Origin of the sequence: Marisediminitalea aggregata (genome assembly GCF_900129565.1) — a bacterium.
Taxonomy (GTDB): Bacteria; Pseudomonadota; Gammaproteobacteria; order Enterobacterales; family Alteromonadaceae; genus Alteromonas; species Alteromonas aggregata.
Genome location: NZ_FQWD01000003.1, coordinates 473015 through 530685, shown reverse-complemented (window position 1 = coordinate 530685; position 57671 = coordinate 473015). Strand labels below are relative to the sequence as shown.

Annotated in this window: 56 protein-coding genes and 1 riboswitch (1 of these 57 cut by a window edge); of the genes, 46 read left to right on the top strand and 10 right to left on the bottom strand. The window is 47.3% G+C overall.

Annotated elements, in window-relative coordinates; all coding sequences use genetic code 11:
- Positions 1–366: the 5' portion of a lipoprotein insertase outer membrane protein LolB gene (gene lolB, locus BUB81_RS10345; RefSeq protein WP_073322822.1), read on the bottom strand. It extends 237 nt beyond the left edge of the window; only the first 366 of its 603 coding nucleotides appear in the window; the start codon lies at positions 364–366; the stop codon falls past the left edge of the window.
- 113 nt (positions 367–479) lie between these two features.
- Between lolB and hemA the strand changes: the two genes are divergently transcribed.
- The 6 genes from hemA to kdsA all read left to right on the top strand — a co-directional run bounded on the left by hemA (position 480) and on the right by kdsA (position 6702).
- A complete protein-coding gene (gene hemA / locus BUB81_RS10340; RefSeq protein ID WP_073322352.1) occupies positions 480–1745 on the top strand; it encodes a glutamyl-tRNA reductase in 1266 nt (421 codons plus the stop codon).
- 25 nt (positions 1746–1770) lie between these two features.
- Positions 1771–2856 carry a peptide chain release factor 1 gene (gene prfA, locus BUB81_RS10335; protein WP_073322350.1) on the top strand — a complete coding sequence of 362 codons (1086 nt, stop codon included), beginning with the start codon at positions 1771–1773 and terminating at the stop codon, positions 2854–2856.
- The gene (prmC, locus tag BUB81_RS10330; protein WP_073322348.1) at positions 2857–3711 is read left to right on the top strand and encodes a peptide chain release factor N(5)-glutamine methyltransferase; all 855 of its coding nucleotides are present in this window, start codon (positions 2857–2859) and stop codon (positions 3709–3711) included.
- A gap of 173 nt (positions 3712–3884) precedes the next feature.
- Positions 3885–5435 carry a response regulator gene (locus tag BUB81_RS10325; protein WP_073322346.1) on the top strand — a complete coding sequence of 517 codons (1551 nt, stop codon included), beginning with the start codon at positions 3885–3887 and terminating at the stop codon, positions 5433–5435.
- A gap of 21 nt (positions 5436–5456) precedes the next feature.
- On the top strand, positions 5457–5822 hold the full coding sequence (locus BUB81_RS10320) for a SirB2 family protein (protein ID WP_245819156.1): 366 nt from the start codon (positions 5457–5459) through the stop codon (positions 5820–5822).
- Positions 5823–5850: 28 nt separating this feature from the next.
- The gene (gene kdsA / locus BUB81_RS10315) at positions 5851–6702 is read left to right on the top strand and encodes a 3-deoxy-8-phosphooctulonate synthase (protein WP_073322342.1); all 852 of its coding nucleotides are present in this window, start codon (positions 5851–5853) and stop codon (positions 6700–6702) included.
- A gap of 75 nt (positions 6703–6777) precedes the next feature.
- Here the strand turns inward: kdsA and BUB81_RS10310 are convergent, their stop codons facing one another.
- Positions 6778–7056 carry a hypothetical protein gene (locus BUB81_RS10310; RefSeq protein ID WP_073322340.1) on the bottom strand — a complete coding sequence of 93 codons (279 nt, stop codon included), beginning with the start codon at positions 7054–7056 and terminating at the stop codon, positions 6778–6780.
- A gap of 217 nt (positions 7057–7273) precedes the next feature.
- Here BUB81_RS10310 and BUB81_RS10305 point away from each other — a divergent pair, with 217 nt between their 5' ends.
- The 7 genes from BUB81_RS10305 (at position 7274) to BUB81_RS10275 (ending at position 14010) form a co-directional block, all read left to right on the top strand.
- Complete coding sequence (locus BUB81_RS10305) at positions 7274–8173, top strand: transcriptional regulator GcvA (protein ID WP_073322338.1); 900 nt, start codon at positions 7274–7276, stop codon at positions 8171–8173.
- Positions 8166–8795 (top strand): alpha/beta family hydrolase, encoded by a 630-nt coding sequence (locus BUB81_RS10300; RefSeq protein WP_073322336.1) that lies wholly within the window; start codon positions 8166–8168, stop codon positions 8793–8795. The genes BUB81_RS10305 and BUB81_RS10300 overlap by 8 nt, the downstream gene beginning before the upstream one ends.
- The gene (locus BUB81_RS10295) at positions 8792–9208 is read left to right on the top strand and encodes a DUF423 domain-containing protein (protein ID WP_073322333.1); all 417 of its coding nucleotides are present in this window, start codon (positions 8792–8794) and stop codon (positions 9206–9208) included. Before BUB81_RS10300 ends, BUB81_RS10295 begins: the two co-directional genes overlap by 4 nt.
- Positions 9201–10277 carry a 23S rRNA (cytidine(2498)-2'-O)-methyltransferase RlmM gene (gene rlmM, locus BUB81_RS10290; RefSeq protein ID WP_073322331.1) on the top strand — a complete coding sequence of 359 codons (1077 nt, stop codon included), beginning with the start codon at positions 9201–9203 and terminating at the stop codon, positions 10275–10277. The genes BUB81_RS10295 and rlmM overlap by 8 nt, the downstream gene beginning before the upstream one ends.
- Positions 10278–10431: 154 nt before the next feature.
- On the top strand, positions 10432–12519 hold the full coding sequence (gene fusA / locus BUB81_RS10285; protein WP_073322821.1) for an elongation factor G: 2088 nt from the start codon (positions 10432–10434) through the stop codon (positions 12517–12519).
- Between the two features lie 296 nt (positions 12520–12815).
- Positions 12816–13643 carry a Kelch repeat-containing protein gene (locus tag BUB81_RS10280; RefSeq protein WP_073322329.1) on the top strand — a complete coding sequence of 276 codons (828 nt, stop codon included), beginning with the start codon at positions 12816–12818 and terminating at the stop codon, positions 13641–13643.
- Positions 13644–13770: 127 nt separating this feature from the next.
- Positions 13771–14010, top strand: a complete 240-nt coding sequence (locus BUB81_RS10275) for a hypothetical protein (RefSeq protein ID WP_073322327.1) — start codon at positions 13771–13773, stop codon at positions 14008–14010.
- Between the two features lie 2 nt (positions 14011–14012).
- On the opposite strand, the gene BUB81_RS10270 is transcribed toward BUB81_RS10275, so the two are convergent.
- The 3 genes from BUB81_RS10270 to BUB81_RS10260 all read right to left on the bottom strand — a co-directional run bounded on the left by BUB81_RS10270 (position 14013) and on the right by BUB81_RS10260 (position 16066).
- Positions 14013–14867, bottom strand: coding sequence for a TraB/GumN family protein (locus BUB81_RS10270; protein ID WP_073322325.1), 855 nt, complete (start codon positions 14865–14867; stop codon positions 14013–14015).
- A gap of 103 nt (positions 14868–14970) precedes the next feature.
- Positions 14971–15465 (bottom strand): DUF2244 domain-containing protein, encoded by a 495-nt coding sequence (locus BUB81_RS10265; protein ID WP_073322323.1) that lies wholly within the window; start codon positions 15463–15465, stop codon positions 14971–14973.
- 160 nt (positions 15466–15625) lie between these two features.
- Positions 15626–16066, bottom strand: a complete 441-nt coding sequence (locus tag BUB81_RS10260) for a GNAT family N-acetyltransferase (protein WP_245819155.1) — start codon at positions 16064–16066, stop codon at positions 15626–15628.
- 398 nt (positions 16067–16464) lie between these two features.
- Between BUB81_RS10260 and BUB81_RS10255 the strand changes: the two genes are divergently transcribed.
- The 13 genes from BUB81_RS10255 to BUB81_RS10195 all read left to right on the top strand — a co-directional run bounded on the left by BUB81_RS10255 (position 16465) and on the right by BUB81_RS10195 (position 29485).
- Entirely contained in the window at positions 16465–17358 is an 894-nt protein-coding gene (locus BUB81_RS10255) for a sulfite exporter TauE/SafE family protein (RefSeq protein ID WP_073322819.1), read from the top strand.
- A gap of 124 nt (positions 17359–17482) precedes the next feature.
- Positions 17483–18844, top strand: a complete 1362-nt coding sequence (locus BUB81_RS10250) for an alpha-amylase family glycosyl hydrolase (RefSeq protein WP_425435072.1) — start codon at positions 17483–17485, stop codon at positions 18842–18844.
- A gap of 106 nt (positions 18845–18950) precedes the next feature.
- Positions 18951–20897 (top strand): DNA repair helicase YoaA, encoded by a 1947-nt coding sequence (gene yoaA, locus BUB81_RS10245; protein ID WP_073322317.1) that lies wholly within the window; start codon positions 18951–18953, stop codon positions 20895–20897.
- The gene (tsaB, locus tag BUB81_RS10240; protein ID WP_073322315.1) at positions 20894–21574 is read left to right on the top strand and encodes a tRNA (adenosine(37)-N6)-threonylcarbamoyltransferase complex dimerization subunit type 1 TsaB; all 681 of its coding nucleotides are present in this window, start codon (positions 20894–20896) and stop codon (positions 21572–21574) included. The genes yoaA and tsaB overlap by 4 nt, the downstream gene beginning before the upstream one ends.
- Before the next feature lie 147 nt (positions 21575–21721).
- On the top strand, positions 21722–22015 hold the full coding sequence (locus tag BUB81_RS10235; RefSeq protein ID WP_073322313.1) for a hypothetical protein: 294 nt from the start codon (positions 21722–21724) through the stop codon (positions 22013–22015).
- A gap of 284 nt (positions 22016–22299) precedes the next feature.
- Positions 22300–23025 (top strand): Slp family lipoprotein, encoded by a 726-nt coding sequence (locus BUB81_RS10230; RefSeq protein ID WP_073322311.1) that lies wholly within the window; start codon positions 22300–22302, stop codon positions 23023–23025.
- A 170-nt stretch (positions 23026–23195) separates the two neighbouring features.
- Positions 23196–24041, top strand: a complete 846-nt coding sequence (locus tag BUB81_RS10225; protein ID WP_073322309.1) for an alpha/beta fold hydrolase — start codon at positions 23196–23198, stop codon at positions 24039–24041.
- Positions 24042–24174: 133 nt separating this feature from the next.
- The gene (gene fadD / locus BUB81_RS10220; RefSeq protein WP_073322307.1) at positions 24175–25827 is read left to right on the top strand and encodes a long-chain-fatty-acid--CoA ligase FadD; all 1653 of its coding nucleotides are present in this window, start codon (positions 24175–24177) and stop codon (positions 25825–25827) included.
- Between the two features lie 50 nt (positions 25828–25877).
- A complete protein-coding gene (gene rnd, locus BUB81_RS10215) occupies positions 25878–27020 on the top strand; it encodes a ribonuclease D (protein WP_073322304.1) in 1143 nt (380 codons plus the stop codon).
- A gap of 16 nt (positions 27021–27036) precedes the next feature.
- Complete coding sequence (locus tag BUB81_RS10210; RefSeq protein ID WP_073322302.1) at positions 27037–27330, top strand: YcgL domain-containing protein; 294 nt, start codon at positions 27037–27039, stop codon at positions 27328–27330.
- A gap of 7 nt (positions 27331–27337) precedes the next feature.
- Positions 27338–28327, top strand: coding sequence for a lytic murein transglycosylase (locus BUB81_RS10205; protein WP_073322300.1), 990 nt, complete (start codon positions 27338–27340; stop codon positions 28325–28327).
- Positions 28327–28992 carry a fumarylacetoacetate hydrolase family protein gene (locus BUB81_RS10200; protein ID WP_073322298.1) on the top strand — a complete coding sequence of 222 codons (666 nt, stop codon included), beginning with the start codon at positions 28327–28329 and terminating at the stop codon, positions 28990–28992. The genes BUB81_RS10205 and BUB81_RS10200 overlap by 1 nt, the downstream gene beginning before the upstream one ends.
- A 1-nt stretch (position 28993) precedes the next feature.
- Positions 28994–29485, top strand: coding sequence for a YcgN family cysteine cluster protein (locus BUB81_RS10195; RefSeq protein ID WP_073322296.1), 492 nt, complete (start codon positions 28994–28996; stop codon positions 29483–29485).
- A gap of 19 nt (positions 29486–29504) precedes the next feature.
- Here BUB81_RS10195 and BUB81_RS10190 read toward each other — a convergent pair whose 3' ends face one another.
- Genes BUB81_RS10190 through nhaB form a run of 3 tightly spaced genes read right to left on the bottom strand, consistent with a single transcriptional unit; the run spans position 29505 to position 32166 of the window.
- Positions 29505–30053, bottom strand: coding sequence for a GNAT family N-acetyltransferase (locus tag BUB81_RS10190; protein ID WP_073322294.1), 549 nt, complete (start codon positions 30051–30053; stop codon positions 29505–29507).
- Positions 30050–30574 carry a disulfide bond formation protein DsbB gene (gene dsbB, locus BUB81_RS10185; RefSeq protein ID WP_073322292.1) on the bottom strand — a complete coding sequence of 175 codons (525 nt, stop codon included), beginning with the start codon at positions 30572–30574 and terminating at the stop codon, positions 30050–30052. The genes BUB81_RS10190 and dsbB overlap by 4 nt, the downstream gene beginning before the upstream one ends.
- A gap of 14 nt (positions 30575–30588) precedes the next feature.
- A complete protein-coding gene (gene nhaB, locus BUB81_RS10180; RefSeq protein WP_073322290.1) occupies positions 30589–32166 on the bottom strand; it encodes a sodium/proton antiporter NhaB in 1578 nt (525 codons plus the stop codon).
- Between the two features lie 289 nt (positions 32167–32455).
- On the opposite strand from nhaB, the gene fadR reads away from it, so the two are divergent.
- The 3 genes from fadR (at position 32456) to BUB81_RS10165 (ending at position 34237) form a co-directional block, all read left to right on the top strand.
- Positions 32456–33166: a fatty acid metabolism transcriptional regulator FadR gene (gene fadR, locus BUB81_RS10175; RefSeq protein WP_073322288.1), complete on the top strand. Its 711-nt coding sequence runs from the start codon at positions 32456–32458 to the stop codon at positions 33164–33166.
- Between the two features lie 137 nt (positions 33167–33303).
- Positions 33304–33663 (top strand): phasin-related domain-containing protein, encoded by a 360-nt coding sequence (locus BUB81_RS10170; protein WP_073322286.1) that lies wholly within the window; start codon positions 33304–33306, stop codon positions 33661–33663.
- A gap of 46 nt (positions 33664–33709) precedes the next feature.
- On the top strand, positions 33710–34237 hold the full coding sequence (locus BUB81_RS10165) for a hypothetical protein (protein WP_073322284.1): 528 nt from the start codon (positions 33710–33712) through the stop codon (positions 34235–34237).
- Positions 34238–34296: 59 nt separating this feature from the next.
- Here BUB81_RS10165 and BUB81_RS10160 read toward each other — a convergent pair whose 3' ends face one another.
- Positions 34297–34650 (bottom strand): hypothetical protein, encoded by a 354-nt coding sequence (locus tag BUB81_RS10160; protein ID WP_073322282.1) that lies wholly within the window; start codon positions 34648–34650, stop codon positions 34297–34299.
- A gap of 73 nt (positions 34651–34723) precedes the next feature.
- Between BUB81_RS10160 and BUB81_RS10155 the strand changes: the two genes are divergently transcribed.
- Positions 34724–36919 (top strand): amidohydrolase family protein, encoded by a 2196-nt coding sequence (locus BUB81_RS10155; protein WP_217653461.1) that lies wholly within the window; start codon positions 34724–34726, stop codon positions 36917–36919.
- A 198-nt stretch (positions 36920–37117) separates the two neighbouring features.
- The gene (locus BUB81_RS10150) at positions 37118–39085 is read left to right on the top strand and encodes a metallophosphoesterase family protein (RefSeq protein WP_217653460.1); all 1968 of its coding nucleotides are present in this window, start codon (positions 37118–37120) and stop codon (positions 39083–39085) included.
- A 44-nt stretch (positions 39086–39129) separates the two neighbouring features.
- On the opposite strand, the gene BUB81_RS10145 is transcribed toward BUB81_RS10150, so the two are convergent.
- Positions 39130–40590, bottom strand: a complete 1461-nt coding sequence (locus tag BUB81_RS10145; RefSeq protein ID WP_073322280.1) for a DUF3336 domain-containing protein — start codon at positions 40588–40590, stop codon at positions 39130–39132.
- Between the two features lie 294 nt (positions 40591–40884).
- On the opposite strand from BUB81_RS10145, the gene BUB81_RS10140 reads away from it, so the two are divergent.
- The 15 genes from BUB81_RS10140 (at position 40885) to cas2e (ending at position 57435) form a co-directional block, all read left to right on the top strand.
- A complete protein-coding gene (locus BUB81_RS10140; RefSeq protein ID WP_073322278.1) occupies positions 40885–42096 on the top strand; it encodes a DUF445 domain-containing protein in 1212 nt (403 codons plus the stop codon).
- A 5-nt stretch (positions 42097–42101) separates the two neighbouring features.
- Positions 42102–42767, top strand: coding sequence for a TetR/AcrR family transcriptional regulator (locus BUB81_RS10135; RefSeq protein ID WP_073322276.1), 666 nt, complete (start codon positions 42102–42104; stop codon positions 42765–42767).
- A gap of 5 nt (positions 42768–42772) precedes the next feature.
- The gene (locus BUB81_RS10130; RefSeq protein WP_073322274.1) at positions 42773–44215 is read left to right on the top strand and encodes a wax ester/triacylglycerol synthase domain-containing protein; all 1443 of its coding nucleotides are present in this window, start codon (positions 42773–42775) and stop codon (positions 44213–44215) included.
- A gap of 44 nt (positions 44216–44259) precedes the next feature.
- Positions 44260–45084, top strand: a complete 825-nt coding sequence (locus tag BUB81_RS10125; protein ID WP_073322272.1) for a putative RNA methyltransferase — start codon at positions 44260–44262, stop codon at positions 45082–45084.
- Positions 45085–45392: 308 nt separating this feature from the next.
- Positions 45393–45479, top strand: a riboswitch (cyclic di-GMP riboswitch).
- A 79-nt stretch (positions 45480–45558) separates the two neighbouring features.
- Complete coding sequence (locus BUB81_RS10120; RefSeq protein WP_073322270.1) at positions 45559–47658, top strand: zinc-dependent metalloprotease family protein; 2100 nt, start codon at positions 45559–45561, stop codon at positions 47656–47658.
- 146 nt (positions 47659–47804) lie between these two features.
- Positions 47805–48638, top strand: coding sequence for a WYL domain-containing protein (locus BUB81_RS10115; RefSeq protein WP_073322813.1), 834 nt, complete (start codon positions 47805–47807; stop codon positions 48636–48638).
- Positions 48639–48761: 123 nt separating this feature from the next.
- Entirely contained in the window at positions 48762–51218 is a 2457-nt protein-coding gene (gene cas3 / locus BUB81_RS10110) for a CRISPR-associated helicase/endonuclease Cas3 (RefSeq protein WP_073322268.1), read from the top strand.
- Positions 51218–51760: a type I-E CRISPR-associated protein Cas6/Cse3/CasE gene (gene cas6e / locus BUB81_RS10105; RefSeq protein WP_073322266.1), complete on the top strand. Its 543-nt coding sequence runs from the start codon at positions 51218–51220 to the stop codon at positions 51758–51760. The genes cas3 and cas6e overlap by 1 nt, the downstream gene beginning before the upstream one ends.
- A 10-nt stretch (positions 51761–51770) precedes the next feature.
- Positions 51771–52208, top strand: coding sequence for a type I-E CRISPR-associated protein Cse2/CasB (locus BUB81_RS10100; protein WP_073322264.1), 438 nt, complete (start codon positions 51771–51773; stop codon positions 52206–52208).
- Positions 52209–52225: 17 nt separating this feature from the next.
- Positions 52226–53251 (top strand): type I-E CRISPR-associated protein Cas7/Cse4/CasC, encoded by a 1026-nt coding sequence (cas7e, locus tag BUB81_RS10095; protein WP_073322262.1) that lies wholly within the window; start codon positions 52226–52228, stop codon positions 53249–53251.
- Positions 53252–53262: 11 nt separating this feature from the next.
- On the top strand, positions 53263–53910 hold the full coding sequence (gene cas5e / locus BUB81_RS10090) for a type I-E CRISPR-associated protein Cas5/CasD (RefSeq protein WP_073322260.1): 648 nt from the start codon (positions 53263–53265) through the stop codon (positions 53908–53910).
- A complete protein-coding gene (locus BUB81_RS10085) occupies positions 53907–55373 on the top strand; it encodes a type I-E CRISPR-associated protein Cse1/CasA (RefSeq protein ID WP_073322258.1) in 1467 nt (488 codons plus the stop codon). Before cas5e ends, BUB81_RS10085 begins: the two co-directional genes overlap by 4 nt.
- Before the next feature lie 20 nt (positions 55374–55393).
- Positions 55394–56215, top strand: coding sequence for a KilA-N domain-containing protein (locus BUB81_RS10080; protein ID WP_073322256.1), 822 nt, complete (start codon positions 55394–55396; stop codon positions 56213–56215).
- A gap of 2 nt (positions 56216–56217) precedes the next feature.
- A complete protein-coding gene (cas1e, locus tag BUB81_RS10075) occupies positions 56218–57138 on the top strand; it encodes a type I-E CRISPR-associated endonuclease Cas1e (protein ID WP_073322254.1) in 921 nt (306 codons plus the stop codon).
- Between the two features lie 3 nt (positions 57139–57141).
- On the top strand, positions 57142–57435 hold the full coding sequence (gene cas2e / locus BUB81_RS10070) for a type I-E CRISPR-associated endoribonuclease Cas2e (protein WP_073322252.1): 294 nt from the start codon (positions 57142–57144) through the stop codon (positions 57433–57435).
- The last annotated feature ends 236 nt before the right edge of the window (positions 57436–57671 follow it).

Here is a 57671-nt window from a genome sequence, read left to right as displayed (position 1 = left end):
ATTAACCGGTATATCCCATCCTGTCATTTGATATAACAACAGACTGGCACTGGGATCAGTGTAGGTTTCACCATCGGCCTCCAGCACGGCACCGTCACGGGTATTTTGCATGTCGACCAGCGTGATACCCAAAAAGTTGCTGAGGCGAAATTCAAAATCAGGTTGTTGGGTCTGCCAGCGTAAATTGGCGCTTAATGACTGGTCGGGGTGTTTAATGGCCAGCTTGCCACTGATTTCCCAGGTTGAAATCTGGCGTAACTTTGCCAGTTGTTCGGGTAAATCAATTTGCCCTTCTGGTTGAGGTAAACGCGCTGCACACCCACTGACTAAGACGATTAAAAAACCTACAAAAAGGTGTCGTAACACGGTCAAACCTAAAAAATCTATTAAAACGATAGTGGAACATAGAACTACCAGCACTTTCAATCATTTTGGCTTTTTCGTACAATGCCGCTCCATTGTAGCTGTTGTCGAACCTCATGACCCTGATTGCCCTCGGAATAAACCACAAAACCGCTCCGGTTGAACTGCGAGAAAAAGTCGCGTTCACCCCGGATTCGCTGGTTGAGGCGTTGTCATCGTTGAAATCCTTCGACGGCGTGGAAGAGTCGGTCATTGTCTCTACCTGTAACCGCACTGAGCTTTACGTCACCGCAGATAACGTTGACACCAGCCAGTTAATCGACTGGTTAGCGTCGTTTCATGGAGTCGACCGCGAACAGCTCAACGCAAATGCCTACATCTACGAGCAAGTCGCTGCTATCGAACACATTATGCGTGTAGCGTGCGGGCTTGATTCGCTGGTATTGGGCGAGCCGCAGATTCTGGGGCAAATAAAGCAAGCCTATAATCATGCCCGTCATTCAGGTTTAGTCAGTACTCAGTTCGACAAGTTGTTTCAGCACACATTTACCGTTGCCAAGCGGGTGCGAAGTGAAACGGAAATAGGCGCCAATGCCGTGTCCGTTGCTTATGCCGCAGTGCAGTTAGCCAAACACATATTCGCGCGCTTGCCCGAACGTTCCGTGTTACTGGTTGGCGCAGGCGAAACCATCGAACTGGTCGCTCAGCATTTAAAAGAACAAGGCGTTAAACGCTTGGCGGTTGCAAACCGGACCTTGGCACGGGCGGAAAACCTGGCAAGTTCACTGGATGCAGAAGTGATGACGCTGAGCCAGCTACCAGAAAAGCTCCACCAGTTTGATATCGTAATCAGTTCGACTGCCAGTCAGTTACCGCTGATTGGTAAAGGCATGGTCGAGGATGCGCTTAAACAGCGACGTAATTTGCCCATGTTTATGGTGGATTTGGCTGTCCCACGCGATATCGAGGCTCAGGTAAATGAGCTGGGCGATGCCTACTTATATACCGTGGATGATTTGCAGCATATCGTGCAGCAAAATATGGCATCACGGGAACAGGCCGCCGCCCAGGCTGCCGGGATTATTGAGCAGCAAGTCGGTAGTTTTTTGCAGTGGCAACAGTCCCGTCAGAGTGTCGATCTGGTGAAACAATACCGCGACAGAGGTAATCAGCAGCGTCAGGAATTACTCGACAAAGCGCGAAAACAAATTCAGGAAGGTCAGTCAGCAGAAGACGTTGTAGAAGAACTGGCCTATAAATTAACTAATGCATTACTTCACGCACCGACTCGCGCGCTGCGTGATGCCTCAACTCAGGCCGATCAACGCACAACCCGATGGCTGGCTAAAGCGTTTGAACTGGACAACCCTGACAACAGGTAACCGTCACACATATATCAGGAAAAGTATGAAAGAGTCCGTAGTCATTAAATTGGAAAACCTCGTAGAACGCTTCGCCGAAGTGCAGGCGCTGCTGGGTGATCCTGACACCATTAGCAACCAGGAGAAGTTCCGCGCGTTGTCTAAAGAGTTCAGCCAGTTAGAAGATGTTGTGGCGGGGTTTAATGCGTATCGTCAGGCCGAAGAGGACTTAGCGTCTGCGCAGGAAATGCTGCAGGAAGAGGACGCTGAGATGCGCGAGATGGCGCAGGAAGAAATCAAGGTCGCCAAAGAAGAGATTGACCGTCTCGAATCTGAACTGCAAATTTTGTTACTGCCGCGCGACCCAAATGATGATCACAACTGCTTCCTTGAAATCCGCGCGGGTGCAGGTGGTGACGAAGCGGCTATTTTTGCCGGTGATTTGTTCCGCATGTACAGCCGTTATGCTGAAACCAAAGGCTGGCGTATCGAGTTGGTAAGTGCCAACGAAGGCGAGCACGGCGGTTTTAAAGAGGTGATTGCCAACGTATCAGGTGACGGTGCCTATGGCGTGATGAAGTTTGAATCTGGTGGCCACCGCGTGCAACGTGTGCCGGAAACGGAATCACAAGGTCGTATTCACACTTCTGCCTGTACAGTCGCTGTGTTGCCAGAAATCCCTGAATCTGAGGCAATTGAAATTAACCCGGCAGATTTGCGTGTCGATACCTTTCGTGCGTCCGGTGCCGGTGGTCAGCACGTTAACAAAACTGACTCCGCCATTCGTATTACGCACATTCCTACAGGCGTAGTGGTTGAGTGTCAGGACGAACGTTCACAGCATAAAAACCGCGCTAAAGCGATGTCGGTGTTACAGGCTCGTTTGAATCAAATCGAACAGGACAAGCGCGACGCAGAAGAAGCCTCCACCCGCCGTAATCTGGTGGGCAGTGGTGATCGTTCAGAGCGTATCCGTACCTATAATTTCCCACAAGGACGGGTAACAGACCATCGCATCAACCTGACATTGTATCGTCTGGACGAAGTCATTGAAGGTAGTCTTGGTCTGCTGCTGGAACCTATCCGTCAGGAACATCAGGCCGACCTGTTGGCTTCACTGGCAGATAACTAAGTGACAGCGGGCTCGGGTAAAACCATAGCCGATGCCGTTCAGTGGGCAACGCAATCACTCGAGGGCGGGGAATCGCCCGCTGTGGATGCCAGGGTTTTGGTTTGCCACGTTATGGATTGCCAGCAAAGCTATTTGTATACCTGGCCCGAGAAACTACTTTCCGACGCGCAATTCAGTGCGTTGGCTGAGTTGGTCGCCAAGCGGCAACAGGGGTATCCGGTTGCCTATCTTGTTGGCAAACGCGGCTTTTGGGAGCTCGAGTTAAACTGCAATCCTTCAACGCTAATACCGCGCCCTGAAACTGAATTATTGGTTGAAACCGCGCTCGCATTGCCCCTGGCTGAAACAGCCAATGTGTGTGATTTAGGTACCGGAACTGGCGCTATAGCACTGGCTTTGGCCTCCGAACAGCCTGGCTGGACGGTAACCGGCGTTGACCGCATTCCACAAGCCATCGAACTGGCAAAAAGCAACGCAGCATTAAATGGACTAGCTGGCCTGAACTGGCTGGAGAGTCACTGGTTTAGTGCTTTACACCCCGATCAGCATTTTGACCTGATCGTCACTAATCCTCCCTACGTAGAAAGCAGCAGCCCGTATTTGCATGAAGGTGATGTGCGGTTTGAACCCCATTCGGCATTAACAGCAGGTGAAGATGGTCTGGATGATATTCGCCTTATCATTGCACAGTCGCCAGCGTATTTATCGAATGGCGGATGGCTGCTGATTGAGCATGGTTACACGCAACATCAAGCCATAAACGCCTTGCTACGTGAGCATGGCTTTACTCAGTGTCGTGGCGTTAAAGACCTCAATGGTCTGGACCGTATAACCATGGGTCAGTGTACTGCCTGAAAGCCTGCCTGTTGATCTGCATCTATGGCAGTGGACACTTTACCCTAATGCACTATACTTCTGAATCGACGGCTTGTATAACTCTATGATATGTGGCTGAAAAAGCAGTAAGTCGGCAACCAGTTATCCCTATGACCCCAGATGGGGAATATGACACAAAAGGAATGCGTTACATGAACGATGATGATGTATTGTTTGTAGATGAAGATGATGAACCGGAACAAGGAGAGATCGGTTACTGGAAAGTACTGATTGTTGATGACGAACCTGAAGTGCATGCCGTTACGCGTTTGGCCCTCAATGATTTTACCTTAAACGGCAGAGCGCTTACGTTTTTAAGCGCATACGATGGCGAAGAAGCTCGTCGTATGTTTCGCGAACACAACGACATCGCCGTCGTATTACTGGATGTAGTAATGGAGTCTGACGACGCCGGTCTACGAGTGGCTGACTACATCAGAAACGATTTGGAAAATCACTTCACACGCATAATCCTGCGCACCGGCCAGCCCGGTCAGGCCCCGGAAAAAGACGTGATCATCAATTACGATATTAATGATTACAAATCCAAAACCGAACTCACCGCGCAGAAGCTGTTTACCGTGATCATTGCTGCGCTTCGTTCTTACCGGGACATTATTGTTATTGAAGAAGCCCGAGCCGGTTTGGAAAAAATTATCGATGCCTCTGCTGATTTGTTTTCCTCGCGTTCACTCGAGCGCTTAATGCAAGGTTTGATTCAACAGCTCGCGTCTATTTTAGGCGGCGCCAAGAACGCGGCCTACATTACCTCAGCGGTTGCAGTATCCAAACCAATAGGCACATTGGGGGATTTGTACATTTTCGCAGGGAACGGCGAATACTCCGGTAAGGAAGGCGGGCGCTTGCGAGAGTCGTTGTCTGAATTTGAATATGACTTGTGCCAGCAAGCACTCCAACGCAAGGAAGTCGTGTTCGCTGACGAGCATTTGGTTGCTTACTGCAAAAGCAATGTGAACCGTGGCTCATTGCTATTTTTAACCGGTCTGCCTCGCCCGGTAAATGAAATGGATATTCAGTTGGTGCAGAAGTTTTCTGAAAACGTCCAGATAGCGTTCGACAACCTGCTCAATTCCCGCGAAGTCAGTGATACCCAGAATGAAATCGTGCAGCGACTGGGGCAGGCACTGGATGGCCGGGAACTCGACAATAATCATGTTAAACGCATAGTGGCGATGACCGAGACACTCGCATTAAAAGCCGGCATGAACGAAAGCGCATTGCAAATGTTGCTGCTTGCTGCGCCCTTACATAACATAGGGAATTCTTATGTACCGCGCTCGATACTCAACAAATCAGAAACACTCTCTGATGAAGAGTTTCATCAAATTCAGATGCATGCCGAGTTTGGCTACCAGGTCTTTAAAGACTCAAAAAGGCCTATCATTAAAATGGCTGCTCAACTGGCCAGGCATCACCATGAACGCTGGGACGGAGAAGGGTATCCGGACGGCCTGAAAGGTGAAAAAATCAGTTTGGAAAGCCGTTTAATGGCCATACTGGATACCTTTGATGCGCTGTACAATTCCCGGGTCTACAAACCTGCCTGGCCGTTGGAAAAAGTGCAGGAAACCATGCAAGAAGCGGCCGGAAAGCAGTTTGATCCGCAATTGATGCAAATATTTATCGAAAACATCGACAAGTTCGTGGAAATTCAGCAACAATACCCCAGTCAATCTAACTAATAAAAAGGAATCGCGATGTACATGATGGCGAAACACCTGCACATGACAGCCGTTGGCATCAGTGTGCTGTTGTTTGTTTTTCGTTTTATCTATGGCCAGATGAACCCTTCATTTCTACAACAAAAATGGGTCAAGGTCGTACCGCATATTATCGACACCGTGTTACTTGGTAGCGCAATCTGGTTATGTGTGATTTTATCTCAGTACCCAATTGTTAATAGCTGGCTGACTGCTAAGGTCATCGGCGTGATCGGTTATATATTGTTTGGTTTGCTGGCGCTTAAATCAGAAACCCCGGTTAAAAAGTGGGGCGGTTTTGCCGGTGCATTGATTGTATTGGGTGTAACGGCTAAAGTCGCGATAACCAAGCAAGTCTTCTTCTTGTAATTTTTTACTCCTGACAGGACACATCATCATGACTCAAATTTCGCAGGTTACAGTGGGCAATATCACTGTCGCGAATGATAAGCCATTTGTTTTATTTGGCGGAATGAACGTACTGGAATCACGCGACCTTGCAATGCGGATTGCGGAACACTACGTTGAAGTTTGCCAAAAGCTCGATATTCCCTATGTATTTAAAGCGTCCTTCGACAAGGCAAACCGCTCGTCCATTACGTCCTTTCGCGGACCGGGTATGGAAGAAGGGCTGAAGATCTTTGAAGAAATCAAGTCGACGTTTAACGTTCCACTCATCACCGATGTGCATGAGCCGTATCAGGCGGCACCTGTTGCTGAAGTGGTAGATGTTATTCAACTGCCTGCTTTTTTGGCTCGCCAAACTGATTTGGTCGTTGCTATGGCCAAAACGGGGGCTGTAATTAACGTAAAGAAGCCTCAGTTCTTAGCACCACATGAAATGCGTCATATCATTAAAAAAATTGGCGAAGCCGGCAATGAAAACGTCATTTTGTGTGAACGTGGTAGCTGTTATGGTTACAACAACCTGGTTGTCGATATGCTGGGTATGGATGCCATGAAAGAATACGCTCCGGTTATTTTCGATGCGACACACGCATTACAAATGCCTGGCGGCAGAGAAACGTCGGCTGACGGACGACGTGCACAAGCTGCGCAATTGGCGCGTAGTGGTATGGCTCTGGGCCTTGCCGGATTATTTATCGAATCTCACCCGAATCCGGATGAAGCCAAGTGTGATGGTCCTTGTGCGTTACCGCTTTCCAAGCTGGAAGGGTACCTGACACAAATGAAAGCGCTCGATGAGCTGGTGAAGGGCTTTGCACCACTGGATACCAGTGCAAACTAAGTAGCGTGATTTCGCGACCTGATATGCTCTGCGGCGTGTAGCCGCAGCGCATACGGCAGGTGTGAAATGTCTTTATTATTCAGCGCGTGTGGCTGAATTCAGTGCTGATTCACCTTCATAAAGGTTAACCAATAGCGCGTTTTCTACTTTATTGGGATTGTGTTGATCGGTCAGCAGGTTTTGTTGTGCCTGGGCTTTTACCGATGTTTCAATGCTTGGAGCCGGTAACTCTACGCTAATTGCGAAAGTGACAGGGGTGACAGTCGGACTTACTGTCGCAACTTCACTCGCATTAGAAAAGAATGGTACTATTAGCGCGCTTAACGCGATACTTGTTAAAATTGATTTAGTCATATTCACACCTAATTAATTTAATGGTTTTGATTGTTTCAATATTGTTAAGATTTTACAAAATTTAAAAATTTTAACCTCTTGTCTTTTAAAGAGGTTTTTTAAGTTCGGGTAAATAATAAACAGTAATTTCGGTGCTGAAAAATGAAAAAAATTGCGGGTTTTAAATTAGAAAAACTAATGGGTTTGTCACCTGCTTGTCACATTGGATAATTGTTGAATGCACCGACGTCTTCCACCCCTGAATGCCCTGAAAGCCTTTGAGGCCGCGGCCCGGCACCTGAGTTTCACCCGTGCCGCTGATGAGTTGTTCGTTACCCAGGCCGCTGTGAGTCATCAAATAAAGGCACTTGAAGAATTCTTATCACTCAAGCTATTTATTCGCCGAAACCGCACGCTACTGCTCACTGAAGAAGGGCAGGCCTATTTTTTAGAGCTCAAAGACATCTTTAAAAACCTGCAGGATGCAACTGAACGGTTACTGGCAAGAGGCAGTAAAGGCGCTATTACGGTTGCAACACCACCTAGCTTCGCCAGTCAATGGCTGGTGCCGAGGATCAGTAAATTTAGCCTGGCCTACCCCGATATTGATGTGCGCCTCAAAGCCGTCGACTTCGACGAAGGCTTCCTGGCCGACGATATTGACGTGGCCATTTATTACGGCCGCGGACGCTGGAGTGGGATCCAGGCAGAGAAACTGCATACGGAATTCTTAACGCCGTTGTGTTCGCCCAGTTTATTTCAGGGTAGCAAGCCACTGAACTCCCTGGCTGATTTGAAGCACCATGTGTTGCTGCACGACTCCAGCCGGGCAATTTGGAAAATGTGGTTAAAACACTTTAATGTTTACGGCGTAAATGTGAATCAGGGGCCCGTCTTCAGCCATTCCATGATGGTCATGCAAGCCGCGGCGCTGGGGCAGGGTATAGCGCTTGGTAACTCGGTGCTGGCAAAACCAGAGTTAGACGCCGGTCGTCTGATCATGCCTTTTGAAGAGAAATTAGAAAGCCGTGACGCCTATTATCTGGTGTGTCACGAAGGCCAGGCTGAAATGGGGAAAATTGCCGCGTTTCGGGACTGGGTGATGAATTTAGTACAAGAAGAACAAGCTTATGTGTAACTGGTGGGTCACTGAGCCCGACAACCCGAAAGCAACGTTGATATTGGCGCACGGCGCGGGAGCTGGCGCAGAATCAGATTTTATGCAGGACATGGCTGAGCAATTAGGTGAACTAAACTTACGCGTGGTGCGATTTAATTTCCCCTACATGACGCAAATTGCGGAGACAGGGAAAAAGCGGCCGCCAGATAAGATGACGAAACTGGAAGCTCACTATAAAGAGGTTATTGAACAGGCCTTCGCTAAATGGCCAAACGAGCCTCTATACATTGGTGGAAAAAGCATGGGGGGGCGGGTTGCGACACTCATTGCACAGGATACCAAAGCGGCAGGCGTTGTCGCATTGGGGTATCCATTTCATCCGCCTGGCAAGCCAGAGAAGCTGCGAACAGCGCACCTTGAGGCATTCGAAAAGCCACTGCTCGTTATACAGGGCGAAAGGGACACGTTTGGCAATCAGCAGGAAGTGAACGATTACGCACTGCCTGAGGCTGTCACAACACAATTCCTTGCCGACGGCGACCACAGTTTTAAACCCCGAAAAGCCAGTGGCCTGTCCCAGGCCGAGCATATCGCTACGGCCGCACAGTGGTGCGCGGCATTTATTCTGGAACAACAATGAAATTATCGTTAATCATTGGCGCCGTATTGGGGCTAACCGCGGTTATATTGGGCGCGTTTGGGGCGCATGGGCTTAAACATGTGCTCGATGCAGGGGCTCTCAATACCTTTGAAATCGCGGTGCGATATCAGATGTATCACGCGTTGGCTATTCTTCTGATTGGCGCATTGTCCCATGTGGCCAGTGTGACTTGGTTAAGACGCGCCGCTATAGGGTTCATTGCTGGTGTTGTGTTATTCAGTGGCAGTTTATATCTGTTGATTTTTACCGGCCAGAAATGGCTTGGGCCGATAACACCGCTGGGCGGATTATGTCTGATGGTAGGGTGGGGCTTTACGGTTATTGCGCTGACTAACGGTGCGGATAACGGCGCAGATAATAGCGCGAAGAAAGGAGCTTGTGACCATGAGTAGTGTTCTGGCTTATTGTCGCCCGGGTTATGAAGTGGATCTGGGCAATGAAATCCTCGCACTAGGCACAGAAAAAGGGTTGTATGGCTATCCGCAGTTCAAAGCGAACAGCGGCTTTGTGCAATTTGTTTTTCACCAGGATGCCGATGCGTCGTCGTTTGTAAAGTCACAGCCGGTTGATCAAACAATCTTTGCCCGCCAGCTTTTTGAGGTCCTTGCTGACGTCGACATTGAAGATAAAAGTGACCGAATAGGGCCTATTATCAGCAGCCTGACCGAATTAGCCGATGTTCCTAGCTGTGGTCTGCTGTTTGTTGAACACGCCGATACCGAGGCGGGTAAGGAGCTGGCAAAACTCTGTAAGAAGATTGCGGTCCCCATGCGGCAAGCTTTCCGCAAACAGGGCTGGCTAACCAAAGCTGAACAGACGAACCTGCCTGCAATGCACGTGTTTTTTACCGATACAGACCGATGCTTCGTGGGCGTTAGCGACAGCAAAGGCCGCAGTCCGTTTGCCAATGGTATATGTCGATTAAAATTTCCATCACAGTCACCCAGTCGCTCTACCCTTAAGTTAGAAGAAGCGCTGTTGTTAATGCTGACCGACGAGCAGCGTGAAGCGATATGCCGTCCCGGCGCCCGGGCTGTGGACTTAGGCGCTTGTCCGGGAGGCTGGACATATCAGTTGGTATCACGGGAAATGCATGTCGAAGCTGTCGACAACGGCAAAATGGCCGACCATTTGATGGCAACCGGGTTAGTCGACTACCGCCCGGAAGACGGATTTCGCTATAAGCCGCAGTTTGGTCAGGTCGAGTTATTGGTGTGCGACATGATTGAAAAACCAGACCGGGTGGCCGATCTCATGGCGTCCTGGCTTTGTAAGCGGTGGACAAATCACGCCATCTTCAATTTAAAGTTGCCGATGAAACGGCGATATGAGACCGTATACACCGCAATTCAGTCGGTCAAAGCACAACTGGCTGAGCAAAAAATCCGGGCGACGATAAATGTCCGGCATCTGTACCACGACAGGGACGAAGTCACTGTTGCGGTAATTCGTGCTTTGTAAAAGATTTTTGATTATATATCATTGAGTTAGGTGGGTTCTACAAAGGAGCCGCCAGAATAGTTGCAGTCTTTTTTCAGAAAGGACTGTAAATCTGGTGGTGAAATCCTTTATAATCCCGCCGTTTTTTTATTCTGAACCTATTGAAAGTGAACTAATGGCAGACTTATCTCATTACAGAAACATTGGTATTTTCGCCCACGTAGACGCGGGTAAAACCACCACTACAGAACGTATTTTGAAACTTACCGGTAAAATCCATAAAACCGGTGAGGTGCACGACGGTGAGTCAACGACTGACTTTATGGAACAGGAAGCTGAGCGTGGTATTACTATCCAGTCTGCTGCGACTACCTGTTTCTGGAAAGATCACCGCATGAACATCATCGATACTCCAGGACACGTTGACTTCACTGTTGAAGTATATCGTTCACTGAAAGTATTGGATGGTGGTATCGGTGTTTTCTGTGGTTCAGGCGGTGTTGAGCCTCAATCAGAAACTAACTGGCGCTATGCTAACGAATCTGAAGTAGCCCGTGTAATCTTCGTAAACAAACTGGACCGTATGGGTGCAGACTTCTACCGCGTTGTTGGTCAGGTTAAGAAAGTACTGGCGGCTAACCCGTTAGTAATGACGCTGCCAATCGGTATTGAAGACGAATTTAAAGGCGTTGTTAACCTGCTGGACATGAAAGCGTACATTTGGGACGATTCAGGTCTGCCAGAAAACTACGAAGTAGTTGATATCCCAGCAGATATGGTTGACAAAGCGAACGAATACCGCGAGCAAATGATCGAAACTGCGGTTGAGCAGGACGACGATCTGATGATGGCTTACATGGAAGGCGAAGAACCTTCATTAGAAGACATCAAGCGTTGTATCCGTAAAGGTACTCGTGACCTGGCGTTCTTCCCAACTTACTGTGGTTCTGCATTTAAGAACAAAGGTATCCAATTGGTACTGGATGCGGTTGTTGACTTCCTGCCTTCTCCAACTGAAGTTGATCCACAGGAGCTGACTGACGAAGAAACAGGTGAGCCTACTGGTGAAGTAGCGACAGTATCTGTTGACGAGCCATTCCGCGCACTAGCGTTCAAAATCATGGACGACCGTTTCGGCGCTCTGACCTTTATTCGTATTTACTCTGGTAAGCTGAACAAGGGTGATACCATCCTGAACAGTGCTACTGGTAAAACTGAGCGTATCGGCCGTATGGTTGAGATGCACGCTGACGAACGTACTGAACTGCAATCTGCACAAGCCGGTGACATCCTGGCTGTAGTAGGTATGAAGAACGTTCAGACTGGTCACACTTTGTGTGATCCTAAGCACCCTTGTACCCTTGAGCCGATGATCTTCCCTGAGCCGGTAATCTCGATTGCTGTTAAGCCTAAAGATAAAGGCGCTAACGAGAAGATGTCTATCGCTATCGGTAAACTGGTAGCAGAAGATCCGTCGTTCCAGGTTGAAACTGACGAAGATTCTGGCGAAACCATCCTGAAAGGTATGGGTGAGCTGCACTTAGACATCAAAGTAGACATCCTGAAGCGTACTTACGGCGTTGAGCTGGAAGTAGGTCAACCACAGGTTGCTTACCGTGAAACTATCACTACGCCGGTAGAAGATAGCTACACGCACAAGAAGCAGTCTGGTGGTTCTGGTCAGTTCGGTAAAATCGATTACCGCATCAAGCCAGGCGAGCAAAACTCAGGCTTCACGTTCACCTCTACCGTTGTTGGTGGTAACGTACCTAAAGAATTCTTCCCTGCTATCGAAAAAGGCTTTAAGTCTATGATGGACCAGGGTGTTCTTGCTGGTTACCCAGTACTTGACGTTGAAGTTGAACTGTTCGACGGTGGTTTCCACGCAGTTGACTCATCAGCAATCGCGTTCGAAATCGCAGCGAAAGGTGCATTCCGTCAGTCAATTCCAAAGGCTAACCCGCAACTTCTTGAGCCTATTATGAAAGTTGACGTGTTCTCTCCGGAAGACAACGTTGGTGACGTAATCGGTGACCTTAACCGTCGTCGTGGTATGATCAAAGATCAGGAAGCTGGCGCAACTGGCGTTCGTATCAAGGCTGATGTACCTCTGTCAGAGATGTTTGGTTACATCGGACACCTGCGTACTATCACTTCTGGTCGTGGTCAGTTCTCAATGGAGTTCAGCCATTACTCGAACTGTCCTCAGAACGTAGCTGACAAAGTAATCGAAGAAGCAAAAGCGCGTAAAGCCGCTAAGTAATTTCAGATTACGCTAACACATTTAAAACCCGCCTTCTGGCGGGTTTTTTGTTTCCGGGTATTTTTAAGGTATTGTTATTCGTCATTGCAGTGGCTAACATTCATCGCTGTGAGTCAGGGATAGAAAATTAAGATTACGGATATAACCATATGCAAACTTTGATTACGTTACTGCAACGAATCGCAATATTTTGGATGTGTATTACAGCCCTTGTCGGGTGTAACTCTACACCATCCATCTCTAAACCCGCCCCTCAACTATCGTTATCTCTCGCTACAGGGCTTTACGGGCACTCAATGGTTAATGATGGAGAGCGCTTATTTGTAATTGGCGGAACAAGTGAACAGGGTCCGTCCGGCGATATTGAAGTGATTAATCCGGATACCAATAAAACCGAACTGCTTAAAGACAAAATAGTCCCAAGACGCTATTTCAGTGCCGTTTGGGATGGTAAAGAATCCATTTATGTTATTGGCGGAATCAGTTGGCATAAGGGGCGTTCTTATTTGCAAACGATTGTCGAAGTATTCAATACCCGTACCTATGAAGTGACGCAAACGGCGGAGCATTATCGCGCCACACGTATGAATACTGCTGCATTGGTTGATAATAAGATCTATGTTTTTGGTGGCGAAGCGGCCGGTAAAAAACTGCGCAAAGGACTTGTTTATGTGCCATGGGTGAGCGTGTTTGATCTGACCAGCCAAACCTGGTCTGAACTGCCCGATATGCCCAGCGCGTATGCAACGCGAGCCACTGAATTTAATGGCGATATTTATGTTGCCGGCGGCTTCAATGGCCGGAAGCAGTTCAAGGACTTCTATAAATTTAATCCTGCAACCGCAGCGTGGAGTGAATTGGCACCAATGCCAGTAGGAACCAGTGCCCATTCAATGGTATCAACGGACACGGGTCTGTTTACCTTCGGTAATTATAATGCGTTAGATCAGGTCCTGCATTTTGACTTTGACAGTGGTCAATGGGTAAGCGCTGAATTTTCCTTTAGTCCGAGCCGACATAACGCCAGTACGGTGATGTCCGGTAAGATATTTGTAGCTGGTGGTACAATTGCTAGCCGTGGCTCACACATCAACTATTTGCAGGTATTTACGCCTGAACCCTGAGTAGCACATGGCTAAAAAGCTGCCGGTTAATCCCAGTAGTGAATACCTGCACAATCCGCTTTGGTGACGCAGATCAACACATCCAAGTACTATGTATATTAGATTTAGTATATGTAGGGGGTGTCTTATGACCAACGAAAAGTTAATCTTATTACTCAAAATTATCATGAGTACAGGAATCTGTTTGATTCTGGCGGGTATTTACTGCCACATGTACAGCGACACCATTGAAGCGATGGGCGTCACGGGCATTGTAATTAGTGCCTGTTTGGTAGCGGTAGGCATGATAATGTCGTTGCCCACCAAAATGTATTTAACCTTTATGTTAGTTAAGCGTGAAGCCGATGCCGCTACCCGAAGTAACTAACCTCAGTTAAGTTGTTCGATGTGGTAGCCTTGTTCTGCTAGCAAGGCCAGGACACTTTTGTCTCCCGCCAAATGCATAGTGCCAACCAGCACAAATTCGGTTTCAGGCGAGTTCATCATAGTGGTTAGCATGGGAAGCCAGTTTTGGTTTCTTTCCGTCAGTAAGGTATTAAATACGTCGGGAAAAGAGGCTTCGAACTCTTTCATTGACGTTTCTTCCATGGCATTCATATCGCCCTCGCGCCAGAACACTTTAAGGTCGCCAATGGACTCTTTGATTTTCTTCACATCCTCCAGCGCGTAGCGAATGATTTGGTCTTCATCGCCGTCGCCCATACTTTGAATAAAGGTAAGCTGCTGCTGAGGTGTTTCAAACCAGTCCAACTGTTTGTTGTCCATCATGGCTTTGAAATAATAGAATTCGTCGACGCCCTGACTCGTTAGCCCCAGATTTCTAAGCTCAACAATGCTTAACGTTACGCTAATCAGTGCAGGGGTATAACTTGCGAATGCGTCGATTGATAAATCTCGGGAAGCGAGATGTGATGCCAGAGCTTCATACGTGTCAGGACTCAGCACATCACTCAACTGGGTTCCATCCTGATAGGTCAGTAGAGACAGGGTATCCTGTTGAAAAGCCGGCGAATTAAGACCCGCGATGTCGGTTTCAAATACCAGTTTAGACGCTTCATTGTAGGCTTCTGCATAGGCATCCGGGAGCGGGAAATCGTTAGGGCTGAGCAGATGTAGTGTACCGCCAATGTAAAGTGTGCGCTCGCCTTGAGTCACTTTCCAAACTGACGCGCTGTAACCAGATAATGACCAAACTAAAAAACAGAACGAAACGAGAAGACGCATTAACTTCCAACAGTAATAACAAAAACCACAATCTATCTGTTATCACGAGCTGGCGCAATGACCGATTTTATTATTAAAACCAGAGAAATGGATGCATTATCTGTTAGTGCTTCCACCAATGATGTCGCCACGCGGGTATGCCCAGTTCTTTGATGGTTTCGTACAAAGTCTGCCGGTCTTCTTTATTCAGAAAGTCACCAATGGCTACACTGTTTTCAGCTGACACCAGCTTGAGTTGAGGCAGGTACCAGTCCTGAGGACTTTCGGACAACTCCATATGTGTATCTTCTCTGGGTAGGGAAACGGATTTCACCGCTTTATTACTGTATTGCACGTGAATCTGATGTTTTTCGATGGAGACGGATTGATTGCTGTAAGTGAGTAAATTTACCCGATAGAGCAAAAAACAAAATAAGCCTATTTCAATGCCCGCAAAGGGAAAAACCAACCACACGCCGACAATGGCCCACACAACGGCAATGATGAATGCAACACTTGCCATTAGCCACATCAGCCATTTGCTGTCTCGCCAGCTTGCTGAACGGTTGGGTGTTAGGGTAACCAACGTGTAATGTGCGTGATGTTTTACGGTAACCATACCCTACCTGAGTGCCCGGAAGTGTTCATCCTGCTTGTGCCGTGACTTAACTATAGCAAGGTCTGAGTGAAATACCGGTTGTCTTTTAGTTTAAGAATGAGCATCGCAGAATACGTGTTTCACCCGTAGAGTATGTTTGTCATCTGACTCTGGATGATCGCTATATGTTGAAAGCCTTGTTCGACAGATTTAAATAGTACCGGAAGGACGCCTTGATAAAGCCCTTATGCTCATAGTATGCTTGTGTCGCCTTCCGTTCCAGAGATGTAGTTACCTCTAGTTGCGCACATGCACGTTGCCGGGCCTTTACCTGAGCAAATTGAATCAATTGCGTGCCTACGCCTGTTTTTCTGACCTGCTCGTCAACGACGATGGCAGTTATTCGGCAATTCTGTTTTTGAATTGGGAAATAGTAAAAATAAATCAGTGACATGAAGGCAATGACCCGGCCTTCGAGTGTTGCTACGTAAAGATCGGAATGCGGGTCCTGTGAATCTAAACCGGATTTTATCTCCGCAATAGAAGCATTGTAGCCGAGCTGAACTAACAAGGCCTGAATGCGCTCGGCATGGGCTATGTCAGCTTTTGTAATTTCGAGCATAACCATTCATCCTTTTAGCAATTCCGTTTTGTCTCGTTCAGTCTGCACAATAGCATTCAGAGAATACAGGGTTCAAATTCATGGCGAGGGTCGGTGTTAGTACGGAATGATGACAGAGGAAATTTTATACGAGGTCGTTGGAAGGGATGATGTCAGGGCTTTACAGAATTGAAGGTGTGAACGAAGAAATAGGTGATGCAAGAAGAATGTGTTGCTAAAGCATAAGTAATGTCTTTAGATTAGCTGTCGAGCAATGTAAGAGCTCGAACTTAGTTGTTGTAACCCGTGATTTGCACAAAGAACGCGTGAGGAGAAAGTGATTTTTTTATTACAAACCATTGACCGTTTTATTTACTGTCTTAGTATCAGGTCACAATAACGATAAAGAAGACAATGTAGTGTTAAAGCAGGTAGTTTTTAGTCCGGTGTGGTGGGTCTTGCTTGTTAGCTGGCTCGTTCTGATTGGCAACCATCCTTCGTTTCCAACGGTCATTCCGGAGTTCGGCCCCTTCATGTTGCTCGGCATTATAGGTGCCATATTTGCCAATGCGACAGGGGCTGGCGGCGGGGTGGTGTTTGTGCCTTTTTTTCAACAATTGCAGTTTACGGCAGAGTCCGTGATCGCAACCAGTTTTTCCATTCAGTGTTGCGGCATGACCGCAGGGGCGATTAGCTGGCAGCAGTATTTCAGGCATGGACCAGAGTCGAATTCACAATGGCCATTATTAAAGCGTGTTGTAGGCATTACGGCTATTGGATCATTAGGCGGCATCTGGCTGACTCAGTATGGTCTCAGTGAGTCGCTGCCAGCTATGTCATTTCGCCAGTTTGGCGCCCAGTTACATATTGGGTTTGGGGTTTTCTCGATTTTACTGGCGCTGGGGATCTTTGCCTCTATTTTGTATTTAAAGCGTGCTTCTACGCGCACTGAATTGACGACTATTGACTTGCTGGCATTAATTACTGTGAGTGGATTGGGGGGCATTGTAACAGCGTATTTGTCGGTCGGAGTGGGCGAACTTGTTGCGGTTTACCTTATTTTTCGTGGCTTCAGCGTTACTTTTTCAATTGCCGCTGCGGTCATACTCTCTGCTATCTCAGTGTGGGGTGGGGTCTACTATCACATTGTTGTTACCGAAGCAGTAGTCTGGGGCGTTGTCTTGTTTGCAGGAGCAGGCGCCATACTTGGCGGTCGGCTTGCGCGGTATCTGGTACTGTGGTTTTCTCCTCGTCAGGTAAAAGTGTTTTTTGCAGGATGGGTACTTTTACTGGGGCTCGCCAGTTTGTTCTAGCTCATCAGAGCAGTGTCGGTAAGTGGGATTTTTGTTGTGTTTGTGGCACTTACAGACAAGTAAGGGTATAAATCTTTAGTCGTAGTATTATATTTCAATATACGATTGGGTGGCGATGACTGATATGATTGTCGACATCTTATCAAACAAGGGATTTGGTATGCCTGCAAATGATTACGCACCGAATGATCGGTATTTGGTCAAACAGGCTGAGTGGAGCAAGGATGCCGTTATTTATCAAATCAATGTCAGGCAGTTTAGCCAGGCAGGCACATTTGAAGCCGTTACTCAGCGACTTGCCGACATCCAGTCTCTAGGTGTTTCTATAATCTGGTTGATGCCCGTTCACCCTATAGGCGAAGTGCACCGCAAGGGCGCTCTTGGCAGCCCATATTCAGTAAAAGATTACCTGGCGATTAACCCCGAATTTGGCGATGAGGCCAGCTTTCAGTCGCTGGTCGACAGAGCACACGTATTAGGGTTAAAGGTCATTATAGATTGGGTGCCAAATCACAGTGCTTGGGATAACCCACTGGTTACTGATCATCCTGACTGGTATGCCAAAGACTACAAAGGCGATTTTCGGCCGTCCCCTTGGTGGGATTGGAGCGATATTATTGAATTTGATTATAGTAATCCTAAACTTCGTAAGTACATGATTAACGCCATGTGCTATTGGGTTAAACAGTTTAATATCGATGGATTTCGTTGCGATGTGGCTGGCTATGTGCCTAATGACTTTTGGCAGCAGTTGCGTCAGGCACTGGATGCCATAAAACCTGTTTTTATGCTGGCTGAATGGGAGAATCGCGACTTACACGAGCAGGCGTTCAACATGTCCTACGCCTGGAGTTGGAACGAAACCATGCACGATATTGCAATGGGGCGAGCCAGTGTAGATAGGCTCAGAAAGTACTATTCGTGGAATGAACGTGCCTGGCCTCGCAGCGCATACCGAATGACCTTTGTGAGTAATCACGACAAAAATGCCTGGGACGGCACGCAACATGAGCAATTTGGCGACTGCCTGGAAGCGGCGATTGTGTTGTCTGTGCTAGGAGAAGGGATGCCGCTTATTTACAACAGTCAGGAAGCGGGCGAGTCTAAGCGGTTGGCATTTTTCGAACGCGATCCTATCGACTGGCAACCACATCCTGTTGGCGAGTTATACGGTAAATTGATTAGACTCAAGAAACGGCTGCCCGCGCTATGGAATGGCCCGTTTGGCGCAACCATGATTCAGGTGCCCAATTCACAACCTGATCAGGTGTTCAGTTTCGTGCGGATGCAGGACTGCGGTAAAGTGTTTATTGTATTAAACCTGTCAGCTCAATCCGTAACAGTGAACTTCAGCGAGCGCCTGTTTGAAGGCAAATACTTTGAGTTAGCTAATGAAAGCATTGAAGAACTGAAAGCTGGCAGTGAACTGAGTCTGGCGCCGTGGGGCTACCGCATTTACTTCAGTGCAGTGATGCCGAAAATTTAAGCTGTTAATGCAATCGTTCACGGTTTAACCGCCTGTCAGGCTAAACACAGACGTTTTCTAAATTATTTGGCATAATACCCGTTTTGGTACATCACACAGAGAAGCTATGCCCACGTTAAGTGAAGTGTTTTCGGGCACCGGATTACTAGCAGAGTCGATAAACGGGTTTAAGCCCCGACAGGCACAAACTGATATGGCGAAAGCCGTAGCGAGAGCCATTAACCAATCGCATAGCGTGATCATTGAAGCCGGTACCGGAACCGGTAAAACCTTCGCTTATCTGGCGCCGGTGTTGCTTGCAAAAGGTAAAGCTATAATCTCCACTGGTACTAAAAACCTTCAGGAACAGCTTTATCACCGCGATTTGCCGGTCATTAAAAAAGCGCTGGCCAGCAACCGCAAAACGGCGTTGCTCAAAGGTCGTGCTAATTACCTTTGTACCCATCGTCTTGGTCAGCATGGAGGCAACTCCACGCTGGTTGAAAGCGACGTACTCAATGAGTTATCCATCGTAAGGACTTGGGCCAATACCACTAAAACCGGTGATGTGGGTGAAATTAAAACCCTGCCTGAAGATGCCAGAGTCCTGCCGCTGGTGACCTCGACCGTAGACAATTGTCTGGGCAGAGACTGCCCGGATTACGAAGACTGTTATCTGGTGAAAGCCCGTAAAAAAGCCATGGACGCAGATATTGTGGTGGTAAATCACCACTTGTTCTTTGCCGACATGGCATTGAAAGACACGGGTTTTGGCGAATTGATCCCCGATGCTGAATGCATAGTTTTCGATGAAGCTCACCAAATTCCTGATATTGCCAGTGAGTACTTTGGTGAAGCCGTATCAACCCGACAAATTCAGGATATCAGTAAAGAAATTACGCTGTTGTATCGCACGGTGTTAAAAGACGCAGAGCAACTGGAAAAAGCAGGCGAGAAGATGCGAATGCAGGCGGCAGATTTACGTCTGTTATTTGCGGATAAACCTGCCAAAGGTAATTGGGTTGAACACCTGGAACGCGAAGAAGTTCGTACGCAAATGTCGCGTTTAGAAGATGCTGTTGGCGTGGTATACGACGTGTGTAAACTGCACATTGGCCGCGACAAAGATCTCGACAACCTGTTTGATCGCATTGTGCAGGTCCGTGAGAAGCTGGCACTGTTTACCACAGATCAACACGATGGCATGAGCCTGTGGTATGAAACCACTCCTAGGCACATTGTGTTACACATGACACCGCTTTCCATCGCTGCTAAGTTTCGTCGTTTTGTTGAAAGTGAAGAGCGTGGTTGGGTGTTTACCTCCGCTACGCTGGTGGTGAATAACGAATTTACCCATTTCCAGCGACGTATGGGACTGGAGAGTGCTAAGACACTGATGCTGGACAGTCCGTTTGACTATGCGAAACAGGCATTACTGTGTGTTCCCCGGTACTTACCTGAACCGCATCAACCAGCTATGCGTCAGTCGTTGGTAGAAGTTAGCCAGCGACTCGTGAAAGCCAGCAACGGGCGTTGCTTTCTACTGTTTACCAGTCATAAGGCTATGCAAGAGGTGGCGGCTGCGCTGCAAGATAAAATCAGCAACCCGATTTTAGTACAGGGCAGCACCTCCAAACAGGCGTTGTTAACCCAGTACCTGGCTGACCCGGAAGCGGTATTACTCGGCACAGGGGCGTTTTGGGAAGGCGTCGACGTAAGGGGCGACGATCTCGTTTGTGTCCTTATCGATAAACTGCCATTTGCAGCGCCCGATGATCCCTTATTGCAAGCGCGTCTGGAAGACTGTAAAAAGAACGGCGGTAACCCATTCGGCAGTATTCAGATCCCGCAGGCGGTTATCACATTGAAGCAGGGCGCAGGGCGGCTTATTCGCGATCCCGAAGATGTCGGTGTATTGGTGATTTGCGATAATCGCCTGGTCACTAAACCTTATGCGCAGACTTTCCTGGGCAGCTTACCGCCAATGAAGCGCACACGTGATCTTGCCGAAGTAGAATCTTTTTTAGTTAAAACCCAACATCGTCAAAGCGATAAGAAGAAGACCAAATCATGAACATGTTAACCATAGATACGGCTACTGAAGCCTGTTCTGTTGCACTTCAGTACAATGGCAAAGTGTATACCCGTTATGAGGTTTGCCCGCAGCAGCATAGTCAAAAGATTCTGACGATGGTAGATGAGGTTATGCAGGAAGCCGGCGCAAAAATGAAATCGCTGGACGTTCTGGGTTTTGGTCGTGGACCTGGAAGTTTTACTGGCGTGCGTATTGCTACGGGTATCATTCAGGGGCTGGCGCTGGGTGCTAAACTGCCTGTAGTTGGTGTGAGTACGTTACACGCAATGGCGCAACAGGTTATCTCCAGCCAGTCCGCAGACAATGTTGCCGTAGCGATAGATGCCCGCATGAGCGAAGTGTATTTTGCGCGCTATCAAAACATCAATGGCATTGCTGAATTGCTGGGTGAGGAACAGGTACTGCCGCCTGAACAAGCGGCGACTCAGGTTACCGAACAAACCAGCGTATTCGCTGGCACGGGGTGGCAGGCTTACCCGGCACTGACTGAGGTACAGGGCGAAGCCGTGGTATCCGTGACATATCCTTATGCCAGACACATGCTGCCTCTCGTTGAGCGAGCTTACGAGGCCGGAGAAACAATGACTGCGGAATCCATTACGCCGGTGTATTTGCGCGACACCGTCACCTGGAAAAAGCTACCAGGCAGAGAATAGTCAGGCCTGAAAATTGCATTTGTTTTTCAAATTAATTCGAGCGCTATTTGAAATACAGCAATCGTTATTTGAATCATTGCAAACGTGCCGATATCTCGTCGGTGTTTTTAACTCAGGCTAAATTGGACAACCGACAGACTTAACCCGATGGACATTCGTCATTCAACCCAGGCGCCGGTAATCGATCGCAGTGACAACCGGCCGAAGCCAGTCAAGCGCATTATCCCTGAAGCTGAACAGTCAGCTAATCAGAAAGACAATGCGGTTGTCATCAGCGGCGACGAGGCTTCTTTTGCAAAAGCAGAGGCATTTCGTACCAAAGCGGGCTACGACAAACCTGCGCCTCACGCAGAGCAAGCCGTTCGTGAATACCTGAGCTTTGAGCGTGAAACTAAACGCGATTCTGTCCGTCAAATGATGGGCGTGGATATATACGCTTAACGACGCCAGTTTCAGTTTTAGTTACAAAAAATTCACATTTAAACCAAAAGTCTAATTCAGCTTTCATTCAGCTAACTTTCAGATAATATTAACAATGCGTATTAGGCCCCATTGTTCCAAGGGGACTAATATCTGTGATCGATAAAGGATTGACGGGGGTAAACAGGGAAGGGGTCTGAAAGGTGACGCTTGAGTTATTCTGACAGACGCGTGTTAAGTCCAGTTTAATTTAGCATTTATCTGGTACTTCCCTTATTATTCGTCACAACTACAAGGGGTGTTTTATGTTCTACCGCGCACTTATCATAGCGGCCGTGTTAAGCCTGTCTGGCTGTGCTATTGTTCCCGATCCTATCAAAGTCTCTGATGACGAATCTCTCGTTGGCTATTCTAAAGCGGTAGTTGCAGGAGAGCAGGTAATCGGTAAGCAGGCCCGTTGGGGCGGCATTATTACCAGTGTCGAAAACAAAGACAACAAGACCACCATCGAGATGGTGTACTTTCCACTCAATCATTACGCCAAGCCAATTACCACCGAGCAAACGCCTGGTCGCTTTAAGGCGGTGATCAATAATTTTGTTGACCCGATAGTCTTCTCAGAAGGACGGTTAGCAACATTTGTTGGTACGGTTTCTCAACCTCTTGCTGGTATGGTTGGTGAGCAACCCTATATGTTCCCGGCCTTAATGGTTGAGGACTATCACCTGTGGCGCAATCAGCAGTTGTATAATACGAACTCCATGTTCTTTGATTTCTACGGTGGCTGGTATTCACCCTTCTATCCACGTTACTGGGGTCCATGGGGACTCTACCATCCGGGCTACAGAGCGGGATTCAGTTTCTATCACTACAACCAAAATCGCCCTCGTCCGGTCATTCGTATCAAAGACAATGGCGCTAATCAAACGCAGGTCAAGCGCACCTATCGATCTGGAAGCAGCAATTCAACTGTTCGCAGTCGTAGTCAGGCTCACGAAACAAAGGTGATTCGAACCAGACACGAAAGATAGCGGCAATAACCCGCCTGTAAAAAGGAAGTGTATTTCCTTAACTAACGAAAAAGCGGCAATAGTTTGCCGCTTTTTTAATGTGTCCGCCCCCAATGATAAGGGGCATAGAGTTTCATGCCGCATCTTTGTTACACTGGATCTTTCAGGTTTTGGTATTTGGAAATACATTTATGCAAGCATGGCAGTGCGCCTTGTCTAAAGGCAACATCCAGGGACTGACTAATGGCAAATCAGGGCCACTGATTCTTGGGTTACACGGATTCCTCGACAATGCGGCCAGTCTGGCTTGTTTATTCCCTCATTTCGATGATTACCAGTTTATCGCCGTCGATTTACCCGGACATGGCAAAAGTTATCATCGATCGCCAGATGCGCATTACCATCAACTGGACTTTATCCAGGATATACATGAGCTGGTAGAAGTGAATGACTGGCGGGATATCATTCTGGTTGGGCATTCCCTTGGTGGCATCTTAAGTACACTCTATGCGGCAGTCTTTCCCGAACGTGTGGCTAAGGTTGTGTCTATAGACGCATGTGGCCCATTGACGCTCGAGGCTGACACGAGTGTGAACCAGATCAGAGAATCTGCCCTAAGCCGGTTAGCGAAGAAAAGCACGACAAATATAGCGCGAGAGGTGGATGTGAAAGCGGCGGTAACCGCCAGATGCAAAATCAGTGATATTAATGCTGAACATGCAGAATCCATTATATTGCGTAACCTGACAGAAACTGAAGAGGGTAAAAAAGTGTGGGGCAGTGACCCACGATTACGCACCAAATCAACGCTGCGTTTGACCGAGGCTCAGGCACAAAATCTGATGAACGGTATTCAGTGTCCGGTCTGGTTTGGCGGCGCTACCGACAGTTTCAAGCACGTTGAATCGGTTTATTCAAAACGGAAAATATGGTGGAAAAACAGTCAGCTTGAACTATTCTCAGGAGGACATCATTTTCATATGGTTAAACCTTCAGCAGTTAGCACTGCGATTCGCCGCTTTGTTGAGGAAATGTAAACAACGTCATTTATCTTTTTGCGAACATCCGATACTATTGCAACAAATCGGACCAGTTTTGTGCGTATGCCGAGGCTGTGGCGTGGACTTTTGTGAACAATCATCGTCAAAGTAAAGTTGACAGGAGAGGTTGGTGGAAAAAAACTGGCTTAAGCATTACGACCCGAGAGTAACCCCGGAAATCGATCCGGACCGTTACGCGTCAATCGTTGATATTCTTGACGAATCTGTTGCCAAATATGGCGACAAGACGGCCTACATTAACATGGGTCAGGAAATGAGCTTTGCGGAGCTCGATACGCATTCTAAAAATTTCGCTGCATACCTACAGCACGCCGGTTTTGAACCGGGTGATGCCGTTGCCATCATGATGCCTAACCTGCTGCAGTATCCGGTAGCCATGTTCGGTATTTTACGTGCAGGTATGACCGTAGTGAACGTTAATCCCTTGTACACGGCCCGGGAGCTAAAGCACCAGTTAAATGACAGTGGCGCGAAGGGCATTGTGATTGTGCAGAATTTTGCGCACACCCTGGAGAAGGTAGTCGCAGAAACCGGCGTTAAGGAAGTGCTGCTTACTTCGCTGGGTGACATGTTGCCTGCACCGAAGCGTTGGGTGGTGAACTTCGTTGTGAAGCGCGTGAAGAAAATGGTGCCGGACTTTAACTTGCCACAAGCCAAGCCCTTCATGGAAACGTTGCGAGCAGGTAGTCTGCTGGGGTTCGAAAAGGTCGAGATCGACAATCAAAGTCTGGCATTTTTGCAATATACCGGCGGTACCACGGGTGTATCAAAAGGCGCTATGCTGACCCACCGCAATATGATAGCCAATTTGGAACAGGTGTCGGGTATTCTGGCGACTGTGATAACGCCAGGAAAAGACTTGGTGGTAACGGCATTGCCGCTCTATCACATCTTTGCATTAACAGCGAACTGCTTGTTATTCCTGAAGTTTGGTTGTCCGAACCTGCTGATCACGAACCCCCGTGATATGCCTGGCTTTGTGAAAGAATTAAGTAAGTACCCGTTTGTGATTCTGCCGGGAGTCAATACCCTGTTTAACGGATTGCTCAACACCCCTGGATTCGCCGATTTGGATTTCACCAACTTCAAATTTGGGTTAGGCGGCGGAATGGCCGTGCAACGCCCGGTGGCGGAGCGCTGGCAAAAGGTTACCGGTACTGTATTGTTAGAAGGTTACGGCCTGACAGAATGTGCACCGGTTGTTACGGTGAACCCGCCGCAGCTCGATGCTTACAAAGGCTCGATCGGTATGCCCGTGCCGTCGACGGATATTATGCTGATGGATGAGAGCGGTAATGAAGTAGCGCCCGGTGAGTCGGGAGAAATGTGGGTAAAAGGCCCGCAGGTCATGAAAGGTTATTTCAACCGCCCTGAAGCTACCGACGAAATTATTCGCGACGGCTGGCTGGCCACGGGGGATATCGCCCGGGCTGACGACGACGGCTATTTCTACATTGTGGACCGCAAGAAAGACATGATCCTGGTATCGGGCTTCAATGTGTTCCCTAACGAAATTGAAGAAGTGGCAGCAATGCACGACGCAGTGCTTGAAGCTGCGGCTATCGGTGTACCTCATGAAGTCAGCGGTGAAGTAGTGAAGCTTTTCATTGTCAGAAAAGACGATTCGTTAACCGCGGAAGCGGTGATTGCGCACTGTCGGTCACATCTTACTGGCTACAAGGTGCCTAAACACGTAGAATTCAAAGAAGAATTACCTAAAACAAACGTCGGTAAGATTCTGCGTCGCGAGCTTCGTAATTAATACGATGCAAAGACCTGAAAAAAGCCGGCGTTAAGCCGGCTTTTTTATTTATGGATTATATTTTTATACAGGATCAGGAAACCCTCGATCTGGTTTGTGCGCGAGCGGCCCGTCACAAAGCAATAGCCATTGATACGGAGTTTGTCCGCACACGCACACTCGCCCCTGCGCTGGGGTTGGTGCAGCTGTTCGATGGGCATCAGCTTGCGCTTATCGATCCCCTGGCGATTGACGATTTATCATCGTTAACGTCGTTACTGGTAAATCCGGATGTGATTAAAGTTCTGCATTCCTGTTCGGAAGATTTGGAAGCCTTCCTGGCAACTTTCTCGTTAGTCCCCACGCCTATTTTCGATACGCAATTTGCTGCAGGTCTTCTGGGGCTAGGCACGACTATGGGTTATGGGCGCATGATTGAAATGCTGCTTGAGATCACGTTGGAAAAAGGGGAGTCCCGCACCGACTGGCTGGCCAGGCCGTTGTCTGATAATCAGTGTCGTTATGCTGCTGATGATGTGTTGTATCTGCTGCCGGCTTTTGAGCAACTTTACGATATGGTTGAAGCCCGGGGGAAATTGGATTGGGTCTTATCCGAGTCGGCGTCCTTGAGCGAGAAGAAAAAAGCGACGATGCCGGCGGAGTATGCATACCTGCAAATCAAAAATGCCTGGAAGCTCTCTTCTCAGCAACTCACCGTGCTGAAGCATCTGGCTGCATGGCGGCTCACCCGTGCGCAGCAAAAAGACATGGCCCTGAATTTTGTGTTCAAAGAAGCGCACCTGTTTGAATTGGCATTACGTATGCCGCAGTCTAAGGGCGCGCTGTCGCGTATTCATTGTTTAACACCGCAAGAACGACGTTTGCGGCCTGAAATTCTACTGGACATCATTCGTCAAGGACTCGAGGAATTTGACAATACCTCGTCAGAGGCTCATATTCCGCGCATAAAGCGGCTGATAGATTTTCCGCCTTACAAGCAAACGTTGGCCAGACTTAAGCATGCGGCGGCGGAAATTGCAGTAGAACAAGGCGTGAGCGAAGAAGTCATTGCGTCCAAAAAGCAGCTTAACCAACTTATAAAATGGCATTGGTTCGATATTGATGAATGCCGGGTTCAGGGCTTAAAACCCGATGTGCTGACTGGTTGGCGAGCGACGTATTTTGAGCCTGTCGCTCAGGCAGTATTTAACTGAAAAGAATAGGTAAATCATGTTAATTGCAGTATATAAAACCGCCAAAAAAGCAGGCATGTACCTGTATGTGGCGAAAAAAGATGATTTTTCAGCGGTCCCAGAAGCGCTGATGGCGCAGTTTGGCAAACCTCAATTGGTAATGATGTTACCTGTTCAAAAGCGTGAGGCGCTTGCCGGCGTAGACAAAGCCAGGTTAATTGAAGCGATGAATGAGCAGGGGTTCTATCTGCAAATGCCGCCCAAAGAAGACAACTTACTCGAGAAACACCGGGAAAGCCTTGGTCTGGACAGTAAACCATCACAAGCATAAAGCCGCTATGAACAAGATTAAGCAATTCGGCATTGTGTGTTGTGCAATGCTGGTGTCGGCCATTAGCTATGCCGCAGACAGTAAAGAAGTAGAGTTTGAAACCTATAAAGCCGCGTTGAAGCAAGAAGCGGTCGCGCAAGGGTTTGGCAAGCAGTTTATTGATAACGTATTTGCGACGGTGTTTTATCGCCCTACCGTAGTGAAAGCCGACAATAATCAGCCAGAAAAGAAAATTACCCTGGACACCTACCTCACTACCCGGGTACCTGACTGGAAAGTGAAGCAGGCAATAGATCTGATGAAAACACATCAGCCTCTGTTAACGGAAATAGGTCAGCGCTATGGTGTGCAACCGCGGTTTATTGTCGCGTTGTGGGGGAATGAATCGAACTTTGGTAAAATTCAGGGCAAACACCCGGTGTTATCTGCGCTGGCATCACTGGCTTTTGAAGGGCGTCGTGAAGCGCTGTTTAAGAAACAGCTGTTGGCGGCGTTAACCATTTTGCAGGAAGGCCATATTTCGCTGAAAGATTTCAATGGTTCATGGGCGGGGGCCATGGGGCAAAGCCAGTTCATGCCAACCTCATTCCTAAACTACGCAGTAGATTACGATGGCGACGGTAAAAAAGATATCTGGGGCACGCACGCCGACGTGTTTGCCTCAATTGCGAATTTCCTCTCGTCTGAAGGCTGGGTAAACGACGGCACGTGGGGCAGACAGGTATCGGTAACAGATGATTTTGATTATTCGCTGGCAGGGCTCGATAAAGCGAAGTTTAAGCCACTGTCATTCTGGCAAGCGCAAGGGGTAAGGCGATACGATGGTCGCGACTTACCTGATGTTGCCATCAATGCGTCGTTTATCATGCCGGACGGTGAAAAGGGCCGGTTGTATCTGGTTTATCAAAACTTTCATACGCTAATGAAATGGAATCGCAGCAGCTATTTTGGTGTGTCGGTGAGCTATTTGTCAGAGCGGATTAAGCGAGGGCACTAATGTATCAGCATCGCAATTTACAAGGCCTACCTTTTGGATTACCTACCGGCAAAGTGGTGTGTGTGGGGCGTAATTACCTGGATCATATTCAGGAGCTTAACAATGCAGTGCCTGGTGAACCGCTATTGTTTTTAAAGCCTGCTACCGCCTTGTGCCATGCCGGTGACGTCATCAGTATTCCGACAAACCGGGGGGCGTGTCACAACGAATTGGAAGTGGCTATACTCATTGGTGAACCGTTGTCTGATGCCAGTGCCGAACAAGCCAAATCTGCAATGGCAGGGGTAGGGCTCGCGCTCGACTTAACGCTTCGTGATCTGCAGGATCAACTGAAGCAGGATGGCCATCCATGGGAGCGTGCAAAAGCGTTCGATAATGCCTGCCCTGTTAGTGCATTCGCCCCCATGAGCGAAGTTGCCGATGTACAGGCGTTGGCCTTTTCACTGACCATCAATGGCCAGGTTCGACAGCGCGGTAATACGCACATGATGATGCGGGATACCGTATCCTTGCTAGTTGCTATTTCCGAGGTGTTTACGTTGGTTCCGGGAGACATTGTTTTGACGGGGACGCCCAAAGGTGTTGGGCCTTTACAACCTGATGACACGCTAACGCTGTCGATGTCGCCCTGGTTCGATATTCATACCCGGGTTGTGGGGAACTAATATGGAACGCTTTTGGGAGACCAAATCCCTCGATGAAATGACCCGGTCTGAGTGGGAGTCAATTTGTGATGGCTGCGCCAAATGCTGCCTGCACAAATTCATTGACGACGACGCCGTAAATGAAGCCACGACTACTGCCCATGTCCAGGCCGGTGAAGTGATTCACTTTACCAATATCGCCTGTGACTTGCTGAACACCAAAACCTGCAGTTGTACCCAGTACGCAAAGCGCACCGAGCTAGTGCCGGACTGCGTGCAATTGACCCAGGAAAACCTGAAAGACATCTTTTTCATGCCGCCAAGCTGCAGCTACCGTCGACTGCATGAAGGGCGGGGACTACCCTCCTGGCATCCATTGCTCAATCGCAAAAAGAAAACCGCGATGCATAAAGCCGGGATGTCGGTAAGAGGGAAAACGGTCGCCGAGAGCGAGGCTGATTTAGACAGGTTTGAAGATTATATTGCGATTTGGCCACTGGAAGACATCGACTGATCGCCTTGGCGGTTTTAGGTTAAATCAGAAGGCTGAATAACAGCGCATCCTGTCCAAACACCCTGCGCCTGCACAATCCTTCCTTTTGCGCGCCCAGCGATTGTGCCAGTTTAATACTGGCGTGATTGTCGGGCAGCGTCAGGTATTCCAATCTGTTCAGTTTTAACGGCTGCGTAGCCAGGTCAATAAGCCGTTGGCAAAGGGTAAATGCCACTCCCTTGCCACGCGCTTCTGGCACCAGCCAGAGCCCCATATTGGCGGTCTTGTGAATAGGGTGAATATAGTTAACTATGCCCATGCCGAGACACTGCTGTTGCCATATCAGCAAATAGCACACGCCATAGCCAATTTTGCGCTGTTCTTCTAAGGTATCAAGTAGCTGCTTAGCCGTACGGGGCGTCGTGGGAACCAGGCTGCTGCCCATCCAGGGTTTTACTGTATCCAGTGCCAGTTTGCCGGCTTCGGCAACGCTATCGGCATATTTACTGTTAGCGCGAATAAGATGAATTTGCCCCGCATCAGTGCGAATAGGGGCGAGTCGAATTGGAACGGTGCTCAGGTCTATCAAAAGGCTTTCTTGTCGATAAGACGCGCAAGAAGCACCGCGGCAAAGACGACAAAATAGGCGGCAAAGATAATTTGCATCCAGTGCGCCATGCCCATCGACAGAAACTGCCAACTGTTTTCCAGGCAGTCACCCGGTGCTGCAAATACCGACGGCAACCACTCGTGAAGCGGTGCCCAGCTCGGGAAATTAGGAAAAATTTCACAGGTTGCAAAAAACGGGTCGTCCGCCTCAATAATTTCAATGTGCTCTGATGCGACCAGAAACCCCTGAACAGCACTGTACGCCCACAGGCCAAGTGCTAAGAATCGCGTGACGGCATGATTAAACAGCAGTACCAGTAATCCGGCCAGTACTATGCCCCACATGGCCGTACGTTGATAAATACACATAATACACGGGGCCAACCCCATTACGTGCTGAAAATACAACGCCGCGCATTCCAGGCCAAAAGACGTTATAAACAACACCAGCCAGGCAGAGCGTTGCTCTGCCCACTGGCTCAATCCATGGATAAACTTCATCCGTAGTGACGCTCCTAGTGACCGCTATTGCCGGTAGGCAACGCAGAATGATGTTCGATCAGGTGCATGTCATACAGCCATTGTGTAGCGTCTACCAGTCCAATGTAGGTGGCGCCCAGGCCAACCAGCGTCAGTACGATCGTGTAAGGCAGTGCCATAACCACCATGCGGCCATATGACAAACGCAATAACGGTGCAATTGCAGACGTTAATAAGAACAGGAAGGCAGCCTGGCCATTTGGCGTTGCAACACTGGGTAGGTTAGTACCTGTATTGATTGCTACAGCCAGCAAATCGAACTGGTCGCGAGTGATTTGTCCTTGTTGCAGGGCTGTTGTAACTTCGGTGATGTACACCGAGCCAACGAATACGTTGTCACTCACCATCGACAGCACACCATTCGCCAGATAGAACATCACTAACTGGGTTTTACCCTCAAATGACAATACCCAGTGAATCACAGGTGCGAACAAGCCCTGGTCGATAATAACCGCAACCACACCAAAGAACACACAAAGCAGAGCGGTAAACGGTAGCGCTTCTTCAAACGCCTTACCTAACGCGTGCTCTTCAATGACACCGCTCATTGAGGTGGCAAGAATAATTACAGACAAACCAATCAGGCCTACCGCCGCCAGGTGAAGGGCAAGGCCTACAACCAACCAAACGCCAATCAGCGCTTGGATGGCGAGACGGGCTTTGTCGCGCACTGAACGGGCTTCGTCCATGTGCTTGTCGTAATCAACTAAGATGTTACGCACTGCAGGTGGCAGCTTGGCGCCATAGCCAAAGGTTTTGGTTTTTTCCAAAATAATTGTAGTAAGTACACCCATGATAAACACCGGAACGGTGATAGGTGACATGCGAATAAAGAACTCAACAAAATCCCAGCCGGCTTTGTCGGCAATGATCAGGTTTTGTGGTTCACCCACCATCGTCATTACACCACCTAACGCCGTACCTACAGCGGAATGCATCATTAGGTTACGCAGGAAGGCGCGGAAATCATCCAGATCGTTACGACCCAACTCCTGAACTGTATCGTCGGTGGTGTGGTCATGGTCGTGATGGAACTCTTTACCTGACGCGACTTTGTGGTAAATCGTGTAGAAACCTAGGCCTACCGCGATGATAACCGCCACAACCGTTAAGGCGTCAAGGAATGCAGAAAGGAATGCAGATGCAACAATAAAGGACAGCGACAATATCGTCTTATTTTTTACCCGAATGACCAGTTTGGTAAACAGGAATAGCAGTAAGTCCTTCATGAAGTAGATACCAGCCACCATGAAGACAAGTAGTAATAACACGTCCAGGTTAACTTCGATTTCATGAAGTACATGGTCTGGCGTGGTCATGCCGATAAATAAGGCCTCAATGAGCAGTAAACCACCAGGTTGCAGTGGATAACACTTTAATGCCATGGCAAGTGTAAAAATAAATTCGATAATCAAAACCCAGCCAGCAAGGTATGGGTCAAGCATGAATAACAGGGGATTAGCAATTAAAAACCCAATGATGGTCTTTTTATACCAGTCCGGAGCATGCCCCAGAAAGTTCTTATAAATAGCCATGGTCATAGAGGTCTGCATCGAGTAATTTCCTTTTTTATCACAGGCTTAATTTGTTGTTCTCTGAGTAATAGTAGACGATGAAAGTTTGTTTTTATCAATATATATGTTACTTCTGGTATTCGGTGAATACACGTAGGTATCGTCTAAGCCTGCAAAGACTAACCGATAATCGGTAAGACAGGAAGCCGTAAAAAGGTCGTAGACGATAAAGACGAGGCTATATTCGTTATATTTATTGATTGTGTTAATGAAAATGCATCTGGTACAATCAGTTTAAAAGAAAAAGATGTTCAGCAGGCGAGCAAATATGATTTATAAGGCACAAAGTCCGGCTGGTTTTGCCGAAGAGTATATCGTTGAGTCAATTTGGAGCGGGCGTTTTCCTCCCGGTACCATTTTACCTGCTGAGCGAGAGCTATCTGAGTTGATCGGCGTTACCCGCACAACCTTACGCGAAGTGTTACAGCGCCTGGCCCGTGATGGCTGGCTAACCATTCAGCACGGTAAACCTACCAAGGTAAATAACTTCTGGGAAACCTGCGGCCTGAACATTCTGGAAACGCTGGCGCGGTTAGACCAGGACGGCATTCCGGAACTGGTGGATAACCTGCTTGCAGCGCGTACCAATTTAAGTGCTGTGTTTATTCGCAGTGCTATTCGAAATAATCCTCAAGAGTCGATTGAAATCATTGCACGTTATAAAGACGTGGAAGAAGACGGCAAGGCGTTCGCACAGTTTGATTATCAGTTGAACCATGATTTGGCGCTGGCATCCGGAAACAAAGTATTTGTGCTGATGATGAACGGCTTCCGCGGATTGTATTCACGTATCGGTGGTTTCTTCTTTGCTGAGCAACAGGCTCGCGACGTGGCAAAGGCATTCTACGCCAAATTACTCGCTGTGGCTGAAAACGGTGAATACGAAACCGTGCCTGCTGTTATCCGCGAATACGGGATCGAGAGTGGTAAGGTGTGGATGGACATCCGCGATACCATGCCGCAAGATTTAGTTGACTAAATCTTATTGAGTAACTGTTTGAAAAACGCCGGATTTTTTAATCCGGCGTTTTTTTATGCAAAAATATTTGTTTTTAGTATGCGATTTCTAATTGCACTTCGTACACTACATTCAGACAGTTTAAAGGAGAGTTCACCATGACGACTAAAGACGATATCAAAAACAAAATCAATGAAGCCGAAGACTTTGCACGTAAAATCTGGTTAGCAGGTTTAGGTGCCTACGGCAAAAGTATTGACGAAGCGCAGGGCCAGTATGAAAAACTGACCACTGAAGCCAGCAAAATGTTTAACGACCTGGTAAGCAAAGGCGAAACACTGGAGACAGAAGCGAAAGACAAGTTCAAGGAAACCACCTCTGAAGTTGAAACCCGCGTGTCTGAAGTGCGTAAAAAGTTAGGTTTAGATGCAGACGATACTGATCAGCGCATTGACGAGCTGTCAGCTAAAATCGACGCCCTGACCGAAGCCGTTGCAAAACTGGCTGCAAATAAATAAATCCCTGCGGGCAGCCATGCTGCCCGATTTTGGGTAAGGAATGATTATGTCAGATAAAAAGCCCACATCACCGCTGTTTGCCTGGTTTGAAGCGGGGTTAGGATTAGTGGCTGATCAGGTTACACAGGCAAATCAGCAAGTGCAGCAAACACTGAGCGATTCTCAGCAAACGCTCAACGAGTTTGCTTCACGAGGAGAGCAGGTCGAGTCTCAGCTGCGTAAAGCGGTGGATCCGGCACAATGGTGCGAAGTGTGGCGTCAGTCACCACTTCATCACTGGATGCCAAGCTTCACCACGCCGAAGCAGAAACGTGCTGCTCAGTTGGACGTGTTGTCGAACAAAGTGGATTTGCTGGTAGAGCAGGTGGCTTTGCTCGCAGCTAAACAAGCTGCAGCCAAAGCCGAAGCGGCAGCCGCCAAGCCTGCACCGAAGACCCGACGTAAGCCTGCAGCCAGTAAAACTGCATCTGAGTCAGGTACGAAAACTGCAGCGAAAACCACAACGACGCGTAAAACAACCACGCGAAAACCAGCAGCTTCGAAGGCGAAAACGACGCCTCCCAAGCAAGACTGATAAATCAGTATGAATAAGAAACGGGCTTCGGCCCGTTTTTTGTTTTTCTTACTGCACTGCTAACTGTTCACCAGTTTGTCTATGTAGCGTTTAAACGGCGTCTCAATGATGCTCACGGTGTCACTGCTGTTAATTTGTAGTGCCCTGACTACAATGTCTTTCAAGGGCGCATATTGCTGCGCAGTGTCAGGTTCGGTTAGCTGTGTGCTAAGCGCTTCCAAATCATCTATAGTCAGATTGTTTTTGCTCATGTACCGCTTAATATCGCTTTTCCATTCATCAATATAGCTTAACGACAAGCGCTCGGGGAACTGCTGCAAGTCCTTAATATCCTGAGTGAAATTATGCGGTGGCTGTGGTTCATCAATCAAAAAACGGTAAGTGAATAGCGTCACAATATCACTGTCTTGCATATCCGGCTCTGGTTAAAGGTTACTTGAATTCAGTTACGCACAGCACAATAAAAAGTTTAACGGCGCAGCGGCAATGCTTGCTGATTTTCGGGTAAATGCGCGTGTTCATCGTGAATACTCGCCTGTGAAGCTGAATACTGCTACGCTCTATGGCGTTTCACAGACTTTCTATAATAACGATTACAAATACTACAAGGACTTTGCTATGCGCCTGTCTTTAATTGGCTTAATGGTAGCCGGACTCACTGCTTGCAGCGGTGAAGCGCCAACCAGCACATCAACGACGACCGAATCACAAGTATCGACAACATCAGTTACACAGCAATATAACGTATTGTTTGGTGGCACCGATGTGGGTGATATGACTATCACGCAAAATGGCCCGGTGATCGACATTAACTACGGCTTTAGCAATAACGGCCGTGGCGCGAGTAGTGAGGAAACGCTGTTACTGTCTGAAGCCGGTATTCCCATTTCCTGGTCTATTGAGGGCAAAACGACATTTGGAAATGCAGTAAACGAAACCTATGAGTTAAAAGACGGGGTTGCAAGCTGGAAGGCCGCAGCGGGAGCAGGTGAAGAAGACGTGACAGGGGATGCCATTTACATTGCACAAAATCCCAGTCCTTATGCATTATATCTGTACACCAAAACGGTACTTGATGCCGGCGGTGCCCCTTATCCAGCGCTGCCAGCCGGTCAGGTTACCGTTTCAGAAAAGCGCCGGTTAACGCTCGGAAGTGGGGAAAATCAGGTAGAAGCCACCTTGTATGCACTTGGCGGCATTAATCTGAATCCAAGTTATGTGATTTTAGACGACAAGCAGCAGTTTGTGGCTGTGGTGTCGCCACGTTTCGCTCTGCTTCGCGAAGGACTGGAATCGGAAGACAAGCGCTTACGCGAACTCGCGGCGACGCTTAACACGGAGCGTTATGAAGATATTGCTAAAAACGTTACCCATCAGTATGACAAACCTGTTCGGGTAAACAATGTGCGAATTTTCGACCCGACAACACTGGCTTTAACAGAGGCGTCATCGGTCGTTATTGAAGGCAGAAAGATCACCGCGATTGAGCCGGTGCAATCATCGCCGGATGCAAACGAAGTGTTTATAGAAGGTGAGGGCGGCACGCTGGTAGCCGGTCTTTACGACATGCATGGACACGTGGGCGACGACAGGGCAATTCTGAATGTGCTGGCGGGCGTGACCGGTATTCGCGATATGGGTAACGAAGATGAAGTGCTGTCGGCATTGATCGATAAAATCGACAACGGCATTTTAATTGGCCCTAAAATCACCAAAAGTGGGTTCATTGAGGGTGTGAGTGACTACAGCGCCGCAACGGGAGAGCTGGCACCTACCAAAGAAGACGCCCTGGCACTAATTCGCGATTATGCCGAAAAGGGCTATTGGCAAATTAAAATCTACAATTCCATGAATGGCGATTGGGTGCCGGACATGACTAAAGAAGCTCACCGATTAGGCCTTCGTGTTGCTGGTCACGTGCCTGCGTTTTACCGCGCCGACCAAATGATCGAGGGCGGTTACGACGAACTGACGCATATCAATCAGATTATGTTGGGTTGGGTGTTAAAACCTGAAGAAGATACCCGCACTTTGTTCCGGATAACAGGCATGAAGCGCTTTGTGGACTTAGACCTGAACAGTGAAGCGGTAAAACATACCCTGGACCTGATGGTAGAAAACAACATTGCACACGACCCGACAATGGTTATCCACGAATATGCCATGACTGGGCGTAATGGCATCACCAACAAAGCCGTGGCTAATTATATTGATCACATGCCGGTCAGCGAGCAGCGCTCAGCGAAGTCTGCCATGCTTAACGTGGCAGATGACGCGGAAGACCAGGCTTATCTCACAGCTTATCAGAAGATTCTGGATACGCTGTCACTTATGCACAAACGTGGCATTCTGCTGGTACCCGGCACAGACATGGGCGGGGCATTCTATCTTCACCGGGAGTTGGCGCTGTTTGAAAAAATCGGTATGACACCTGCCGAAGCGCTCAAGCGTGGTAGTTATGATATGGCCGAATATCTCGGTCATACAGAGCGCGGTTCAGTCTCGGTAGGTAAAGAAGCGGACTTTTTCCTGGTACACGGCGATCCAACCGCCGACCTGGCTGCGTTGAAATCCATGGCCATGGTGGTAACCCAAGGTAAATTCTATTTCCCATCGGAAGTCTACCCTGAGTTTGGTATTAAGCCTTTTACTGCATTGCCTGAAGTTATAGTAACACACTAGTTTTTTTACCTTTGCGCACTTGGCTCAACCCGAATACAAGTGCGCTTATTTCATTTCTACAACATTAGAAACTGTGCATTGCGTATCAAAAAAGCCAGTCGTTCAAAAAAACTTCACCAGACTGTAGTGTGTTAGACACGAAATATTCATGACTTAGACTTTAGTATATATGGCGATTTATTAACCAAGGAAAGCGCAATGCCATGTTGTCGAAGTCAAACGTTAGTTTTTTATATTATTATCATTTTCTTATTGAGCGCCTGTGGTGGTAGCAACAAAGTAAAGCAACCGCCTACCACTCCCTCGACGCCTGCTCCTGAAACTTCTGAGCCTGCGTTTCAACCATTCACTATTGGATTATTACCCGATACTCAAGGCGGTACAGATGCCAACGGCCAGGCTCATGTTTCGGTTTATCCCATGCGTGAAGTTGTCGCACATCAGGCCGTTAATGGCGTCAATATGATCATTGCATTGGGCGATCTTACTGACAAAGGGTCCGATATAGAATTTGCAGAATGGCGGTCGGTTGCCGATGCCTACGCAGAACAAGGTATCGAGTTTTTACCCGTAATGGGCAATCATGAAACCAGCTACGCTTATACGTACAACTGGATTGAAAACATGAAGCACTTCATTCCGGAAGATGCCGTACACATGCCTGCTTATGAGTGGATTAATTATTATGTCGTCCGTGAAAATGTGCTGATTTTTGGCCTGGCATATTACAATTTACCCATCGCGTTTGAGTGGATCAAAGAAACTGTCGAATCTATAGAAGATATCGAACATATAGTAGTTGCCAGCCATGATGGGTTAATAGGCGCAAAATACGGTGAAACGCTAGAACAAATTGTTGATGGCACAAAAGACGATGACTGGGTGTACTCGGTACAGCCGGAAATTCGCACATTCTTTGCCGAGCACGATATTATTTACGTTCAGGGACATGAGCATCAGTATCAACGCTCACTGATCAGTGCTAAAACCACGCTGCAGACCGTACCTTCAAGCTCTACGCCCACTGGCGGTAATTACCGCATGGATACATATACGCAGATTATGTCAGGAAATGCATCCTACAAGGGGTATGAATTCCGATTTGGTGAGCGTGAATTAGTACAAATGATCGTGGCACAAAAAAATGCCACCATGAGTAATGGTTCTACACATTTTGATGTGAACTCGTCGCTGCTAACGTTTAATAACAGCAGAGTAGATTATGCGTCTTACTTTGCTGAGCACACCGCTACTTCTAACAACGAAGATCAGGATTTTTCAGCAAAATGGCAGTTAGTGGATAAGTTCTCAAGAACGACAAACCGTTGTGAATCTGTGATTTACCCTAACTCTATTCCGGATGACACTCGCCCTGTATTGGTATTGCAAACGCATTATTTAACTAATGCATGTTATGCTGATGACGGTAGCTATGTCACTCTCGAAGGAGGGCAGAATAATACGTTTAACCGCACAGATACCCGCACACGTGATTTAGGATTTACACCAGGCATTTCACGGGCAGAAAGTCTTAATGATTTGTTGCGCTTGTCATACCAGTGGCTTTACCAGGTTCATGAGAACTGGACACCAAACCTTAATAGCCCGGTACGAGTGATCCCTGATGAAGCAAAAGATGAATTGCTCATTCCTGAAACTACCATCGATTTAAAGGAACACGTCACGTTAAGCTGGTTGCCGGCCAATGGCACGGAATCGGATATCATGATCATCAGTGGTACGCAAAATCAAACCGGTATGTACCAGGATGATTATGGGGTAGCCAAAGATATTGAATATGATCAAGGTTTGACCATGTCTCAAACTGACGGTTCAGCAAAATCGGCAATTTCGCTGCCTTCTACGGCAACTAAATCGTGGAATATTGAGAATGCAGTAAGTGACGCGTTCGCTGTGCAATTTACAGCACCGGAAAGTGTCGATGCCAGCACAGTAACACTCGGGTGGTTGGTCGATGAGTGGGTAGCCATTGCTCCTGAATCCTGCATTGTTGACTCAGCTTGGTCTACTGCCTATCTAGACATGCCGCCTGCACGAGATGCCAGCTGTGAAGACTATCCAATAGTAGGATACGACAGCAGTTTTGGAAATCGTTGGTGGGTAGTACTACAGCGTGATGTAGAGCTTGCCCTCATTGCGAGATAGTCTGAATGGTTGCGGGTCGCTTTACCCGCAACTGACTCCGAAAACTAAACCGGTTCGTGCTCAAACAAGCGGGCTTCGCGTTGCTTCAACGCTCTTAACTTGTTGCGTAGGGTTTCACTGATCAGCGTGTTGCGCCTGATTACATCAAGCTGAGGCCATGTTGCACGTTCGCCACTCTCAATAAGCGTTTTGATGCTGTCCAGCGTCGGGTTAGCCACCACTTGCATCAGGTTGCGTATTTGCTTGTCTGGCAGAATATTAATGTTGCCTACGTATTGCTGGTCGATCACTGAGCGAATTTTGTGAATGGCGAGCTTGCCGCCGCGGTTCGGCACCAACTGCTCCATAATGTCGAAAGCAAAAATACTGTTGGCTTTGGCCAGCTGGCTAATATGCCTGAGGGTCATGCTGGTAAGGGTTTTCGCATGTGAACGTGCACCGGTAAGAAACGGCACTGCCAGTGGATTAGTCTGGCTCACAATACTGTGGTTAACCCCGTACAAACGCGCAAGTTGCTGAAACGGCAAATCAGCCATAATGGAGCCATCGGCAAACCGGCGGTTGGGAATATAAGGAACAATGTCACCATCAGCCGTCTTGGCTTTCAGCTGCACTGGAGTGAACAACATGGGCACGGCGCAAGACGCGCGAACGGCCTGGGTAATTAATGCATTGGGTGATGTTTTGGCGTTTAACAATCGCGAATACTGGTGTAGATCGGCGGGTGATACGGTTACCGTAACGTGGCGTCCGGTTTTGGCATAGGCCTCTTCGAACGTCATTAAATCAAACAACGCGATCAGGGTATTTTCCAGTGCCCGACTGTCGAGCAGACTCTTATTGCCAAGGCCGCCCCATAAACGCCAGTTCTTGAAGTGCTCGTAAATGAACTCAGCACTCAGTGACTCCAGCAGTTCGTCGTGTGTTCGGGTTGCCAGCATGCCGCCAATGATTGAGCCTGCACTAGCGCCGGAGATGACTGAAGGTAGCAGGTTCTGTTCATTTAGCGACTTCACCACACCACAGTGGAAAAAGCCTAACCCCGCGCCGCCAGACAGCATCAGACAACTGCGGCCATAGGCGTGAGCGGTTTCTTCAAAGAACGTGAGTTTATCGTAAAAATCGACTACGTCCTCGTCGGCGGTATATATCTGCTCGAGAGCACTGACAACCTGGTCTATGAACTCCTGGATCAGGTGTTTAGTACCGATTTTACTGTGCGTGAGCAGCTCGGGATTGGCGATATTACCCAGATTGCCATGTAGCCCTTCGTGCAAGATAGACATCAGGGCAGGGATATCGTGTTGGCTTTGTGCCAGCTTAATGCGCTGCACGCGTTTGCGAATTAACCGGTAGTCATAGTCCCGGCAGGGATCTTTAGCTTTCCATTCATTAGCGCCCGACAAGGCGTCGTGTGCCAAACAGGCATCGCGGTACTCGGCGTAGCTGCTCGCTTGCTCGAGCGCTTTTTCGATATCCGAAAGTTGTGTAGAAAACAGAGACATACTTCCTCCCCGGCGTTGGGACTACCTGTTTACTGGCAGTGTAGGTAGCAAAATTAGAATCCGCTACCCAATATCAGTAATACCCACTTATATTTGTAAAGTGTATGTGAATTTGTAACTTATAGCCACGAAAGCGCTAATTCGTTCAATTTAACTGCATTTTTACGCTTTTTTTTGAACTAATCAGGGTTTACATGATTTATTTCATCTATAAATAAAGTTAAGTTGACCCATGCGTCAGCAGTCAGTAGCCTGAGTACGGCAAATACTAAAAACAAGATACGTAGCACCAACATGGACTGGAATTTACAAACATTGAGTTTGCTGTCTATCCCGCTTATCAGTGCGCTGGTGGGGTGGAGCACAAACTACCTGGCGGTAAAAATGATGTTTTACCCGCTGAAATTCGTCGGTATTCCGCCAGTTTTTGGCTGGCAGGGGCTAATTCCTGCCAAGCGAAAGCAAATGGCAGAAATCGAGGTAGAGTTGGTGTTAGGCAAGTTGCTGAGCGTAGAAGAGCTCGCCAATCGACTTGAACCTGAAGCCCTCACCAAAGCCATTGAGCACCGGCTGCACCAGGTTGTGCGCAAAATCGTAAACGAGGTTATGGAGTCTTCAGCGCCCACGGTGTGGGCTGCGTTACCGGTGCAGGGCAAGAACCTGGTTTATCGCCGAATCGAAGACGACATTCCTTATGTGGTGTCGAAAATGGTTGAGGACTTTCAGCACAACGTCAATGAAATCCTCGATATCAAAGAGCTGGTGGTCGAGCAGTTAGTTAACTCACCGGAGCTGATTAACGAGATCTTCCTGCGCTCGGGTGAAAAAGAGTTTCCATTTATTGTTCAGTCTGGCTTTTATTTCGGCTTTTTGTTTGGCCTGCCAACCATGGCGCTCTGGTATTTCTATCAGGCATGGTGGATCCTCCCGTTAGGTGGCTTGCTGGTTGGGTACGCGACTAACTGGATTGCAATTAAAATTATTTTCGAACCGAAACAGCCAATACGCTTTGCCGGTTTAACCATTCAGGGCATGTTCCTGAAACGGCAAACCGAGGTATCCCGGGTGTACGCCGATATCATCGAGCAAAAGCTCATTAACCCGAAAAACATCACCCATATGATCCTGCACGGTTCTGGTTCTGCCCAGCTATTAGAACTCATCGAGCTGCATGTTAACGACGCCATTGAACGCTATGTGGCCATTGCTCAGCCGTATTTCGCGCTGGGCGTGGGGTCTGAGAATTACTTCAAAATGAAATCGATGGCCGTAAAACGCTTGTTCGAAGATTCAGACAAATATTTGTACTATGCTTTTGATTACGCAAACGAAGCGCTCAGAGTAGGGGACGATTTGTGTGAGCGTATGCAGGCGCTGAGCTCGGAAGAGTTTGAAGGTGTGCTTAGGCCGGCTTATCAGCAGGATGAATGGAAACTCATTGTTACCGGGGCGATTCTGGGCATGGCGGCTGGATTTGCGCAGTTGTATTTATTGATGTTGGGATAAACACCATGGCTGGGAAAACCGCAAAACGGGTTTTAGTCACCGCACTTGCGCTATTTAATGAACATGGCGAAAACAGTGTTACGTCTGTCGATATTGCAATGGAAATGGATATCAGCCCGGGTAACCTGTACTACCACTTCAAGGGCAAAGAGCTCATCGTGGATGCGCTTATTGAATGGCACAACACAGAAATGCAACAGTTGTTTCGCCCCGCCACCCTCGACAAAGTCACCGTTGAAGACTTTTTCTATTTTCTGGCCATTGTGATCGACAAACTACAGGTGTTTCGTTTTCTCTATCGCAGTCCGGCAGATATTGCCGAAAAATACCCTCGCGCCAAACGCCTGCATAAATCATTAATTAAACAATTAGAGGCAGGCTTGTACAGTTTGCTGCAGCGATTTGCTGCACAGCAACAACTCGCTGCGACGTCTGCACAGCAACGCATGATGGTGGATTTAATCAGCATGATTCTGACCCAAAGCAGTCAATACGATGATTTGCGGGCCGTGAATGATCCTACGTCACAGAAGTTTCATGCACTAAGTCTCATCATGACGGCATTACTGCCACGATTTGCATTGGATGAACAGACCCTCAGTCAGCTGCAAAGCGCCATAGAACACCATTCCATGGCAAACCTGACTGGGAACGATGTACTGGAGGGGTAAAGGATATGGCAAGAAAGCTGTCGTTTCTTGACAAGTCATTCTGGATCACGGAGTCACAGGCTAACCCAAAGCACGTAGCTTGTTTGCAATTACTGTCTATTCCAGAAGGGCAGGATCCGAAAACCTATGTGACTGCGCTGCACAAGGAAATGCAGGGCTTTGCCAGGGCGTGCCCGCCGTTTAACTGTCGGGTAAAAGCCATTGGTATCTGGCCGCTGGGCCTACAACCCGTAAAACACATGCAAATGGATTACCACGTGCAGTGCCATCAGATTGAAAATATTGATGACAGAGAAGCACTGGACCGTTTTATTGCCCGTATGCATGAAACTCGTCTCGACCCACAAAAGCCACTATGGCAATACCATTTTCTGTATGATCCGACACATCACACCTTCGCCATTTATGCCAGGGTGCATCACTTGTATGGCGACGGTGCTACCCTGGTTCGTTGGTTTCAGGCGGGCTATCTGGATGAACCTCAAAGCACTGGCTTTACGCCTGTTTGGGCCATTAAGCGTTTGCGGCATACGCCGGTTAAGCAGTACAAACGGATAAAGCGCATCTGGTTGGGTGTTTGGGAATTTCTCATGACCACGAAAGATGTGCTGGTGATCCTGCTGGGGCTGTTGCTGCGGCTACTGCGCATTAATCGTCACTATATGCCGGTGCCGTTTTCAGGAACGCGAACCGTACTCACCGGGCAAGTACAGGCGGGCAGGGCTGTTGCAACGTTCGACCTGGATTTTGGCCGAATACGATCACTGGCCAGACGTACCCGGGCATCGGCCAATGAAGTGTTATTAGCGGCATTTGATATTGGTGTTCACCGATTGCTGCAGGACCACGGTCATATTTTTAAGCAAGCGCTTTACACCAATATGCCCATTAACCTGCGTAAACCCGGAGAAAAAACCGGCGGAAACAAAATTGCCATAGTGCCTGTGCAGTTAGCGCACGCCGAACACGACCCATACCTGAGATTACGGCAAATTATTTATCACCACCGGGTTGTGAAACACGCAGCGCAACTCGCCAGACCTGCCGCTTTTAGTGCCTATACTATTGGTATACAGGCAATCGCATTGGTCTTTGAGTGGCTGCGTATTTCTAACTGGGTACGTCCTATTGCGAATATTCTGATTTCTAACGTGCCAGGTCCTACCCATGCTAAGTATTTTAAAGACAGCGAGTTGTTGGGGTGTTACCCCATCTCTACGATGACGCCTGGGGGCGGGGTGAACATCACATTAATGACCTATAACGGCACCGCTAATATTGGCATGGTGTGTTGCAACAAAACCATAAAGTCGCTGCAACCGCTTGCGCAATATTGTCAGGAAGCATTCGATATGCTCGAGGCCAGTATCGACGATCCGTCACTGAACATTGATGACATAGGGGAACACGTAGACGAAGTGCCACTTTCCATTGTTAGTGACACCTAGCCGCATTAGGGGTAGCATAGCGCCTTTTTGAATCGGAGCCGTCTATGTGGCACTGCCCCTTATGCCAGCACCCGCTATCTCAGCAAGGTAAAACCTGGCGTTGCGAACACCGCCATAGTTTTGATGAAGCCAAATCTGGCTATCTGAATCTGCTGCCGGTTCAACACAAAAACTCAAAGCAGCCTGGCGATGATAAAACCATGCTGAATGCCCGTCGTTGCTTCCACGACGGCGAAGGCTATTTGCCGCTCATGCAGTTGATCACCAGCCACATTATTCAACATACGCAATCTGCACAGTGGCCGGTATTTAACCTGTACGATGCAGGTTGTGGAGAAGGCAGTTATCTTGGTGTTATTCAGCACGCATTAAAAGCCGCAGATATTGAGGCAGTTGCCTGGGGAAGTGACATTGCCAAGCACGCGGTCGATATCGCGGCGAAGCGGTTTAAATCCTGCCATTTTGCCGTTGCCAGCAGCACCCGATTGCCGGTTGCAGACCAGTCTTTACAAACAGTACTGCAAGTATTTGCACCCGGTCATGCGGCGGAATATGCAAGGGTAATTGCTGAGGGCGGCCTGTGCATTATGGTCGACCCCGGTCCAAACCACTTGTGGGAAATAAAACAAGCCATCTACGACGCGCCCCGTCAACATGAAGACAAAGACGTGGTTATGCCTGGCTTTGATCTGGTGGCGAAAGACGCTTTGTCTTTTCCCATAAACTTCAGCAACGCCGCAATGCGCCAGGCATTAATGGAAATGACCCCTTACTACTGGCGTTTACCCCAAGACAAAGCGCAGTCGCTGGTGGATGCTGACTTCGCCGTGACAGCCGATTTCGTTATTCGCGTATTCAAACGTCAATAACACAGTAAGTATCAAAAGCCGGTTACGCACCTGACGAAGTCTTGTGCTTTAAATGTATAGTGTGGCTTTCTTTGATTTTCGGTCTCTGATTTTCGGTCTCTGGTCTCCATTTCACCAGTCACTACGTTGTTTTGAACTGCAGATTTAATTATTCATTGTTTACCAAGACAAATTTGATTCAAGCGCAATATGCCAGAGTGGTATTTAAGCCGATATATCCCTGCCAAAAAGTATGCCTGCCGACACATCCCGATTGAACTATATACAGTGACAGTGCTGCTCACCTGATACGCTGTTGGTGTGTGAATAACACAACTGGGCAAACCACGCGAAAGCGTGGGACGCAAAGTCACCGGTCTAAGGAGTGCATACTCTACGATAGCGGGATTGCTGGCCAGTTAGCATCAGGGACCCGTGCTCAGGCTAACTTTCCGTTCCAAATGACCTTGTTATATCTGTTTGGAGCAAGTAACAATGAAATTTTCTTCTCACTTAACACTCAGTGTTTTAGCAGGCTGTATGAGCGCGTTTGTTGCGACGGCCAGCTTCGCAAAGCCATTACCTCAACTTTCTGAAAACCTGCCGCCTCAGGCGCTAAAAGACGTGCCGGAGGGCAAGTTGAAACAGGCGTTGATCGGCATGCCTCAGGCAGCCAGAGATCGTGCATTACGTCGTTTATCTGCACTGGGTATTCCCGCTGTTGACCAGCGCTTTATGAACGCTGATAACAGCGGCGAGCTGTTTTACGTGGAGGAAGGGCTGGTGGCAGACGCCGCGCTGGCGTCAGATGAAACACCAGCCACAGCCATGGTGTTGCCTGACATTGACGTGCTTAAACTGCATTCTAACCCGCTTGCAGACAACACTATTTTCCTCGACTTTGACGGTGGTGCGTTCAGTGGCAGAGCGTGGGGAGCAGGAGCCTATTATGATACCCAACCTTTCGATCTGGATGGCAACCCTACAAGTTTTAACGATACAGAGCGGGCCCGCATTCATGAAATATGGACGCGGATTGCCGACGATTTTGCCGCGTTCAATGTGAATGTAACAACTGAAGCGCCGGATGAGTTTGGTCCCAACACCGGCTGGTTATTGTTTACCAAGGATCGCGATAAAAACGGCAATGCCATGCCTAGTCAGGGCGCTGGTGGTGTGGCTTATATTGGTGTGTGGGGCAGAAGCAACTATACCTACTATCAGCCTGCGTTGGTCTACTACAACCAGTTGGGCGGCGGCGTGGCCACCTACATGGCCGAGGCCGGCTCTCACGAGATGGGACACAACTTTGGTCTGGCACACGATGGTACCTCCACGACCAGCTATTTTCGTGGCTTGGGAAGAGACAGCGATCCGTCGAGCTGGGCACCAATCATGGGCGTTGGCTACAACAAAAATGTGACCCAGTGGAGTAAAGGCGATTATCCGGACGCGAATCAACGCCAGGATGATATTGCAATTCTTCGCGCACAGTTGGGCGCCAGCGCAGATACCTCGGGAGCCATTGATAGCCCGGTTGCGCTGGTTATCGATGATGATGGAAATTTCAGTGCCACCAACCGGGAAATCGACCCAGGTAATGTCAGCAACCATAACAAGGGGAGTATTCAGGTAGCCGACACGGATTGGTTTCAGTTTACTGCCGGCACTGGCACATTATCCATTACTGCCACGCCCGCCTGGCATGCGTTCACCAGAACAGGGCGTCGCGGCAGTAACCTCGATATTGGCTTACGTTTGTACGATGCCCAAGGCACATTGCTTGTAGAAAGCGCCGATAGTTATGAAACCAGCACGACATTATCAACGTCAGTGTCTGAAGGTCTGTATGTGCTGGAAGTGTATGGTTCGGACAGCCTGTATGCCACAGATTATGGCAGTCAGGGACACTACTATCTTGACGGGCAGATCACCGTGAGCGCAGCGGATACCATGCCACCAGACCCTAACCCAATGCAGTTTGCTGTTGAGCCGTATTCTTCAAGTGCGACCGAGATAGCCATGGAGTCGGTGGTAGCAACCGATGACCGCGGTGGCGTGGTTTCCTATCTATTCAGCTGTACCTATGGTGATGTGGGATGTGAGAACAGTGAGTGGCAGACTGAGACTGCGTTTACTGCAAGCGGTTTATCACCATCAAGTGAGTATTGCTTTACGGTAAGCGCGCGGGATCTTGCTGCTAATGTTACCGAGGCTTCTGCTGAGATGTGCACCATCACCCAAGACTTGCCGCCTGAAACAACCGTGCCAGAAGCGCCCGGTGAGCTTGTGGTCACTGACGGACAGGATGGCACGGCATTGCTCAGCTGGATAGATTACAGCGACGACGAAACCAGCTTTGAAATTGAACGGGAAAAGCAGTTCAACGTGAGCCGTTTCAGAGCCACCACCATCGTTGCAACGTTGGGGGAAAATACGCGAGCGTATGTTGATGCCAGCGGAAAGGGGACTTATCGCTATCGCGTTCGCGCATTGAACAGCGCGGGAAGTTCAGACTGGACCGCATGGAGTGACGTTACTGTTACTTCGACTAGTGGAATAAAGTTGTGTCGAAAGAATCTGTGTATTCAGTAACCTGGCTTTGAAAGTTTAACTCAGGCACTTAAGGAAAAGTGCCTTTTTCTTCGGTATATCAGGCAATGCATTGCTCAATATCGAAAAGTAGTTTTGCTCGAAGGATATATATACTAAAGTATATAAAATTTTGATCGTTGAATGTTATGGATAACCTGAACGGTAGTATTTATTTTTGGTTTATTGAATTGCTGTCGTATTGGCAAGGGCAAGTGAATAGTTCTGATGTCAGCAAGTTCTTTGGAATAAGTAATACTCAAGCCAAGAAACATATTTCCTCATATAAACTTCTATGCCCAAACAACCTGCAGTACTGCAATAGACAGAAGTCGCAGATAGCACAAGTTGATTTTCAGCTTCATTTTATCAATGGTGACGCAAGTGAGTATCTGAATTGGTTAAATAATCATACGTTAAAATCCAGTAATGTTTACAGTGCTATTACGCATGCCGAGTTGACGCTTCCACCTCGTAATATCTCTCCAATTATCATGCGGAGTTTAGTTAACGCAATTAAGCAGTCTCGTCGTTTAGACGTTGAGTACATTTCATTAAGTAATTCAGTTTCTGAAGGGAGAGTTATTCAGCCGCATACTTTTGTAAAAACAGGACTCAGGTGGCATTTACGTGGGTATTGCGAATATCGCTCTGAATATCGCGATTTTGTCCTTAGTCGCTTTAGTGGTGAGCCCTTTCTAATGGATGCAGCAACTCAAACCATTGAAGGAGATTTAGCTTGGAATACATTGGTCACATTATGCTTTAGACCTGATCCCAGGTTAACCGAAGTTCAAAAAAGGGTTATAGAGCGTGACTATCAAATGAAAAATGGCGAACTGAAAGTCACAACGAAAGCAGCGTTAGCACAGTATTTGATTCAGGAAATGCAAGTCAGAATAGACTCATTAGCTAAAACACCTCAACAGCAGCAATTGGTATTGGTAAACGAAGATGACCTAAAACCGTGGTTATTTAGTTAATTCACGGCACTATACAAAAGAAAGGGGCAAGTAAGTTTACTGGATTTATTTACGGGATTGTGAACGTGATGTTGTTGTGAAAAAGTAATCATATTACGAGTCATTCAGCTAACAGGAAAGGTAATGGAAAAGGACTACCCTCCCTATTTTAAATACTGGGGAAAAGCCAAAAAAGACAGTGAACAACCTGGTGCAGATTATCACCTGTTGCCTTACCACTGTTTGGATGTGGCGGCAGTGGCAGATAAATGGCTGGAACTTTCCCCCGTATTATTGAAGCGTTTTGCTCTGTACTTAAACGTTGAGCCCGACTTGGCACGTCGCATAGTTTTGTTTTTTGTTCTACTCCATGATCTTGGAAAGTTTGATGGCCGCTTTCAACACTTCAGAGAAGATATTCGACAAGAACTTCAGGGCGACGAATGGTGGATAGAAGAAGATCTTTCCTATTATTCTCACGGCTCTTCTGGTTTTAAACAATTCTGTGAAAAGTTTGGTTACAGCGAAGCAATGAAAGCTGTCGCGGGGCATCATGGGTTTTGTGACACAAATTTCAATTATGAGGAACCGACAGCTGATGATGATTTAATCGACCTTGACGAGCAAGCACGGTCTGAATGGGTCGCATTTTGTTTAGAGTTCTGTGAGCTGGAAAGTATACCTGATGTTGGGGGAATTCCACTTTTAGCTGGGTTTTGCAGTGTTGCAGATTGGCTTGGCTCGTCATTAACCAATTTCACGACCTCCCCAATGGCTAATCTGCAAGAGTATTACGAACAGGTTCTTCCACGAGCTGAAGCCGTTCTACGTGATAGCGGTATGATCACCTCGATAGCTGGTGCGGGGTTTAGTTTTTTATTCCCTGATTACAGACCAAGAGGAATTCAATGCTTACTGGATGAATTGCCTTTATCGCCCGGTTTAACCTTGGTTGAAGCAGATACGGGAGCGGGTAAAACTGAATTCGCGCTGTCTTATGCTTCAATGCTTGTGGAAGCTGGACTGGCTGATGGAGTTGTTTTTGGTTTGCCAACTCAGGCAACAGCCAACGGCCTATTCGATCGAATACAGCATGCTGCTGAATTACTTTTTCCTGATGCTAAGGCGACTCTTGCCCACGGTAAGTCACATTTCATTGTTACCGATGAGAGTGGTTTTTTACATCAATCAAAAAAACGTGCATTTCTTGGTACAACATCGGTAGCGACTATTGATCAAATCCTAATGGGCGTTCTGGGCATAAAACACCAGTTTGTACGCTCGTTCGGAACCAGAAAATCTGTACTCATTCTCGATGAAATTCACAGTTTTGATGCTTATATGATGGCATTGATTGAGCAAGTGTTAAAAGGTCAGCATGAAGCTTTTTCAAGTGTAATACTTCTATCAGCAACTTTGCCTCATCACATTCGTAATAAGTTGCTTAATACGTATAGTGGTTCTTCTGACTCGGAAGCTTATCCGCTAATTACCCATACAAACTTACAGGGGGATACAAATGTATTTACTTTACCCGAAGAGCTGCAACAGCAGTTAAAGCGAAAGGTTGTCTGTACTCAACAGTGGCATACGCAAGATTGTTTTCCAGAGGATACTCACATCGGCACAATTTGTGATTGGGTTATCCAAGGAGCTATGGTTGCTGTAATTTTTAATACGGTTGCCGACGCACAGCGCTTGTTTCATAAAATATCTCTCCAGCAGCCTGAGTTTGAAGTTGATCTGTTTCATGCTCGTTATACCGTTAGTGACAGGCAACACATCGAGAAAGCGGTTTTAGAAAAATACGGGAAAAATGCTACGCGTTCAGGGCGATTGCTGATTGCTACGCAAGTTATCGAGCAGTCATTGGATTTGGATTTTGATGTGATTATCAGCCAGATTGCACCAATTGAATATTTAATGCAGCGCATGGGACGTTTGTGGCGACACGAGCGAGAAAATACAGATTTATATCCACGAACAAACGCCATAAAAGACCCACTTTTTATTACCTTGATTCCTCAAGAAAGCATTCACTTGGATGAGAGTATTAGTAAGACAAAAACACACTATTCCGGTAGTGGTTTTGTTTACCAGAATATTCGTTGGCTCTACCGAACCGAAAAATATCTCAATCAGAATGACAAACTAATTTTTCCTGACTGCTATCGGGAAGCTATTGAGTATGTGCACTTCCCAGAGATCTGCGAAAGCGAGCCTGAAGCAATTACTGAAATTGCTAACGCTTTTGAATTAAAAGGCGAAGGCAGTCACTACACTGCTCGGCAAATCAGCGCAATGCAATCGAAGCCATTAAACGATGTGGATCCCCGTTGTGCACTATTAACCAGGGAGGGCGAAATGAGTATATCAGTGGTATTGGTAGATGAATCTGGGGCGCTATTGCACGGCGGGAGTTTTGAAGAACAAGTTGACCGAGAGCGTAACCTTATTTCGTTGCCCCCCAAACACGCTAAAGGAACAAAATATCCCGATTATTTCTGTACGAAAGCCGTGGTAGGTAAAGATATTGAATACAACAATATGGGTTTTATTCGCACAGATTTAGTCGAAGAATTTAATACAGGAGGTAAATAATGTACTTGTCAAAAGTCGTGGTTAAGTCTCGCGACACTTATGAGCAGCATCAGGCCATTTGGAAGTTATTTCCCAATACACCTGACAGGAAAAGGGATCACCTTTTTCGGGTCGAGGAACAAACTAATAAAGGATGTGAGTTACTTTTGCAGTCTGCAACCAAACCAACGTCTTGCGAGCAAGCACAAGTATTAATAACCAAAGAATTTGCACCTAAGGTAGCAATAGATAGTAGCTATAAATTTAAGCTGCTGGCCTATCCTACGAAGTGCCTCAGTAAGAGTAAAAAAGTCATTGAGATAAAGGAACCTGATGAACAAGTTGAGTGGCTACAGCGAAAACTTGCTGGTGCTAATGTTCAGGTAACGGCAATGGATACTCTACTTACGAGAAGCAAAAAATCATTTAACAGTCGCTTTGTTCTGTTTGAAGGGATTTTACACGTTTTAGATGTTGCTTCGATTGAGCACGCACTTGTGATGGGCATCGGGCGTAAAAAACATGCAGGAGCAGGGCTGTTGTCTTTAGCACGCCTAATGTAAAGGAGCGAATATGTACAAATCAATACTTAAAGCTTTGAGTGTAATTTCTAAAGCAGATAAAGCAGAGCTTAAGCGCTGTAGCTTAAAAACACTGGCGAACAGCCCGGCGTATTTCAGAGTGTTAGCTTACTCAAAAGCAACTGATTCAAAACAAACGCAGCGAATTTTGTTTTTGTTTCTACACACCAAAATGAGCGATAACGATACCGGAAAAACGGTAGCAGAGGCTTTGCTGACCGCTGGCGTAAAAGAAAGCCAGATAATTCAGCTCACCAGAAGTGGTGACAATGGCGTTGATTATTTAAAGCGCCAACTGGTGCGTTGTAGCGATGTTGATCCCGAGAGCCTTGGGCAACTAGCCCAATATTGGGGAGACAACGCAAGGCGTCAATTACTCAAAGCGTTCATTCTGGCAAATACCGCAAAATTTGAAACCGAAAAAGACTAATTTAAAAGGACTTATTTATGACTACGTTTATCAACATCCATACCCTTATTTCTCACCCTTCTTCAATGATGAATCGCGATGATTCCGGCTTACAAAAAACTGCCGTTTTTGGTGGCACAGTAAGAAGCAGAATATCCAGTCAGTGTTTGAAGCGCGCAATACGTCAAAGTGACATATATACAAATGCCGTAGAGGAAAAATCCATACGCACTAACAAGTTTGATGAACTGTTGGCATTATGTATTGAAAGCATGCCTGAGGTGGATTCTAAGCTAATAGAAGATGTCTTGCTTAATATGGGATCTAAAATAAAAAAAGAGAAAGATAAAGAGTCAGGTGAGACTCATAGATATTTCGATGCAGTTCAGCCTTATGCTATTGGCGCTATCCGTGAAGCGGTAAATATGGTTAAAGCTGGAACAGAGTTAAAAGAGTTAAAGAAAATAGCTCATATCCCAACGTTCGATGTTGCGCTATCTGGTCGGATGGATGCGAGCTGCCCCGAACGTAACGTAGAAGCTGCGATGAGTGTTGCGCATAGCCTCACAACACATAGTGCAGATATTGAAGTCGACTGGTTTACGGCTTGTGATGATTTGGCCGAACAAGGTTCAGGTCATATTGGCACAACTGAATTTAGTTCTGGTGTATTTTATCGTTATGCGAGTATCAACCTGGACTTGCTTGCCAAAAATGTAAAATCTACACCAGATGAAGTTATGCCGGTAGTACAAACAGTAGTCCGTTGTTTTGCTCAGGTAACCCCTTCCGCTAAGCAAAAAGTGTTTGCTGCATATAATCAGGCCGACTTTGTGTTAGTAACACGAGCAGACCAGCCTTTATCGTTGGCTAACGCTTTTAGAAAGCCTATAGAAAATACCGGCGATGTCATGGAAAAATCTGTTGCAGAATTAGTGAGCCATTACGAAAAACTTAAAGATGCGTACGACATGGACTCTGATGCAATCGGGATGGATTTGACAGGTAGTGAAGAAGGTAAAACGATTAGCTGGGTAAACAAAATTAGTGATATTCAATTTTAGGGAGAAGGTTAATGGATACCTCAACCTTAATTTTGAAAACAGAAGGGATGTCAGCTTATGGCTTACAAACATTCGACGTACACCGCCGAGTAAGCCACTTCCCCACGCGGTCAGCGATCATGGGATTATTAGGCGCTGCGAAAGGGATTTCACGCTCACAGCATCAGGCGCTTTTTGAATTATCCGAGCGATTGCAAATTGCTGTGCAAGTTAACAAAGGAGGAGAGAAAATTGTTGACTACCATACTGTTCAAAATTTCCGAAGTCCGGTAGGGAAAATTCAAACTGGGACTAAACCAACCTATCGCGAATACTGGTGTGACTCAGAATATACGTTTGCTATCAGCGCGGAGAAAAGCGTTATTGTAGAGCTACAAAAAGCAGTGATATCACCAGCTTTTACGTTATTCCAAGGGAGGAAGTCTTGTCCGCTTACCCGACCATTATTTGAGACTGTTTGTGAAGAAGGTAACCCCGCCAATGCGTTAAAGTTGCTCAGCTACGGCGGGCAAATTTTCAGTGATGTTTCGGGCGATAACCAGGTAGCAGTTCTGCAAGTGCGAGACCAAACCACGGTAAATCCACGTAAGTTTGCTATGCGAACGGTATTTGTTTGTGCAGAACCTAACAACCAAATAGAACAGGAAGTCGCAATATGAATCTGCTCAAAGATGATTTTATCTCTACCGACCAAGGCAAGGTATCGCTGCGCACTTTGCTGACTTCAAATAATGACTATCAGCTTCAATACTATTTTGATGAAATTCAGTTAGCCATGTTGCAACTTTTAAGTTCGCTTGCGACAGCTGTTTTGCAGCCAAGTACTAATGATTTGCGGCACTATTTGGCAAAAGGGCTTACTACCGAAGAGTATGATGCAAAATTAGCAAGTATAAACTCTGAGTGGTTTGATGCAGTGTGTTTTATGAAATCTAAAGCGCCTGTTAATGCAAAAAATCCCCTTGCACCAATCACAAAGCTTTTGTCAGGCATTGAATGTGGAACGTCGCCAAACGCGATTGGTTTATTTTCAGAAGTTTCCGATGCTGAGAAGATATGCCCGGATTGTACTCACGTTTTAAATTATAACCTGCATATGAATATTAAAGGGGAGTGCTTTGGGCCAACTGGAGCGACAGGGATAAGAGGTGGTGGCGCAATTTCCACTTTGGTATCGGGAGAAAGTTTGCGCCAAACAATTCTTTCGAATGTAGTCGCTATAGACTTCTTTAACACATTCTCGCATTTAGATAATGATGCTATTTTCGAACCAATGTGGGTTTCGCCATTGAAAGGCGAAATATACCAGGCACAGAAAATTGGACTTTTACGTGGACTTTTTGCTCTGGCCTATCATATTGATTTCCATGTTGAAAATGAAACTTGTACATGTGATGTTTGTGGCTGTTACGCGGATACTTCCGTGACAACATTTGTTCGGGAAAAATACACTGGCTCTTATGGCTCTACGAAGACGGGGAGAGATAAGGGCGCAGGATGGTGGTTGCATCCTTATACACCCATTAGTGTGCGTGAAGACGGTATATTTCCAGTTGGTGCTCGCGATCAAAATTGGCAATCTTGGCAAGAACTGAGTCACTATGTTGTGAGTACTGAAACAAATAAAGGCACAGTCGAGCCCGCATACATTGTTAAACAACATCGAGAGTTGGCTTCAACAGGAAAAACACATTTGCTTGTCGGAGGTAATATTGCGGATCAAGGCTCTGTTATTGGCAGGGTCTATGATTTGTATTCAATGCCTTCATCGCTGAAGAAGCAGCTGTCTAAAGTAACACAAGTGGTTGATGCCGGGTTAAAGCAAAAAGACAAATTAATTCTGGCTTTGAATAAACTGTTTGGTATTGGTTATGATAAAAACTTTGTTGCTGAAATTAAAAGCAATGCAGTTAATCGATTCGTTTCCAATGCACAGCAGATTGTCCAACAAACATTGTTGGATGTAGATAGTAAAGAGGCCAGTACGCTGAGGCGTATCGCGGCTGGTTTACTTAACCAGGAAGCCAAAAAAATCTATTCCGAAGTTCAGCGTAAATATCAACACGATTTGCCATTATTCAAGGCACTGATTAGAGGTGAGTATATTCTCAATAAAGAGTAACACCGCCACAAGGAGTGCCTATGAAACCCAAACTACAAGTACTTGAACAATCAATCGCAACCATGACCCAGGAGGGCTTGGAGTATATATGTATTACTGATATTGCCCGGTTTAAGCATAAAGACCGAACCGGTGTGATAATCGGTAATTGGTTGCGGAATCGCAATACCATCGAGTTTTTAGGTATTTGGGAGCAACTCAATAACCCTCATTTTAAAGTCATCGAATTCGATGACTTTAAAAAAGAAGCCGGGTTGAATAGTTTCACGCTAACGCCCAAACAGTGGATAGAGAAAACTAGTGCGATTGGACTCATTTCAAAGGCCGGACGCTATGGCGGTACCTACGCTCAAAAAGATATTGCGTTTGAGTTTGCCAGCTGGATTTCTGTTGAGTTTAAACTCTATTTGATCAAAGAGTTCCAACGTTTAAAGGAACAAGAGTTCGAACAACTTGGCTGGGATATTCGACGCAATCTCGCAAAAGTGAATTACCTGATCCATACGGATGCGGTCAAGGAGCACCTCATTCCGGAAACGCTCAATAACCAACAAATAGCCTGTGTATACGCCAACGAAGCAGATCTGCTAAATGTTGCACTTTTTGGTGTTACGGCTAAGCAATGGCGTGATGAAAACCCTCAGCTCAGCGGCAATATGCGTGATCACGCCAATATTCACCAGCTTGTTTGTTTGGCAAACATGGAATCTATGAATGCCCATTTCATTCAACAAGGCATTAAGCAATCTGAACGGATTGTAAAATTGAATCAATTAGCCATTCAGCAAATGCAGGTACTGATTGCAGCCAATGCCGCCAAGAATCCTTTATTAAAGGAGTAAACATGGCTTTTATCCCACTGAAACCTATCCCTGTCAAAGATCGCAATTCTATGATTTTTGTGGGTATGGGGCGAATCGATGTTAAGGACGGGGCGTTTGTTGTTATCGATGAAGTAAATGGCGAGCGGATGCACATTCCGGTTGGCTCGGTTGTGTGCATCATGCTTGAACCTGGTACCAGAGTTTCCCATGCGGCCGTAAAGCTGGCGGCTCAGGTAGGTACCTTGTTAATTTGGGTAGGCGAAGCGGGTGTCAGGTTATATGCCGCAGGCCAACCCGGTGGTGCGCGATCAGATAAATTACTATACCAAGCTAAACTGGCTCTGGACGAGAATCTCAGGCTGAAAGTGGTTCGCAAAATGTTTGAGTTACGTTTTGGTGAACCCGCGCCAGAGCGACGGAGTGTTGACCAACTGCGTGGTATCGAAGGTGCGCGTGTGCGAAAAACCTATGAACTGCTTGCAAAGCAATATGGTGTGGAATGGCGAGGCCGCAGGTATGATCCCAAAGACTGGGAAAAGGGCGATGTCGTTAATCAATGTATAAGTGCAGCAACTTCCTGTTTATACGGTGTAACAGAAGCCGCGATTTTGGCGGCGGGATATGCTCCCGCAATTGGTTTTATTCACTCTGGTAAACCGTTATCTTTTGTGTACGATATAGCTGATATCATCAAGTTCGAATCTGTTGTACCTGAAGCGTTCAAAATAGCTTCGAAACATCCCCGTAGCCCTGACAGGGAAGTACGCATAGCCTGCCGTAATATCTTTCGCGAAACCAAGTTGCTCAACCGTCTTATTCCACTAATAGAAGAAGTGTTGAGTGCTGGGGAAATTACGCCTCCAGAGGCGCCAGAGGATAGTCAGCCTCCAGCGATACCTGAACCACAAAGTATAGGTAACGAAGGTCACCGAACGGGGTAATTTATGGCTATGATCACTGTAGTTACTGAAGCGGTACCACCTAGATTAAGAGGGCGCTTAGCGGTATGGCTTTTAGAAGTGCGGGCGGGCGTATACGTAGGTAATGTTTCTCGACGTATTCGCGAGATGATTTGGTTCCAGGTTACTGAACTTGCCGATGATGGCAATGTCGTCATGGCGTGGTCAACTAACAATGAATCGGGTTTTGACTTTCAAACCTATGGTGAAAACAGGCGAGAACCGATTGACGTTGATGGGCTCAGACTTGTGCGTTTTTTACCTGCTGATTCTGACTGATTTTAGATTAATTTTGATCTTTAACATTCTGGTAGATTTTTCAATTGGGTTATTTCCTTTATAGATCAATTGTCTATAATTGGAGTGTTCCCCGTGCCCACGGGGATGAACCGGTTTCGGCTGTAACCTTTGCGCACATCAACCCGTGTTCCCCGTGCCCACGGGGATGAACCGTAGCCATGGTATTGCCCTCGTTGTGATGTACAGTGTTCCCCGTGCCCACGGGGATGAACCGG

Coding starts and splice junctions, on each gene's coding strand:
- BUB81_RS10300 (WP_073322336.1), top strand. CDS start 8,166: ATGTGTAACTGGTGGGTCACTGAGCCCGACAACCCGAAAGCAACGTTG.
- prfA (WP_073322350.1), top strand. CDS start 1,771: ATGAAAGAGTCCGTAGTCATTAAATTGGAAAACCTCGTAGAACGCTTC.
- BUB81_RS10155 (WP_217653461.1), top strand. CDS start 34,724: ATGCTTGCTGATTTTCGGGTAAATGCGCGTGTTCATCGTGAATACTCG.
- BUB81_RS10120 (WP_073322270.1), top strand. CDS start 45,559: ATGAAATTTTCTTCTCACTTAACACTCAGTGTTTTAGCAGGCTGTATG.
- tsaB (WP_073322315.1), top strand. CDS start 20,894: ATGAACATGTTAACCATAGATACGGCTACTGAAGCCTGTTCTGTTGCA.
- BUB81_RS10085 (WP_073322258.1), top strand. CDS start 53,907: ATGAATCTGCTCAAAGATGATTTTATCTCTACCGACCAAGGCAAGGTA.
- BUB81_RS10140 (WP_073322278.1), top strand. CDS start 40,885: ATGGACTGGAATTTACAAACATTGAGTTTGCTGTCTATCCCGCTTATC.
- cas7e (WP_073322262.1), top strand. CDS start 52,226: ATGACTACGTTTATCAACATCCATACCCTTATTTCTCACCCTTCTTCA.
- cas5e (WP_073322260.1), top strand. CDS start 53,263: ATGGATACCTCAACCTTAATTTTGAAAACAGAAGGGATGTCAGCTTAT.
- fadR (WP_073322288.1), top strand. CDS start 32,456: ATGATTTATAAGGCACAAAGTCCGGCTGGTTTTGCCGAAGAGTATATC.
- BUB81_RS10125 (WP_073322272.1), top strand. CDS start 44,260: ATGTGGCACTGCCCCTTATGCCAGCACCCGCTATCTCAGCAAGGTAAA.
- BUB81_RS10205 (WP_073322300.1), top strand. CDS start 27,338: ATGAACAAGATTAAGCAATTCGGCATTGTGTGTTGTGCAATGCTGGTG.
- BUB81_RS10165 (WP_073322284.1), top strand. CDS start 33,710: ATGTCAGATAAAAAGCCCACATCACCGCTGTTTGCCTGGTTTGAAGCG.
- BUB81_RS10115 (WP_073322813.1), top strand. CDS start 47,805: ATGGATAACCTGAACGGTAGTATTTATTTTTGGTTTATTGAATTGCTG.
- cas2e (WP_073322252.1), top strand. CDS start 57,142: ATGGCTATGATCACTGTAGTTACTGAAGCGGTACCACCTAGATTAAGA.
- BUB81_RS10280 (WP_073322329.1), top strand. CDS start 12,816: ATGGTTAATGATGGAGAGCGCTTATTTGTAATTGGCGGAACAAGTGAA.
- fusA (WP_073322821.1), top strand. CDS start 10,432: ATGGCAGACTTATCTCATTACAGAAACATTGGTATTTTCGCCCACGTA.
- BUB81_RS10160 (WP_073322282.1), bottom strand. CDS start 34,650: ATGCAAGACAGTGATATTGTGACGCTATTCACTTACCGTTTTTTGATT.
- rlmM (WP_073322331.1), top strand. CDS start 9,201: ATGAGTAGTGTTCTGGCTTATTGTCGCCCGGGTTATGAAGTGGATCTG.
- cas6e (WP_073322266.1), top strand. CDS start 51,218: ATGTACTTGTCAAAAGTCGTGGTTAAGTCTCGCGACACTTATGAGCAG.
- BUB81_RS10320 (WP_245819156.1), top strand. CDS start 5,457: ATGATGGCGAAACACCTGCACATGACAGCCGTTGGCATCAGTGTGCTG.
- BUB81_RS10150 (WP_217653460.1), top strand. CDS start 37,118: ATGCCATGTTGTCGAAGTCAAACGTTAGTTTTTTATATTATTATCATT.
- BUB81_RS10310 (WP_073322340.1), bottom strand. CDS start 7,056: ATGACTAAATCAATTTTAACAAGTATCGCGTTAAGCGCGCTAATAGTA.
- dsbB (WP_073322292.1), bottom strand. CDS start 30,574: ATGAAGTTTATCCATGGATTGAGCCAGTGGGCAGAGCAACGCTCTGCC.
- BUB81_RS10100 (WP_073322264.1), top strand. CDS start 51,771: ATGTACAAATCAATACTTAAAGCTTTGAGTGTAATTTCTAAAGCAGAT.
- BUB81_RS10250 (WP_425435072.1), top strand. CDS start 17,483: ATGATTGTCGACATCTTATCAAACAAGGGATTTGGTATGCCTGCAAAT.
- cas1e (WP_073322254.1), top strand. CDS start 56,218: ATGGCTTTTATCCCACTGAAACCTATCCCTGTCAAAGATCGCAATTCT.
- BUB81_RS10195 (WP_073322296.1), top strand. CDS start 28,994: ATGGAACGCTTTTGGGAGACCAAATCCCTCGATGAAATGACCCGGTCT.
- BUB81_RS10295 (WP_073322333.1), top strand. CDS start 8,792: ATGAAATTATCGTTAATCATTGGCGCCGTATTGGGGCTAACCGCGGTT.
- hemA (WP_073322352.1), top strand. CDS start 480: ATGACCCTGATTGCCCTCGGAATAAACCACAAAACCGCTCCGGTTGAA.
- BUB81_RS10200 (WP_073322298.1), top strand. CDS start 28,327: ATGTATCAGCATCGCAATTTACAAGGCCTACCTTTTGGATTACCTACC.
- BUB81_RS10270 (WP_073322325.1), bottom strand. CDS start 14,867: ATGCGTCTTCTCGTTTCGTTCTGTTTTTTAGTTTGGTCATTATCTGGT.
- BUB81_RS10210 (WP_073322302.1), top strand. CDS start 27,037: ATGTTAATTGCAGTATATAAAACCGCCAAAAAAGCAGGCATGTACCTG.
- BUB81_RS10265 (WP_073322323.1), bottom strand. CDS start 15,465: ATGGTTACCGTAAAACATCACGCACATTACACGTTGGTTACCCTAACA.
- kdsA (WP_073322342.1), top strand. CDS start 5,851: ATGACTCAAATTTCGCAGGTTACAGTGGGCAATATCACTGTCGCGAAT.
- BUB81_RS10080 (WP_073322256.1), top strand. CDS start 55,394: ATGAAACCCAAACTACAAGTACTTGAACAATCAATCGCAACCATGACC.
- BUB81_RS10235 (WP_073322313.1), top strand. CDS start 21,722: ATGGACATTCGTCATTCAACCCAGGCGCCGGTAATCGATCGCAGTGAC.
- cas3 (WP_073322268.1), top strand. CDS start 48,762: ATGGAAAAGGACTACCCTCCCTATTTTAAATACTGGGGAAAAGCCAAA.
- BUB81_RS10305 (WP_073322338.1), top strand. CDS start 7,274: ATGCACCGACGTCTTCCACCCCTGAATGCCCTGAAAGCCTTTGAGGCC.
- BUB81_RS10135 (WP_073322276.1), top strand. CDS start 42,102: ATGGCTGGGAAAACCGCAAAACGGGTTTTAGTCACCGCACTTGCGCTA.
- BUB81_RS10275 (WP_073322327.1), top strand. CDS start 13,771: ATGACCAACGAAAAGTTAATCTTATTACTCAAAATTATCATGAGTACA.
- BUB81_RS10325 (WP_073322346.1), top strand. CDS start 3,885: ATGAACGATGATGATGTATTGTTTGTAGATGAAGATGATGAACCGGAA.
- BUB81_RS10145 (WP_073322280.1), bottom strand. CDS start 40,590: ATGTCTCTGTTTTCTACACAACTTTCGGATATCGAAAAAGCGCTCGAG.
- rnd (WP_073322304.1), top strand. CDS start 25,878: ATGGATTATATTTTTATACAGGATCAGGAAACCCTCGATCTGGTTTGT.
- BUB81_RS10225 (WP_073322309.1), top strand. CDS start 23,196: ATGCAAGCATGGCAGTGCGCCTTGTCTAAAGGCAACATCCAGGGACTG.
- BUB81_RS10260 (WP_245819155.1), bottom strand. CDS start 16,066: ATGCTCGAAATTACAAAAGCTGACATAGCCCATGCCGAGCGCATTCAG.
- yoaA (WP_073322317.1), top strand. CDS start 18,951: ATGCCCACGTTAAGTGAAGTGTTTTCGGGCACCGGATTACTAGCAGAG.
- BUB81_RS10170 (WP_073322286.1), top strand. CDS start 33,304: ATGACGACTAAAGACGATATCAAAAACAAAATCAATGAAGCCGAAGAC.
- BUB81_RS10230 (WP_073322311.1), top strand. CDS start 22,300: ATGTTCTACCGCGCACTTATCATAGCGGCCGTGTTAAGCCTGTCTGGC.
- BUB81_RS10130 (WP_073322274.1), top strand. CDS start 42,773: ATGGCAAGAAAGCTGTCGTTTCTTGACAAGTCATTCTGGATCACGGAG.
- nhaB (WP_073322290.1), bottom strand. CDS start 32,166: ATGCAGACCTCTATGACCATGGCTATTTATAAGAACTTTCTGGGGCAT.